The following is a 57,671-nucleotide window of genomic DNA, read 5'->3' as shown; positions in this document are numbered from 1 at the left end:
AGCCGCACAGCGCCCAGCCTTCCGGTGGCCGGCGCCCATGCCGACATGCAGCGCCTGGCCGCGTTCATCCGCACGCAGGGCGCACGGTTTGACGCCATCACCGTCACGCTCGACTCGCACCAGCGCTTCGACATCGCCCATCCCGGGTTCTGGCAGCAGGCAGGCGGCGCAGCCGTCGCGCCCTTCACCCCCATCACGGCGGCCCAGGTGCGCAGCGGCGCGTTCACGCCCCGCAGCGCCGCCGCGTTGCCCCGCACGCTGGCCTACCTGGATGCGCTCGAAGCCCAGGGCCGCTACACGCTCATGGTCTGGCCGGTGCACTGCGAGATCGGCAGCTGGGGCCACGGCGTGCATGCCGACGTGCTGGCCGCCTGCGGCGACTGGCAGCTGCAGCAACAGCGCGCGGTGCACAACGTGTTCAAGGGCACCAACCCCTGGACCGAGCACTACAGCGCCATCCGGGCCGAGGTGGTCGACGCCGCCGACCCGGACACCGCCCTCAACACCCGCCTGCTCGCGGCGCTCGACACCGCCGACCTGCTCCTCATCGCCGGCGAAGCCAGCAGCCACTGCGTGCGCTCCACCACCGAGCACATCGTGCAGCACCTGCCCCGCCTGCAGGCGGCAGGCGCCCGGCCCAGCCACATCGTGCTGCTGACCGACTGCATGAGCCCCGTGGGCGGCTTCGAACCACAGCACCAGACCTTCCTCGACGCCATGCGCGCTCTGCACGAATCATCGCGCCGTGTGCATCTGCGGTCTCGGGCGGCCTGCGGCGTTGCAAATACTCGCAATAGCTACGGCTATGGCTGCGTTTTGCGCCCTGCACTCCTTCCCGATCCGCAGTGCACACTTGGCAACTCGATTCGTGCAGAGTATCTCTAGCGCATGCTGAACCAGCGCAACCAGCTACAAAAACAGGAGCATCACCATGACCCGCATCATCACCAGCCTGCTCGACACCGACCTGTACAAGTTCACCATGTGGCAGGCCCTGCTGCACCGTCACCCGCAGACGCAAAGCGAATACCGCTTCGTGTGCCGCAACCAACCGCTGTACCCGCTGACCGAACTGCTGCCGGAGGTGAACGCAGAGCTCGACCACCTGTGCTCGCTGCGCTTCACCAAGGGCGAGCTGGACTACCTGGGCGGCCTGCGCTTCATCAAGAGCGACTTCATCGACTTCTTGCGCATCTTCCAGTTCCAGCGCAGCTTCATCGAGGCGCGGGCCGAGGGCGACACGCTCACCATCGTCGCGCGCGGCCCCCAGGTGCACGTGATGGGCTTCGAGATCTTCGTGCTGGCCATCGTGAACGAGCTGTACTTTCGCCGCTTCGACGCCGCCGCAGCGCGGGCCAGCGGCCGTGAGCGCCTGGCCGCCAAGGTGCAGCAGTTGCAGGACCTGGCCCGGCAGGCCACGCTGCGCCACCCCTTCGAACTGTTCGACTTCGGCCTGCGCCGCCGCTACAGCGGCGACTGGCAGCGCGAGGTGGTCAAGACATTCGCAGAGCAAACGCCCCAGTGGTTCAAGGGCACGAGCAACGTGCTGCTGGCGCGCGATTTGAACCTGGTGCCCATCGGCACCATGGCGCACGAATACCTGCAAAGCTACCAGGCGCTGGGCGTGCGGCTGCGCGACTTTCAAAAGGCCGCGCTGGAAGACTGGGTGCAGGAGTACCGCGGCGACCTCGGCATCGCGTTGACCGACACCGTGGGCATGGACGCCTTCCTGGCCGACTTCGACCTGTACTTCGCCAAGCTGTTCGACGGCCTGCGCCACGACTCGGGCGACCCGGTGGCCTGGGGCGAAAAGGCGCTGGCGCACTACGCCAAGCTGCGCATCGACGCGAACACCAAGCGGCTGGTGTTCTCCGACGGCCTCACGCTCACCAAGGCGCTGTCGCTGTACCGCCACTTCGGCGACCGCACGCAGCTGGGCTTTGGCATTGGCACCCACCTCACCAACGACATGGGGGACACACCTGAAATGAAGCCGCTGAACATCGTGATGAAGCTCACCCGCGCCAACGGCCAGGCGGTGGCCAAGCTGTCGGACACGCCGGGCAAGACGCTGTGCGACGATGAAACCTATCTGGCCTACCTCCGCCAAGTCTTCAACGTTGCATAAGAAGCCCCCCTGAGTCGCTTCGCGCCTTCCCCCCAGGGGGACGACGCCCTCACTGCGGGGCGGCCCTTGTTCGGCGTCCCTGGCATGGGCAGCGCCAGTGTCGGCGGCCACCGATGAACTCGAACCTAAGGATGAATGACACCATGCTCCGCATCACCATCGCTCAATTGAATATCACCGTCGGCGACATCGAAGGCAATGTCGACCGCATGGTGGCCGCCGCGCGGCAGGCCGCGGCCGAGCAGTCCGATATCGTCGTGTTCAGCGAACTCTCGCTGTGCGGCTACTACCCCGGCGACATGCTGGACGAGCCCGAGTTCATGCAGCGCGTGGAGGCCGGGGTGGCTGCGTTGCAGGCCGCATCGGCCGAGCTGCCTGCCCTGCACTGGGTGGTGGGCACGCCCACGCGCGCCAGCGGGCCGGGCAAGCGGCTGCACAACAGCCTGCTGGTGCTGCAGGGCGGCACCGTGAAGCTGTCGTACGCCAAGCAGCTGCTGCCCACCTACAACATCTTCGACGAGCGCCGCCACTTCGAGCCCGGCCCCGACGTGGCCAAGGTGCTGCGCGTGGGCAATGCCCAGGTGGGCCTGCTGGTCTGCGAAGACGGCTGGAACGACCACGGCGCCGACTACGTCACCAACCCCTTCGTGCGCCTGCGCGATGCCGCACCGGACCTGGTGATCAGCATCAACGCCAGCCCCAGCCACGTGGGCAAGCGCGAGCAGCGCCACCAGATCTTCGGCGGCTCATCGCGCCGCCACGGCCTGCCCATCCTGTACGTCAACCAGGTGGGCGGGCACGACCAGCTGGTGTACGACGGCGCGTCGTTTGCGGCCGAGCCCGATGCCGGCATCGTCTTCGAGGCGCCCCGCTTCGTGGAGGACGTGCGCACCCTGCAGTTCGACAACGGCCACTTCTCCATGGGCGACGGCCAGGCCCCGGCCCCCGTGCCGGCCGAGGGCATTCCCACCATGGAGTTCTACCGCCAGCAAATCATGCTGGGCCTCAAGGACTACGCGCGCCGCTGCGGCTTCCGGCAGGTGGTGGTGGGCAGCTCGGGCGGCATCGACAGCGCGCTCACCCTGGCCCTGGCGGCACAGGCGCTGGGCCCCGAGAACGTGGTGGGTATCACCATGCCCTCGCGCTACTCCAGCAGCGGCTCGGTCGACGACTCGGTGGCCCTGTGCCGCAACCTGGGCGTGCAGCTGTTCACCCACCCCATCGCAGACCTGGTGGCGGGCTACGCGCAGCAGTTCGGGCAATCGTTCGACCAGCCGCTGGCGGGCCTGCCGCTCGAAAACCTGCAGGCGCGCATCCGCGGCACGGTGCTGATGGAATACTCCAACGCCTTCGGCCACCTGCTGCTCACCACCGGCAACAAGTCCGAGATCTCGGTGGGCTACTGCACGCTGTACGGCGACACCAACGGCGGCCTGGGCCTCATCGGCGACCTGTACAAGACCGAAGTGTTCGCGCTCTCGCGCCACGTCAACGCGCAGGCCGGGCGCGAGCTGATCCCCGTGGCCATCATCGACAAGGAACCCTCCGCCGAACTGGCCCCCGGCCAGCGCGACGTGGACAGCCTGCCGCCCTACCCGGTGCTGGACGAAGTGCTCAAGCTCTTGATCGAAGGCGAGCGCCTGTCCACCGCCGAACTCACCGCCGCGCAGACCTTCGTGTCGAACCTGCAAGAAGACGACGCCGGCCGCGCCCTGGTGCAGCGCGTGCGCATGATGGTGGCGCGCAACGAATACAAGCGCCGCCAGGCCCCGCCCATACTGCGCGTTCGGCCCCGGGCGTTCGGCAGCGGGCGGCAGATGCCGATCGCGGCAAAGTACGTGTGACGACATTCGCAGGCGGTACCACGCACCCCGCCCGTTCGGGCTGAGCCTGTCGAAGCCGGGCAACGCGCGTCGACAACGCGTGCCCTGGGCCTGCCGAAGGGCTCAGCATGAATGGACGCAGTTTTTCAGCAGCTTCCGAGCAGCCCCGCACGCCCTTTTACAATCGCTATCAAAACAGTAGCTGGCAGCGCTCTCCCATCAAGCGGTAGAGGCTCAGATCACTTCAACCGCCTGGAGACACATGCACGACACCGCCATCTACATCGGCCGCTTCGAGCCCGTCCACACCGGCCATCTGGCCCTGCTGCAACGCGCACTCGACAGCGCGCGTAATGTGATCGTGGTGGTCGGCTCCGCCTGGCAGGCCCGCTCGCCCAAGAACCCCTTCACCTGGCAAGAACGCGAGGCCATGCTGCACGAAGCCCTGCCCGCGGCCGACCGCGCCCGGGTGCGCGTGCTGCCCGTGCGGGACTACTACAACGAGGCCGTGTGGGTGCAGGCCGTGCGCCGCGGCGTGGCCGAGATCGCCGGTGCCGATGCCAACATCGGCCTGGTGGGCCACTTCAAGGACGCCACCAGCAGCTACCTGAGCGCCTTCCCCGGCTGGCAGCTCATCCACGTGGAGCGCCAGGGCCGCATCGACGCCACCGCCATCCGCGACGCCTACTTCGGCGCCACGCCCGCCACGGTGCAGGCAGCGCTGGCCCCGCTGGCGGCCGAGATTCCGCCCAGCACGCTGACCGCGCTGGAGCGCTTTGCCCACACCCTACACTACCCGGCCCTGCAGGAAGAATGGCGCATGCTGCGCCGCTACCGAGAGGCCTGGTCCGCTGCACCCTACCCTCCGGTGTTCGTCACGGTCGACGCCGTGCTGCGCTGCCAGGACCACGTGCTGCTCATCCGCCGCGCCCACGCCCCCGGCAAGGGCCAGCTGGCCGTGCCGGGCGGCTTCATCGAACAGCGCGAAACGGTCTGGCAGTCCTGCCTGCGCGAGCTGGTGGAAGAAACCCACTGCGACCTGCCCGAAGCCACCATGCGCGCCGCGCTGCAGGCCGTGGCCGTCTTCGACCACCCCGACCGCAGCCAGCGCGGCCGCACGCTCACGCATGCGCACTACTTCGACCTGGGCAACTCGGCGTTCCCCAAGGTCCAGGCGGACGACGATGCGCTGCAGGTGCAGTGGACGCCGCTGTCCGAACTGGCAGGCATGGAAGAGGAGTTCTTCGAGGACCACTTCCACATGCTGGATCACTTTCTGGGTATCACCGACGCGCCGGAACTGGCGGCCTCGGCCTGACCGAATCAGTGTGAGCCGAGCATCGCGGCGACGCCTGTCTGCCAGGCTCAGCCCGGCGGGTGCACACGCATCCAGTCGGTGAACTCCCGCACCGGCATCGGCCGCGCATACAGATAACCCTGGTACTGCGCAATGCCCCGCCCGGCCACCCAGTCGAGCTGTTCCTGGGTCTCCACGCCCTCGGCAACCGCCGTGAGCTTCATCAGTGTCGACAGCGAGACGATCAGCTCGGCCAGCGAGCGGTTGGCGTCGGTGTCCTGGATGAAGGTCTTGTCGATCTTGAGCGTGTGGACCGGGAACCGCTGGAGGTAGGCCAGGTTGGAATAGCCCGTGCCGAAATCATCGAGCGCAATCGTCAGGCCCAGCGCCGACAGCTCGCGCAGCACGTTGAGCACGTGCTGGTCTTCCCCCAGCAGGATGGACTCGGTGATCTCCAGCTCCATGCGCGCGGGGTTCACAGCGGCCTCGCGCAGCACGCTGGTGATGTCGTGCAGCAGGCTGGGCGATGCGAACTGGCGGGGCGACAGGTTGACCGAGACCACCAGGTCCCAGCCCTTCGCAGCCCAGGCCACCTGTTCGCGTGCCGCTTGCGCCAGCACCCACAAGCCCAGCGCGCCGATGAGGCCGGTGGTCTCGCAGGCCGGGATGAAATGCGCGGGCGACACCACGCCCAGGCGCGGGTGGTTCCAGCGCACCAGGGCCTCCACTGCGCGGATGGTGTTGGTGGCCACGTCCACGCGCGGCTGGAAGTACACCTCGAACTCCTCGCGCTCCAGCGCCAGGTGCAGCTCTTTCTCCAGCTCGGTGCGGCTGCGCACCGTCTCGGCCATGTGCCGGTCGAAGTAGGCCAGCGCGTTGCGCCCGCGCTCCTTGGCCGCGTACATGGCCAGGTCGGCGTTGCGCAGCAGGATCTCGATGGACTCGCCGTCCTGCGGGTACAGCGCCACGCCGATGCTGGACGTGACGCGCAGCTGCGCCCCGGCAATGGACAGCGGCGCCGCCATGGCCACGGAGATGCGCTCGTGCAGTGCATCGAGGTCTTCGCGGATGCGCGGCGATGTCAGCAGCACCAGGAACTCGTCGCCACCCCAGCGGGCCAGCACCTCGGTGCCGTGCCGCGTGTGGCGCAAGCGCTGCGACATGGCCACCAGCAGCTCGTCGCCCGCAGCATGGCCCAGGGTGTCGTTCACGTCCTTGAAGTGGTCGAGGTCGATCAGCATCAGCGCAGCTTCGAGCGACTGGGCCTTGGCCTCCTCCACAGCCCGCGCAAAACGCTGCGTGAAGTGGGCCCGGTTGGGCAGGCCGGTGAGCACGTCGTGCAGCGACTGGAAATTGGCGCGCTCTTCGGTGTGCTTGATGGCGCTGATGTCCGCCTCGCTCACCAGCACCGCGTCCTGGCCGGTGACGGCGTCGCTGCAGCGGCGCGCCGACAGCTCGTGCCAGCGGTCGCCCTGCGGCGTGCGCACTGCGAGCGTGAGCGTACCCACGCCGTGCTGCTCCAGGCTGCGCGAGAGCGCGGCAAACACCGCCGCGTTGCCCACGCGCTCCTGCAGGCGCTCGCCGGGGCTGAGCACGGCGGCACGCGCGGCAGGGTTGCGGTACAGCGCCTGGCCGTTGCCGTCGTACAGCGTGATCATCACCGCGGTGTGCAGCAGGGCCTCGACCGAGCGCAGGGACTCCGGCAGGGCCGCGCCCATGGCGTCGGCCTCGCACAGCATGCCCATGCGGCCATCGGGCAGGCGGTGCCCGCCAAAGCGCACATTGAGCGACACCGGCACGCCGCCGGGGTAGATGGTCCACTGCTCGGTGAAGCTCGCGTCGCCCCGCAGCACGAAGTCGCTCTGGTACTGCGCCAGCCGCTGCGCGACCGACTCGGACATATCGTGGCCCATGTCGCGCCCGCACAGCTCGGCCAGCGTGGTGGCCTGCCACACGGCCAGCGCCGCCGCATTGGCCCAGTACACGCACCGGCCGTCGATGTCGAAGAGCCAGACGGGCCGCGACAGCCACTCCAGCGCCGCGCAGCGCAGTCCGCGCTCGGCCAGCTCGGCGTCGGTGGGCAGGCGGTGTTGCGGCAGGCGCGCTGCCGGCAAGGGGGCCGACACGGTCATGCCAGCACGCAGTCCAGCGCCAGGCTGGCGGCCTGCGGGTGCGCAAAGGTCAGCAAGAGACGGGCGGGCATGGTGGTGATGACGGTGGGGTGACAGCAGTGCAGACAGGGTGTGCGCCGGCAGCGCGCTCCGTCCGCGATGCCCTTGGCGCACCCCGGCCGTAGACGCCATGGTTTGCATCTTCGCACAGCCAGAGGGCTTGTCCAGCCAAGTTTTGCCACCCCCGCGACGCCTGCCGGCACCCGCGCAAAACCCTCTCAAGAGACGCGGAACTGCCCCACCGTCTGCGACAGCGCCACCGCCTGCTGGCTCAGGGACTGCGCCGCTGCCAGGGCCTCTTCCACCAGCGCTGCGTTCTGCTGCGTGCCCTGGTCCATCTGCGACACGGCCTGGTTGACCTGCGCGATGCCCGCGCTTTGCTCGGCGCTGGCCGCGCTGATCTCGGCCACCATGGTGGTCACGCTCTTCACGCCGTCGACCACCTCGCGCATCGTGGCACCGGCCTGCTCCACCAGTTGCGTGCCCGCACCCACCTTGGTCACGGAGTCGTCGATCAGGCCCTTGATTTCCTTGGCCGCGGCGGCACTGCGCTGCGCCAGGCTGCGCACTTCGCTGGCTACCACCGCAAAGCCGCGGCCCTGCTCGCCGGCGCGCGCGGCTTCCACCGCGGCGTTCAGCGCCAGGATGTTGGTCTGGAACGCGATGCCGTCGATGACGCTGATGATGTCTACGATCTTGCGCGAGGACTGCTCGATGGAGCCCATGGTGCCCACCACCTGCTGCACCACGTCGCCGCCGCGCACGGCGGTGGCCGAGGCCACACGCGCCAGCTCGTCGGCGCGGCGGGCGTTGGCGGCGTTCTGCTCCACGGTGGAGGTGAGCTCTTCCATCGACGCAGCGGTCTGCTGCAGCGCGCTGGCTTGCGATTCAGTGCGGGACGAGAGGTCGCCGTTGCCTGCCGCGATCTCGGCCGATGCCGTGTTGATCGAGTCGGTGCTGTCGCGCACCTGGGTCACCAGGTGGGCCAGGTTGTCGCGCATGGCGCGGATGGCAAACAGGATGCTGGAGGTGTCACCCGGGCGCGTCTGCACATCCACCGCCAGGTTGCCTTCGGCGATCTGCGTGACCACCTGCGCCGCGTACTGCGGCTCGCCGCCGAGCTGTTGCACCAGGGTGCGGAGCATCTGCCAGGCCATCACCGCCACGATGAGCATCAGCACCGCGCCGATGGACAGCAGGATGGCGGTGTTGCGCCAGAACGCATCCTCGATGTCGTCCACGTAGTCGCCAAAGCCGATGATCCAGTCCCAGGGCTCGAACTTGATGATGGCGTAGAGCTTGTCCACCGGCTCCTTGGCACCGGGGCGCGTGCCCGGCGCGGTCACCGTGCCGATGGTCTTGCCCTGCAGCGCGGCGCGGTAGCGCATGCCGGCTTCCTTGCCGCCCTTTTCGTCGACGATGCCGATGCGCTTGGGGTTGGGGTGCACGTAGTTCACATCGTTGGTGAAGCCGCGCACGAAGAAATACTTGTCCTTGTCGACAAAGCTGCCGATGGTGCGCTCGGCCTCCTTGATCGCGTCCTCGCGGGACAGCGCGCCGCTCTTTTCCTTGTCGTGCGCCTTCTGCGCGGCGGCGTGGGCCAGGATGACCAGGTTGGACAACTGCGCCGTGCGCTCGTTCATCATCGACCGGTACAGCGTGGTCAAGGCCACGGCGGACAGGACCACCAGGCCCAGCAAGGTGGCCGCACACAGCCACAGGATTCGGGTACGCAATTTCATGGGAAACGTCTTCGGGAAAACGGAAAAAGTAACCAGAAGATACAGGGACCGCCCCGTTGATCCCCTCAAGACCGCCAGAAAGTCACGGTCTCTTCATCCCATTGTGGTATGCGCAGATCGGTGTGCAGGCCGCACGGGGGCACGACTTGGCGCCTGCGGGGACCCAGGTGTAACAGCGGGGGACCTGTGGCGCACCCACAACGGGACGGGACGGCCTGCGCTGCCGGCGCAGGCGCTGGTTGGCAGGAAGGCCGCCCCGTGTACCGAGCCCGCGTCCACCCGGCGTTGCGGGCGTCAGGTCCCTGCCCGCTCCAGCATCGCATGCAGCAGCACGTTGCAGCCCGCCGTGATGTGCTCTGGCTTGGCGTCCTCGATCTCGTTGTGGCTGATGCCGTCCTTGCAGGGGATGAAGATCATGCCGCTGGGCGCGAGCTTGGCCATGTACACGGCATCGTGCCCCGCGCCCGACACGGCGGGCATGTGGCTGTAGCCCAGCCTGGCGGTGGCGCGGGCCACGGCCTCCACGCATTCGGCGTGAAAGGCCTGCGCGGGGTAGCTGGACACCATCTCGATGTGCACCTGCACGCCGTGCTCCTGCGCCACCTGCTCGGCGCGGGCCTTCACTTCGGCGGCCATCCGGTCCACGAGTTCGTCGGTGCTGTTGCGCAGGTCGATGCTGAACTTGACCCGGCCGGGAATGACGTTGCGGCTGTTGGGAAACACCTGCACCATGCCCACGGTGCCGCGGCCGTGCGGCGGGTGGCGGTGGGCCGCGGCCACCACGTCCTGCATGATGTGCGTGGCGGCGAGCAAAGCGTCCTTGCGCAGCGCCATGGGCGTGGGGCCCGCGTGGGCTTCCATGCCGGTGACGGTGCAGTCGAACCAGCGGATGCCCAGCACGCCGCTGACTACGCCGATGGTCTTGTCGTTGTCTTCCAGCACCGGGCCCTGCTCGATGTGGGTCTCGAAGTACGCACCGATGGGGTGGTCGCCCGGCTCCTGCTCGCCGACGTAGCCGATGCGTTCCAGCTCGCCCTTCACCGTCTTGCCCTCGGTGTCGGTGGCGGCGTAGGCGTGCTCCAGCGTGAAGGCCTTGGCGAACACGCCCGATCCCATCATCACCGGCACGAAGCGGCTGCCTTCTTCGTTGGTCCAGAAGGCCACCTCGATCGGTGCCTCGGTCTCGATGCCGTGGTCGTTGAGCGTGCGCACCACCTCGATGCCGGCCAGCACGCCATAGTTGCCGTCGAACTTGCCGCCCGTGGGCTGGGTGTCGATGTGGCTGCCGGTCATGATGGGCGGCAAGCTGTTGTTGCGCCCGGGGCGGCGCATGAAGCCGTTGCCGATCTTGTCGATGGTGACGCTCATGCCGGCCTCGCGCGCCCAGCGGGTGACGAGGTCGCGGCCCTGCTTGTCCAGGTCGGTGAGCGTGAGGCGGCACACGCCGCCCTTGGGCGTGGCGCCGATCTGCGCCAGCTCCATGAGCGATGCCCACAGGCGGTCGCCGTTGATGCGCAGGTTCTCGATGTCGGGTTTGACTTTGGTGTCCATGGTGTTCTCCAAGGGATGTCTGAATCGCCGGTTCACTCAGTACCGTTCGGGCTGAGCCTGTCGAAGCCGGGGCTGGTGACGGCCTTTGACAGGCTCAGGCTGAACGGGCTGTGAAAGTGCAAAGCCGGATGGAATGCTTCCATAGCGCCCGCGTCAGCCGCGCGCCACTGCCGTGGGCGCAAGCTCCTGCGCACGCTTTTGAACAGCGTGGAAGTTGGGGCCGAACGCGGGGCGCTTGATGTAGCGGCCCGTACCCGCCTCCGCACGCAAGTCGCCATTGGCAAACACCACACGGCCCTGGCTCACGGTGTGGGTGGGGATGCCGCGCACGGTGCGGCCCTCGAAGATGTTGAAGTCGCCCTTGCTGAACTGCGTCTTGGCCGAGAAGGTCTTCGTCCCCTCCGGGTCCCACAGCACGAGGTCGGCGTCGGCGCCCTCGCCGATGAAGCCTTTGCGCGGATAGATGTTGAACAGCTTGGCCGTGTTGGCCGAGGTGATGGCCACGAACTCGCTGGGTGTGAGGCGGCCGGTGTTGACGCCGCCGTCCCAGATGGCGGCCATGCGCTCTTCGACGCCGCCGGTGCCGTTGGGGATCTTGGCGAAGTTCTCCTGGCCCATGGCCTTTTGCGCGGCGCAGAAGGTGCAGTGGTCGGTGGCGGTGGTGTGCAGCTGGCCGGACTGCAGGCCGCGCCACAGCGCCTCCTGGTGGATCTTGGGGCGAAACGGCGGGCTCATCACATACGCGGCGGCCTTGGCGAAGTCGGGGTCGCGGTAGACGCTGTCGTCCACCAGCAGGTGCCCGGCCAGCACCTCGCCGTACACGCGCTGGCCGCGCGCGCGGGCGCGGGCGATGGCGTCGGCCGACTCCATGCAGCTCACGTGCACCACGTAGATGGGCACGCCCAGCACATCGGCAATCGCGATGGCGCGGTTCGCGGCTTCGGCCTCGACCATGGGCGGGCGCGACAGCGGGTGGCCCTCGGGGCCGGTGATGCCCATCTTGGCGACCTCCTGTTGCAGCAGGTACACCAGTTCGCCGTTTTCGGCATGCACCGTGGGCATGGCGCCCAGCTCCAGCGCGCGCTTGAAGCTGTTCACCAGGGTTTCGTCGTCGCACATGATGGCGTTCTTGTAGGCCATGAAGTGCTTGAAGCTGTTCACGCCTTCGTCGTGCACCAGCGTGCCCATGTCGGCGCGCACCTGCTCGCTCCACCAGGTGATGGCGACGTGAAACGAATAGTCGGCCGCCGACTTTTCGGCCCAGCCGCGCCACTTGCGGTAGGCGTCCAGGATGGGCTCCTGCGGGTCGGGAATCACGAAGTCGATGATGCTCGTGGTGCCGCCCGCCAGCGCTGCCGCCGTGCCGGTGAAGAAGTCGTCCATGGTGACCGTGCCCATGAAGGGCAGCTGCATGTGCGTGTGCGGGTCGATCCCGCCGGGCAGCACGTACTGGCCGCTGGCGTCCAGCGTCTGCGCGCCGGCCGGGGCCTGCGCCGCCGCACCCTCGCCCACGGCCACGATGCGGCCATCGACGCAGAGGACATCGGCCTGTTGTTCACGGTCGGCGTTGACCACGGTTCCACCGCGGATCAGGAGGGCTTGGGTCATGGAGATCTCCTTCAGGGATGCAGATCAAAAAAAGCAGGCCCGGCACCGGCACCACGGCCGGGCGGGGTCCCAGGTCACTTCTTCTTGGCGGTCAGGTAGTAGTAGGTGCCGGCCACGGCCAGGCTGAAGAACCAGCCCGAGTCGAACAGCGTGAGCCAGATGGCAGGCATGCCCGCCTTGTCCACCACGCCGGACACCGCCAGGTAGCCCGGCAGGCAGGGCAGCACGCCCAGGGCGAAGGCGATGAGCGCATGCAGGTTCCAGCCGTTGCTGTACTCGTAGTCGCCGCCGCGCCGGTACAGGTCGTCCACTTTCAGCACGCTCTTGCGCACCAGGTAGTAGTCCACCAGCAGGATGCCGGCAATGGCGCCCAGCAGCGTGCCGTAGCCGCCCAGCCAGGTGAAGAGGTAGCCGCCCGATGTGGCGAGGATCTTCCAGGGCATGAACACGAGCCCGATCAGCGCAGCGATGACGCCGCCCATGCGAAAGCTGATCTTGGACGGTGCGATCTGGCTGAAGTCGTACGACGGCGACACCAGGTTGGCGGCCACGTTGGTCGTCAGGTTGGCCAGCAGGATCACCAGCAGGCCCAGGCCCGCCGCCACGCTGCCCATCTGGGTCAGCAGGCCATCAGGGAACAGCTGCGCCTTGCCATACAGGATGGCCGATGCCGAAAAGCCGATGACGCCCACCATGGAGAACAGCGCCATGGGCAGCGGCAGTCCGATGGCCTGGCCCATGACCTGGTCCTTCTGCGACTTGGCAAAGCGCGTGAAGTCCGGGATGTTGAGCGCCAGCGTGGCCCAGAAGCCGACCAGCCCCGTGAGGGCCGCCCAGGTCTTGGGCCCGCCTTCCACCACCTTGGCGGGCAGGTTGAAGAGCTGGCCCGACGGCACCTTCATAACCAGCACCACCACGAACAGGATAGATGCGCCGATCATCAGCGGCGCGGCGATGACCTCCAGAAGGCGGATGGATTCCGGCCCCTTCCAGATGAAGTAGATGTGCACGGCCCAGAACGCGAGGAAGCACATGAACTGCGAGGTGCTGATGGTCTCGCCCTGGGCGGGCCCCGCGAGGTTCATGCCCACGATGTTCAGGAAGCCGTGGAGCGCCAGCGCACCGAAGTAGCAGTTGATGGAGAACCAGCCGCACGCCACCAGGCCGCGCAGCACGGCCGGCAGGTTGGCCCCCTTCACGCCGAACGACGCACGCGCAAGCACCGGGAACGGCACGCCATACTTGGGCCCCACCCGGCCGATGAGCACCATCGGTATCAGCACGATGCAGTTGGCCAGGAACACGAGCCACACGGCCATCTGCCAGGTGAAGCCCTGGTCGAGCATGGAGCTGGCCATCGTGTACGTGGGCACGCACACCACCATGCCCACCCAGAGCGCGGCGAAGTCTTTCCAGGTCCAGTGCCGCTGCGCCGCGGTGGTGGGGAGCAGATCTTCATTGGCGAGCGAATTGGATGCTCCGCCGGGCAGGTGCCCTGCCACATGGGCAGCGCTGCCGGTACTGTTGGTCATGCCTGTACTCCTGTCAAAGACGTCGTGGGGGTGGAACACAACCCGCTGCCTGGTCCGGCGTTCTCACGCTGGCAGATGGCGGGCCAAGGGATGCCAGCGATGTTGAGGGCTACGCAAAAAATGCACCAGATGCAGTGCAGCATGCGAGCCCCGTCAACACCCTGCCAACGCACAGGGACTGCTCTGCAGGCCCTGTGGCGAATGCACACGGAAAGCGGTCCATCACACTGCCGCCGCCACCCGCTGGGGGTTGTTCGGGTGCGTGGTCCAGTTGGCGTATTCGCCGGTCACCGGCTTGCCGGTGCGCGCATCGACCTCGCCGGGCTCCAGGGCGCGCATGGTGATGCACTCGGGCACGGGGCAGATCGACACGCACAGGTTGCAGCCCACGCACTCGGCCTCGTTGATCTCGAACTTGCGCACGCCGCCGTCCTTGGTGAAGGTGATGGCCTGGTGCGAGGTGTCTTCGCACACCACATGGCAGCGGCCGCACTGGATGCAGGCATCCTGGTTGATCACGGCCTTTTCGATGTGGTTGAGGTTCAGGTTCTTCCAGTCCCGCACCGTGGGCACGGCCTGGCCCTTGAAGTCGTCGAGCGTGGCGTAGCCGTGATCGTCCATGAAGTTGGACAGCCCGTCGCACATGTCCTGCACGATCTTGAAGCCGTACACCATGGCCGCCGTGCACACCTGCACCGTGCCGCAGCCCAGGGCGATGTACTCGGCCGCGTCGCGCCAGGTGGTGATGCCGCCGATGCCACTGATGGGCAGGCCCGCGGTCTGCGCGTCGCGCGCGATCTCGGCCACCATGTTGAGCGCGATGGGCTTGACGGCCGGGCCGCAGTAGCCGCCGTGCGACCCCCAGCCGTCGGTGCTGGGGCTCATGACCATGCGGTCCAGGTCCACGCCCATGACGGAGTTGATGGTGTTGATGAGCGACACCGCATCCGCCCCGCCCGCCTTGGCCGCCCGCGCAGGGTGCCGCACGTCGGTGATGTTCGGCGTGAGCTTCACGATCACGGGCAGGCGGCTGTAATGCTTGCACCAGGCCGTCACCATCTGGATGTATTCGGGCACCTGGCCCACGGCCGCGCCCATGCCGCGTTCGCTCATGCCGTGGGGGCAGCCGAAGTTGAGCTCGATGCCGTCGGCGCCGGTGTCTTCCACCAGGGGCAAAATGCTCTTCCAGCTCTGCTCTTCGCAGGGCACCATGAGCGAGACGATCATGGCCCGGTCGGGCCAGTTGCGCTTGACGCGCTTGATCTCCTCCAGATTGGTGTGCAGCGGCCGGTCGGTGATGAGCTCGATGTTGTTCAGCCCGATCACGCGGCGGTCCTGCGACAGGAGCGTGGAGTAGCGTGGCCCGTTCACGTTGACGACCGCCGGGTCCTCGCCCAGCGTCTTCCAGACCACGCCGCCCCAGCCTGCCTCGAAGGCGCGGGTGACGTTGATCTCCTTGTCGGTCGGTGGGGCGGAGGCCAGCCAGAAGGGGTTGGGGCTCTGGATGCCCAGGAAATTGCTGCGGATGTCTGCCATGGATGTGCTCCCGTCAATTGCAGTCAGGTTGTGCGGTCAGGATGTGCCGACGATGCCGTCAGGCCACGAGCGCCACCGGCACGCTCATCGCTTCATGGATGGAGATGGCGGCCAGCTTGCCGTGCTCCACCGCCTCCACCGTCAGGTCACGCCCGCCGGCGCGGCAGTCGCCCCCGGCCCACACGCGTGCCAGGCTGGTGCGGCCTGCAGCGTCGGTCGCGATGCGCCCGCCCTCCAGCGCCATCGCCTTGCCCGCGGGCTCCGCCACATAGGTCTGGCCGATGGCCTTGAGCACCATGTCCGCCGCGAGCGTGAAGGTCTCGCCGGTGTTCACCAGCTTGCCCGCCGCATCGAGCGCCGTGGCCGCAAAGCGCACGCCCGTCACGGCGCCGCCTTCGCACAGCACCTCCTGCGGCGCCGCCCAGTGGCGGATGGTCACGCCGTTCGTCTGCGCCCACTGCTGCTCTACCTTCGACGCCGACATGGCGTCTGCTCCCCGGCGGTAGACGATGGTCACCTCTTCGGCGCCCAGCTTGCGGGACTGCACGGCGGCGTCCACCGCCGTCATGCCGCCGCCGATCACCACCACGCGGCGGCCCACCGGCAGGGTGGACAGGTCGCTGCTCTGGCGCAGCTCGGCGATGAAGTCGACGGCATTGCGCACGCCAGACGCCGTGGGCTCCGCCACGCCCAGCGCATTCACGCCCTGCAGCCCGAGGCCCAGGAAGACCGCATCGTGGCTGGCCAGCAGGCCGTCGAGCGTGATGTCGCGGCCCAGCTGCTGGCTGGTGCGCACCTCGATGCCACCCACCGACAGCAGCCACTCCACCTCCTTCTGCGCGAAGTTGTCCGTGGTCTTGTAGCTCGCCAGGCCGTATTCATTGAGCCCGCCCAGCTTGGGGCGCGCGTCGAACAGCACCACGTCGTGCCCGCGCAGCGCCAGCCCGTGGGCGCAGGCCAGGCCCGCAGGTCCCGCACCCACGACGGCCACGCGGCGGCCGGTGGGCGCGGCGCGCTGGAACATGGGCGCGCCGGGGTTGGCGAAGAAGGCGTCGGTCGCGTAGCGCTGCAGCGCGCCGATCTCCACCGGCTTGTCCTCGTTGGTGTTGCGCACGCAGGCCTGCTCGCACAGCACCTCGGTGGGGCAGACCCGGGCGCACATGCCGCCGAGCGGATTGGCCTCCAGGATGGCGCGCGCCGCGCCCCGGTTGTTGTCCTGCGCGATGCGGTGGATGAACGACGGGATGTCGATGCCCGTGGGGCAAGCGGTGGCGCAGGGCGCGTCGTGGCAGTAGTAGCAGCGCTCGGCCTCGATGAGGGCCTGCGGCCGGGTCAACGGCGGGTGGGCGTCGCTGAAGTTGACGGCGTAGTCGGCCAGGTTCAGGCGTGCGGCATGAATGCCGCAGGCACGGCTTGCGGGTGTGTCCATCAGATGTCCTCCGAAAGGTGCGGGGTGGTTGTGCAGGCCGGGCCCTTGCTCGCTGGTTCGGCCGGGGTGGGCGCGGGCGCCCGGTGCAGGTGGCGCGCGCCGCTGCCGGGGCGGCGGCGGGCAGCCAATGCGGCGCCAGCGTGGGTGCTTGCGCCCGCAGACTTCGGAGGTTTCATCGTGGTCCTCGCTGTGGGGGTGCAGGTGCCCACGGCTTGGTGTGCCGCGGTGCCCTGCGTTGTGGGCCAATTTACCAACCCGTAAAACTTTACCAATTGGTAAAATCCCTAGAGCAAACGCCATGCCAGCCAAATGCCAGTTTCCAGGCCCCGGCTTGTTCCACAATGGTGCAATGACCGACGCCCGCCAGTCCCCGGCTGCCCCCGCCCCCCGCCCTGCCAAACGCCCCCGCGCACCCGCCGCTGCGGTGGCCACCACCGCCGACGACACCGGCCCCCGCGCCCCCAAGGCCTCGCGCCTGCGCAAGGAGCAGGGCATCCTGGCCGAGGCGGAGAACCACTTCGCGCAGTTCGGCTTCGAAGGCGCGTCGCTCGAGAGCATTGCCGCGGCCATCGGCATCAGCCGCCACAACCTGCTGTATTACTTTCCGAGCAAGGAGGCGCTGTACCAGCGCGTGCTCGACGACGTGCTCACCCAGTGGCTCGAAGGCATGGAGGCCCTGTCGCACAGCGATGACCCCCAGCAGGCCCTGCGCCGCTACATCCGCGCCAAGCTGCAGTACTCGCGCATGCGCCCCCAGGGTGCCAAGGTGTTCACCAAAGAGGTGATTGCCGGTGCACCACGCTATGGCACCGCCATCGCAGAACGCGTGGGCCCGCTGCTCAAGACCGAGGTGCGCACCTTCGAACGCTGGGCGCGCGAGGGCCGCATCGCCAAGGTCAACTTCACGCACCTGATGTTCATCATCTGGTCGGTCACGCAGGCCTATGCGGAACAGGAGGCGCAGTTCGCCCTGCTGCTGGGCAAGCCCGCGCTGACCGAGCGCGACTACAACAATGCCGAGGAGCTGATCGTGCGCATGGTGCTGAGTGCGCTGGGGCCCGGCGCCACCGCCTGATGCACCCCAGGCGCTGCGGCCGGGCATCTACGCAGCCAAACACCGCATTTGCTATTAAATTTATAGCTTGTTGCGCTTTCCAGATGCGCGGTAGCGGCCTTTTTTATCTGAAAATTTGATCTGCTCACGCCTGGCGCTGCTGCCACAGCACATCCAGTACGTGCTGCGTGGCGCGCTCCAACGGGCCTGCGCGGTGGGCGATGCCCAGCGGCCGCCACAGCGCGGGGCGCAGCGGCAGCATGCGGATGCGCGGGTCGAGTGGCGTGGAGGATGTGGCCTCGTGCGGCAGCAGCGTGGCGCCGTAGCCTGCGGCCACCAGGCTCTTGATGGCGTCGTTGTAGTTGAGCTGGATGCGCGCCTTGGGGTGCGCGCCCGCCAGCGCAAACCATTCCGCCGTCAGCCGCGACAGGCTGGTGCCCACATCGTTGAGGATGAGCGGCTGCCCCGCCAGCCACTTCGGCGTGGCGCGCTGCGGCGCTGGCCAGGCGGACGGCACGAACGCCATCACCGGATCGCGCCGCCAGGGCTGCACCTTCACGCCCTGCACGGTGGCCTGCGGCAACGCCACCAGGCCCACATCCAGCGACCCGCCGGCCAGGCGCGCCATGGTGTCCTGCGTGGTGAGCACGGCCACCTGCACGTCGATGCCAGGGTGGTTCTGCCCCAGCACCTCCAGCGCCTGGGGCAGCAGGTGGGCAATGGCACCGGTGGAGGCCCCCAGCCGCACGCGGCCCGCGAGCCCCTGCACCTGGCGCTGCACCACATCGAGCGCCTCGTCCGCATCGGCCAGCAGCCGCCGCGCGCGCTCGATCAGCGCGTCGCCCACGCCCGAGGGAGTGACCTCGCCGCGCTTGCGCACCAGCAGCGGCGCGCCGAACAGCGCCTCCAGGTCGGCGATGTGCAGGCTCACCGTGGGCGCCGCCAGGTGCAGCACCCGCGCGGCTTCGGCAAACGAGCCCAGGTCTGCGATGGTGACCAGCGTGCGCAGCCGGTCGAGGTTGAGTTCGCGCATGACGTTCAGTAAATCTGATGCTGATGTTTGTGAAATTCAACTTTTCAAATTCTAGGGCGCGGCCGAAGATTCGTCATTCCTTCGTTTTTTCTTCAGCCATTCCATTCATCAGGAGCACCGCATGAGCGCACCCTTGGTTTTCATCGACGGCGATCAGGGCACGACCGGCCTGCAGATCCACGAACGCCTGCACGGCCGCAGCGACCTGCGCCTGCTCACGCTGCCCGAGGCCGACCGCAAGAACCCTGCGCGCCGCGCAGAAGCGATCAATGCCTGCGACATCGCCGTGCTGTGCCTGCCCGACGGGCCTGCGCGCGAAGCGGCGGCGTCCGTGGTGAACCCCGCCGTGCGCGTGATCGACGCCAGCTCGGCCCACCGCACCGATGCGGACTGGGTCTACGGCTTGCCTGAAATGAGCGCCGCGCAGTCCGCCCGCATCGCCTCGGCACACCGCGTGACCAACCCCGGCTGCTACCCCACGGGCGCCATCGCGCTGCTGCTGCCGCTGGTGCGGGCAGGCCTGGTGCCTGCGGACCATCCGCTGGCCATCCATGCCGTGTCGGGCTACTCCGGCGGCGGCCGCGCGCGGGTGGACGAGCACGAAGGCGCGGGCGCGTCGCAAGCCCCCGCGTTCCAGGTGTACGGCCTGGGGCTGGCCCACAAGCACACGCCCGAGATCGAGAAACACGCGGGCCTCATGCAGCGGCCTTTCTTCCTGCCGGCCTACGGCTCGTTCCGCCAGGGCATCGTGCTGACCATTCCGTTAATGCTGCGGCAACTGCCTGCAAGCGTGACTGCCGACCGGCTGCACGCCTGCCTGCAGCAGCACTACGACGGCGCGGCGCATGTCGAGGTGGTGTCGCTGCAGGATGCGCAGGCAGCGCAGCACCTGGACCCCCAGGTGCTCAACGGCACCAACCAGTTGCGGCTCTCCGTGTTTGCCAATCCGCAGCACGGCCAGGTGCTGCTGAGCGCGGTGTTCGACAACCTCGGCAAGGGCGCGTCGGGCGCTGCCGTGCAGAACCTGGACCTGATGCTGCAGCACGCCGCCTAGCGGCCATCTGCGCCGGGTGCGCGGGTCGCGCCGGGCGCGCCAGACCACGGGTCGCGCTGCGGCGGTGGAAGCGCGCCCCACACAGCGCCGCGTGCACACAGATCCCGGCCGCTGGCAAGCCGCGCCGCAGAGGCCCCGCACAGATGCAAGGGCTTGGCCCCGCAGTGCGGCGGGCGTTCCTAGAATCGGCCGCTTCTCCAGCTTTGCAACGGACCCGCACCATGATCCAGTGGACCGCCACCACCACCAGCTACGCCCTGCTGGGTCTGGCCATCGTGGCCGAAGTGCTGGGCACCAGCGCGCTGAAGGCGTCCGACGGCTTCACACGGCTGGTTCCCAGCGCGGTCACCGCCGTGTGCTACGCAGTGTCCTTCTACCTGCTGTCGCTCACGCTCAAGACCCTGCCCATCGGCATTGCCTACGCCATCTGGTCGGCGGTGGGCATCGTGTTGATCTCGACCGTGGGCTGGCTCTACTACGGCCAGCGGCTGGACGCGCCCGCCATTGCCGGGCTGGGGCTCATCGTGGCCGGCGTGGTGGTGGTGAACCTGTTGTCCAAGACCACGGGGCATTGACGCTCGCTCGTTGCACCGCCCACGCCACTGCCCAGCCACCACTACAGCCCCGTTCCATGAACACAGCATCCACTCCACTCACCGGCACCAGCGGTACGGTCCTCGTGCAAGAGCAACAGATCACCCGCGCCGACCTGCTGGTGATGCTGGCGGACACCCCGGCGCAGCGCCTGCACTTCGAGCACTGCGACTTCGACGGCGCCGACCTCTCGGGCCTGGCATTGCAGGGCGCGCAGTTCACAGGCTGCAGCCTGGCCGAGACCTCGCTGGCACGCGCCCAACTGGGCGACACGCGGTGGCTCGGCTGCAGGGCCCGGCAGGCAAGCTTTCATCTCGCGCACCTGACCGACGCGCGCTTTCACCACTGTGACCTGAACAACACGCTCTGGACCAAGGCCACGCTGGCGTCGGCCTTGTTCGCCGAGGTCAAGCTGACCGGCGCGCAGTTCCATGAAGCGCAGACGCTGGGCCTGAGCTTTCACGACACGCTGCTGGTGGGCGCGGACCTGCGGGGTATTTCGTTTCGCAAGCAGACCATCGAACAACTGGACATGTCCGACGCCGACGTGTCGGGCTGCGACTTCCGCGATGCGGTGTTCGAAGGTGGCAGCCTGCGCGATGCCCATCTCAAGAACGCCCGCTTCGAAGGCGCCGACCTGCGGTCGGTGGACCTGGGCGGGCTGCGGCTGGCCCAGCTGGCGCAATCCTTCAAGGGCGCGATCCTCTCCACCGACCAGGCGGCCGCGCTGGTCAGCGGGCTGGGCATCCGCGTGATGTAGCAGCCCAGCCGGCGCCGCGGGCCGCCGGCATGCGCACGCCGTGCTCAGCCGCGCGGCTTGTACGCCGTGACGTCGATCTCCACCTTGGCGTCGATCATGAGCCGCGACTCCACCGTGGAGCGCGCGGGCCGGTGCTCGCCAAAACACTCCATGTACACGCGGTTGAAGCTGCCGAAGTCGCGCGCGTCGGCCAGCCACACGCTGACCTTGGCCACGTCGGCCAGCGTGCAGTCGGCCAGCGCCAGCGCCTGCGTGAGGCGCAGGAACACCTGGCGCGTCTGCGCCTCGATGCCCCCCGTGATGACCTGGCCCTGGTCATCGGTGGGCACCTGGCCCGACACAAAAACGAAGTCCCCGGCGCGCGTGGCGGGGGACAGCGGACGGGCCTGCCGGTCGGAGGCAAGCGGGGACTGACCGAGGGTTTCTACTGGCATTGAAAGTGCTCCTTTGAGTAAAGATATTACATACAAAACGCCTATCAAGCACATATCGAGCGGATTTCTGGCATCGAAAGTGCTTATCAATGTAATCCTATTACTTAGAGGTGCACGATGCAAACTTCTGGAACCAATGTGGTGCGACCCTGGCTGACGCTGCGCCACCAGGCCGCGCGGCGCGGGCTGCTGGGTGCGCTGGCAGTGGCCGCGCTGTGGGGAATGGGTACTGGCACCGGCTGGGCCCAGGCGGCCCCTGCACCGGCCAAGGGCGGCGCCGCCAACCTGGCCATGGTGGGCGAGCCCCAGGGCCTGGACCCGATGGTGAGCACCGCCGACCTGGTGGGCACCATCATGCAGCACGTGTACGAGCCGCTCTACACCTTCGACGCCAACTGGAGCATTGCGCCCATGCTGGCCGAGGGCATGCCCACCGTCTCCAAGGACGGCCTCACCTACACCATCGCCCTGCGCAAGGGCGTGAAGTTCCACAACGGCCGCGAGATGACGGCCGAGGACGTGGTGGCCTCGCTGCAGCGCTGGATGGAGCTCTCGCCGCGGGGCAAGGCCGTGGGCAAGGAAGTGGCATCACTGGCCGTCAAGGGCACGCACGGCGTGGAGCTCAAGCTCAAGAACCCCTATGCGCCGCTGCTGGCCCAGCTGGCGCTGCCCAGCGGCATGGCGGCCATCCTGGCCAAGGAAAGCATCGCGCCGCAGCTCAAGGAGTTCATCGGCACCGGGCCCTACAAGTTCAAGGAACGCCGGCCGGACCAGTTCACCGTGCTGGTGCGCTTTGACGACTACGCCGCCCGCAAGGAAGCGCCCAGCGGCTACGCGGGCCGCCGCGAAGCGCTGCTCGATGAGCTGCGCTTCGTGCCCGTGCCCAGCGCCAACACCCGGGTCGAAGGCGCTTTGTCCGGCCAGTTCCACTATGCCGACCTGCTGCCGGTCGAAGCCATCGGCCGTGTGGAAAAAGGTGCGCCCGCCGTGGTGCCCATCGTGACCAAGAACTTCGGCTTTCCGTACATCGTGTTCAACACCAAGGAAGGTGTGCTGGCATCGCAGCCCCTGCGCCGCGCGGTGCAGACCGCGGTGGGCACGGGTGAGCTGATGGCCGCAGGCTTTGGCGATAACCGCTTCTTCATGGTGGAGCCCAACTTCTTCCCCAAGGGCACGCCCTACTACTCGGACGCGGGCGCCAAGCTGTACAACGAGCGCAACCCCCAGGCCGCCAGGGAGCTGGCCGCCAAGGCGGGCTACAACAACAGCCAGCCGGTGCGCATCATGGCCAGCCGGCAGTACGAGTTCCACTACAACATGGCGCTGGTGATGTCCGAGCAGCTCAAGAAGGCGGGCTTCAAGACCGACCTGCAGGTGGTGGACTGGGCCACCCTGGTGCAGCGCCGCAACGACGCCAAGCTGTGGGACGTGTACTTCACGCATTCGGGCCTGTTCCCAGAACCCATGCTGTCGCCACCCCAACTGGGCGACGGCGCACCGGGCTGGTGGGAGTCCGACGCCAAGAAGTCGACCCTGGCCGCGTTCAACCAGGAGACCGATCCGGCCAAGCGCGGTGCGCTGTGGGGCAAGGTGCAGCAGGTGGTGTACGACGAGGTGCCATTCATCGAGGTGGGCAAGTTCAACGGCCTGTCGGCGCGATCGGCCAAGCTGTCGGGCTACACGCCGGCGGTCTGGCCGTTCTTCTGGAACACATGGATGAAGTAACCCCCCGAAGCGCCTGCGGCGCCTCCCCCGAGGGGGCGCCTCCGGTGGCCCGGCAAAGCCGGTTCCACGGTGGCACTGGCTTGGACCGGGGGTGTGGTGCGAGTGGGGACTTTTTAAGAGACAAGCAAGCATGCGATTTCTATTGAAGCGGCTGGGTGGGGCGGCGGTGGTACTGGCGCTGGTGGCGGTGCTGGTGTTCTGCCTCACGCGGCTGGCCTCGGGCGACCCGGTGGCGCTGCTGCTGGGCGACCAGGCTACTGCCGCCGACATTGCGCAGGCGCGCGCCCAGTACGGGCTGGACAAGCCCTTGCCCACGCAGTTCGTGCTGTGGGTGGGTGAGCTGCTGCAGGGCAACCTGGGGCAGTCGCTCTTCCTGCAGCGGCCCGTGGCGCAGGCGCTGCTGGAGCGGGCCGAGCCCACGTTGTTCCTTGCGCTGTTCGCGGTGGGCATCGCGGCGCTGGTGGGCATTCCGTGCGGCATGGCCGCGGCCATCTGGCGCGGCAGCGCGGCCGACCAGGCCGTGAGCGGCGTGGCCATGCTGGGCGCGAGCGTGCCCAGCTTCTGGCTGGGCCTGATCCTCATCCAGCTGTTCGCGGTCAAGCTGGGGTGGTTTCCGGCATCGGGCTATGGCGACCCCAGCGCCACGCTGGGCGAGCGGCTGTCGCACCTGCTGCTGCCCGCGCTGGTGCTGGGCCTGCTCAACTCGGCGCTGATCATCCGCTTCACCCGCGCATCCATGCTCGACATCCTGGGCGAGGACTACGTGCGCACCGCACGCGCCAAGGGGCTGGACGAGGGCACCATCATGGTCAAGCACGTGCTGCGCAATGCGCTCGTGCCCATCGTCACTGTGCTGGGCCTGACCATGGCGCTGATGATCGGCGGCACCGTGGTGACCGAGACCGTGTTCAACCTGCCCGGCGTGGGCAACCTGGTGGTGCGGGCGGTGCTGCGGCGCGACTACCCGGTCATCCAGGGCACGCTGCTGGTCATCGCGGCCATCTACGTGTTCATCAACCTCGCCATCGACTTCATCTACACGCTGGTGGACCCGCGCATCCGGCTGGAGGCACCATGAACGGCCACGTCTCTTCGGCATCTTCGCCCTCCTCCCCTTCTTCCTGGCAGCGCTTTGCGGCCGTGCTGCGCCGGCTGTTCGCGCGCAAGGTGGTGATGGCCTCGGCCATCGCGCTGGCGCTGGTGGTGGGCATCGCCGCTGTGTATCCCGCCCTCTCGGACGCCGACCCCAATGCGCTGTCCATCAGCGAGCGGCTGCGCGCGCCGTCGGCCACGCACTGGGCGGGCACCGACGAGCTGGGGCGCGACGTGATGCTGCGCATCGTGCACGGCGCGCGCTACTCGCTGCTCATCGGCTTCGTGACGGCGGCAGGCGCCGTGCTGCTGGGTACGCTGCTGGGCATGTTCGCGGGGTTCTTCCGGCGGCTGGATGCGCCGCTGATGCGGGTGGTGGACGCCATGATGTCCTTCCCCGACATCCTGCTGGGCATCGCGCTGGTGTCCATCCTGGGGGTGTCGCTGTGGAACGTGATGCTCGCCCTCGTCATCGTCTACACGCCGCGCGTGGCCCGCGTGGTGCGCGCCACCACGCTGGTGCTGCGCGAGCTGCTGTTCGTGGACGCAGCGCGCGCCCTGGGCGTGCGCACCCCGAAGATCCTGCTCAAGCACATCCTGCCCAACCTGATGTCGCCCATCCTGGTGCAGGTGACCTTCATCTTCGCCTACGCCATCCTGGCCGAGGCCGGGCTGTCCTTCCTGGGCGTGGGCGTGCCACCCGACATCCCCACCTGGGGCACCATGATCGCCGGCAGCCTGGACTATGCGGACAAGGCGTTCTGGACCATCTTCGCGCCCGGCATCGCCATCGTTCTCACCGCGCTGTCGCTGCAGATGCTGGGCGACGGCGTGCGCGACCTGCTCGACCCCAAACTGAAGAAGACCGTATGAGTGCCGCACCTTTGACCGACCCCGCCGCGGCCCGCCTGGAAGTGCAGGGCCTCTCGACCTCGTTCGCCACCGACGGAGGCCGCATCCAGAGCGTGGCCGACGTGTCGTTCACCATCCACCCCGGCGAGACGCTGGCACTGGTGGGAGAGTCCGGCTCGGGCAAGTCCGTCACCAGCCTGTCGCTGATGGGCCTGCATGCGCGCACCTCGCAGGCCGAGGTCAGCGGCCAGGCCTGGTTCGTGCAGCGCGACGGCCGCCGCGTGGACCTGCTGGCCCTGAAAGAGGCCGACAAGCGCGCCCTGCGCGGCAACGAGCTGGCCATGATCTTCCAGGAGCCCATGACCAGCCTGAACCCGGTGCTCACGGTGGGCGAGCAGATCGCCGAGTCCGCCCGCCTGCACCTGAAGATGGACCGCCGCACCGCGCATGCCCACGCCCGGCACATGCTGGAGCTGGTGGAGATACCGGCCGCCGCCCAGCGCGTGAACGAGTACCCGCACCAGCTGTCTGGCGGCATGCGCCAGCGCGTGATGATCGCACTGGCCATGGCCTGCAACCCCACGCTGCTGATCGCCGACGAACCCACCACGGCGCTCGATGTGACCATCCAGGCGCAGATCCTCGCGCTGATGGGCCGTCTGCAGAAGGAGACCGGCATGAGCATGCTGTTCGTCACGCACAACCTGGGCGTGGTGGCGCAGTACGCCGACGCCGTGGCGGTGATGTACGCCGGCCGCATCGTCGAATCGGCCCGCGTGCACGACCTGTTCGCGCGGCCCGAGCACCCCTACACGCGCGGCCTGCTGGCCTGCCTGCCCGGTGTGGCACGGCAGCAGGGCGGCGCAGCGGCCGCCCCCGGGCGCCGCAAGCTGGTGGCCATACCGGGCCAGGTGTCGAGCCCGCTGGCACCGCCCCCGGGCTGTGCCTTTGCACCACGCTGCGCCCGCAAGCTGGCCGCCTGCGACGCGCAGATGCCGCCGCTGGAAGCCACCGGCGCGCGCCGCATGGTGCGCTGCATCCACCGCGAGGTGACCGCATGAGCGCCGTGCTGCAACAACCCATGGCATCCCCCACCGGCAGCCTTGCGCAGGCCCCGCTGCTGGAGATCCAGCACCTGCGCAAGTACTTCGGCAGCGGCGCCCACCCGGTGCGCGCGGTGGACGATGTGAGCTTCACCATTCGCCAGGGCGAGACCCTGGGCCTGGTGGGCGAATCGGGCTCGGGCAAGAGCACCATCGGCCGGCTGCTGACGCGCCTGGTGGACCCGACCGGCGGGCAGATGCTGTACCACGGCGCGGGCGCCGCGCAGGACCTGGCGGCGCTCTCGCAGGGGCAATACCGCCCGCTGCGCTCCAAGATCCAGATCATTTTTCAGGACCCGTACGCCAGCCTCAACCCGCGCATGCGCATCCGCGAGGTGCTGGCCGAAGCGCTGGACACGCACGGCCTGGCCAAGGGCCGCGCACGCCTGCCCCGCATCCACGAGCTGCTGCAGCAGGTGGGCCTGCGGCCCGAGCATGCGGACCGCTTTCCGCACGAGTTTTCCGGCGGCCAGCGCCAGCGCATCGGCATCGCGCGCGCCCTGGCCGTGGAGCCAAAGTTCATCGTGGCGGACGAGCCTCTGTCGGCGCTGGACGTGTCCATCCAGGCCCAGGTGGTGAACCTGCTGGGCGAGCTCAAGGAGCAGTTGGGCCTGACCCTGCTGTTCATCTCGCACGACCTCGACGTGGTGGAATACCTGTGCGACCGCGTGGTGGTGCTGTACCTGGGCCGCGTGATGGAGATCGCCCCCACCGAGGCGCTGTATGCCCACCCCCAGCACCCCTACACGCGCGCGCTGCTGGCGGCCGCGCCCATCCCCGACCCGGCGCAGCGGCGTAGCATCCCGCTGCTGCAGGGCGACCTGCCCAGCCCCGCCCACCCACCCTCGGGCTGCGTGTTCCGCACCCGCTGCCCCCTGGCCGAAGAGCGCTGCGCCACCACCGATATGCTGCTGCGCGAGGTGCAGCCGGGCCATCTGCATGCCTGCTGGAAAACAGCGCACCACCCCACTTCCCCATGACCGACGACTTCATCCTCGACCACCGCAGCAAGAGCTTTCCGCAAACCGCTGCGCCCTGCCGCGCGTCCGACCTGGCCGCCAGAGGCTGGAACCTGCTGGCGGACGACCTGGCCTACCCGCTGGCCGTCATACGGCGCTCTGCGCTGGCCCACAACCTGGCCTGGATGCAGGACTTCGCGGCGCGCAAGGGCGTGGCGCTGGCGCCGCATGGCAAGACCACCATGTCGCCCGAGCTGTTTCGCCAGCAGCTCGCGGCCGGCGCCTGGGGCCTGACGTTCGCCACCATCTACCAGCTGTCGGTGGGTGTGGAGGCCGGCGCACGCCGGGCCATCATTGCCAACCAGGTGGTGTGCGATGCCGACCTGGACGGACTGCAGGCGCTGCTGCAGCGGCATGCGGGCCTGCGCGTGTGGTTCCTCGTGGACTCGCTGGCGCAATTGCAGCTGATCGAGGACTGGGCCGCGCGCCGCCAGGCCGCGGGGCAGGTGGCCCGCCGCTTCGACACGCTGCTGGAGATCGGCATCCCTGGCCAGCGCACCGGCTGCCGGACGCTGGATGAAGCCCTGGCGCTGGCCCAGGCCATCGCCCGCTCACCCGCCGCGCAACTGGGCGGCATCGAGTGCTACGAGGGCGGCGTGGCCCGGTGCGACAGCGAGCACGATGCGCGCGAAGTCACTGCCCTGGTACGCCGCGTGACCGAGGTGGCGCGCCAATGCGATGCCCACGGCCTGTTCGCCGACCCCACCGTGCTGCTGACGGCCGGCGGCTCCGCCGTGTTCGACCTGGTGGTGCCGCTGCTGCGCACACAGGGCCTCTCGCGCCCGGTGGAGGGCGTGCTGCGCTCGGGCTGCTACATCACGCACGACCACGGCAACTACATGCGCTTCTTGCGCCACGTAGAGCAGCGCGAGGGCCTGGACGCATCGCTGCGCCCCGCGCTGGAGGTGTGGGCCATAGTGCAGTCCGTGCCCGAGCCGGGCCTGGCGCTGCTGACCTGCGGGCGGCGCGATGTGTCCTACGACCTGGAGATGCCGGTGCCCGTGCGCTGGGCGCCGCGGGGCCAGCGCACTGCGGGCGATGTGCCACAGGGCTGGACCGTGAGCGCGCTGAACGACCAGCACGCCTACCTGCGCTTCGACCCCGCGGGCAGCCCGCCCGCCGTGGGCGACCGCGTGGCGCTGGGCATCTCCCACCCCTGCACCACTTTTGACAAATGGCGCTGGCTGCCCCTCGTCGAGGACGACTGGGCAGTGACCGGCGCCATCAGCACCCGTTTCTGAGCATGGCCATCACACACACATCCCAAAGCTTGCTGCAGCAGTTGCGCGAGCGCCAGCCCGACCTGCCCGAGGCGCAGCGCAGCGTGGTGCGCGTGGTGCTGGAAGATCCCCGCGCCGCCGTAGTCGCCACGGTGGAGCAACTGGCCCAGCAGGCGGGCGTTTCCATGCCCACCATCGTGCGCACCTGCCGCAGCTTCGGGCACGACTCCGTGCGCGAGTTCATGGTGGCGCTGGCGCAGGACCTGGCCGTGTCCGGCTCGCACCTGCACCGCAGCGTGCTGGCCGACGACAGCGCGCACGACGTGGCCAGCAAGATCGTGCACGCGGCCGTGTCCTCGCTGACCGAGCTGGGCCGCAACCTCGATGCCCAGGTGCTCGACCAGGTGGCCGAGCGGCTCGCTGCGGCGCGCCGCATCGACTGCTATTCGGTGGGCGCTGCGTCGACCTTCATGGCCAGCGAGCTGCAAAGCCGGCTGTTCCGCCTGGGCTGCACGGCCAACGCGATCTTCGATGCGCACCAGCAGTTGGTCTCGGCCAGCACGCTCGGGCCTGACGGCGTGGCCTTCGTGATCTCGCACGTGGGCCGTATGCCCTACACGCTGGAGGCCGCGCGCTTCGCCCGCTCGCAGGGCGCCACCGTGGTGGCCCTGACCCAGCCGGGCACCCCGCTGGCCGAGGCGGCCGACCTGGTGCTGGCCGTGTCCGTGCCGCAGGACGCGGTGATGCGCGTGGGCACCGAGGCGTACCTGGCGCACCTGGTGGTCATCGAGATCCTGATGGTGCGCCTGGCCCAGAAGCTCGGCCCCGTGGCCGCACGGGGGCTGCAGCAGTTCAAGCAACTGCTGCACAAGCACGGCTTCGACAGCGCGGAGTACGCGGGGGCGCTCGAAGGCGGCGCGCACAAGCTGCCGGCGCGGGAGGAGTGACATGGCGCCCGCAACGCTGCTCAAGAATGGCCTGATCGTGGACGGCACCGGCGCGGCCGGCTGGCAGGGCGACCTGCTGATGCACGGCGACCGCATCCTGGCCATCGCGGCGCCGGGCCAGATCGCACCGGCCGACCTGGCCGCCGCCGGCACGCCCGAAGAAATCGACTGCACCGGGCTGGTGATAGCCCCCGGCTTCATCGACGTGCACACCCATGATGACGCGGCCGTGCTGGACGGCCCGGCCATGCTGCCCAAGCTGTCGCAGGGCATCACGACGGTGATCGTGGGCAACTGCGGCATCTCGCTCGCGCCCGTGGTGACCGAGGCGCCGTCCGCGCCCCTGTCGTTGCTGGGCCGCCTGCAGTTCCGGCATGCGAGCATGGCCAGCTACGCCGATGCCGTGAACGCGGCCCAGCCCGCGGTGAACGTGGCAGCGCTGATGGGCCACACGGCATTGCGCATGCGGCATCTGGCGGACTTGCGCCAGGCGGCCTCGCCGGACGAGCGCGCGGCCATGGCCGCCGACATGCAGGAGGCCATGGACGCCGGTGCGCTGGGGCTGTCGTCCGGCATCTTCTACAGCGAGGCCTACGCGGCCGACCAGGACGAACTCGTGGCGGTGGCCAGCGTGGCCGCACGCAATGGCGGTGTCTACGCCACCCATGTGCGCGACGAACTGGCAGGCATCCTGCCGGCGCTGCAGGAGGCCGCGCTGACGGCCCGGCAGTCCGGCCTGCCCCTTGTGATATCGCACCACAAATGCGCGGGCCCGGCCAACTGGGGCCGCACCCGCGAGACACTGCCGCTGCTGGAAAAGCTCGCCGAGAACCAGGAGATCGGCATGGACGTGTACCCCTACACCGCCGGCTCCACCGTGCTGCGCGAGGACCTGGTGGACGGCATCATCGACATCCTCATCACCGGCAGCCAGCCGCACCCGGAGATGGGCGGGCGCTACCTGGCCGACATCGCGCGCGAGTGGGGCGTGTCGCAGCAGGAGGCGGCTGTGCGGCTCAAGCCCGGCGGGGCGTGCTACTTCCAGATGCGCGAGGACGATGTGGAGCGCGTCATCGCGCACCCGCTGTCCATGATCGGCTCCGACGGCCTGCCGCACGACGAGCGGCCGCACCCCCGGCTGTGGGGCGCGTTTCCACGCGTGCTGGCCTGCTACTGGCGCGAGAAGGGCTTGCTGCAGCTGGAAGAAGCCGTGCACAAGATGACGGGGCTGTCGGCCCGGCGGTTCCGGCTGGGCGCGCGCGGCGTGCTGCAGGCGGGCCACACGGCCGACGTGGTGGTGTTCGACCCGGCACGCGTGAAGGACATCGCCACGTTCGAGCATCCCCAGCAGTTCAGCGAAGGCATCGAGAGCGTGTGGGTCAATGGCGTGTTGAGCTACACCGCGCGGCAGCGCGCCACGGGTGCGCGGGCAGGGCGGTTCGTGCGGCGGGGCAGCGCTGCAGAGCCAGCGCTGACTGACTGACTGCAAGGGGCGCGAAGACGCCCCCAAACACAGCCCAAAACACACCCCAAGAGAAGGCCCCACAGGCCAACTGACCGCAAGGCGAGTGGTCCTAGTCCTACCGGAGCGCACTGCACGGCTTGACTAGGATGAAATTGCCGGTGATCAGGCACCGGTAGATGAAGCGTCTTTGGGCCCGCTCACGCGGGCCCTTTTTTGCGCGCCGCAACCCAAGCGGACCCGATGCGCCTTCAGCCGCGCCTGAGGCATACCCTGCCGAACAATGTGCGCGCCCCTGTCCGCCAGACGACAGCACGGGCCGTTTGCCACACCGAAGCACTCTTGTCCTACAGGTCGTTCCAGGCGCCGATGCTACTTTCGGAGGCTTCATCTTAGGAGCCTCCATGAGCGACGACAAGAACAAGACGGCGCTGGACCGCCAATTCATCAACCTCAGCGAGCCGTATGAAGTCCGCAGCTGGACCCACAGCCTGGGAGTGACGGAGGTGCAATTGCGCGATGCGGTGGCCGCCGTGGGGCGCTCGGCCGACAAGGTCCGCGAGTACCTCGCATCGCACTGAACACTGGGCACGGCGCCTGGCCCCTCTGCCCTCGGATGGAACCAGCAGACGGCGGGCCATGACCATTCCACCCATTCCTGACCGGATGCCCCGGGCGAGCCCGCCTGCCGGCGTCCGGTCGCCTGCCGCTCGCATCATCCCGGTGAGCGCCCGGCGCTCTCCACGCCACCTCCCAGCACCCGGTACAGCGTCGCGAGCGCATTCATCTGCGCCAGCCGGTTGTCCTGCACCGCGAGGTCTGCCGCGCGGCGCCGCTCCTGCGCGTCCAGCCAGGTGCGCAGGCCGGTGGAACCCGCCCGGTAACGCACCTCGTACAGGCGCTCGGCCTCGCGCGCGGCGGCCAGTTGCAGGGCCAGCTGTTCGCCCTGGCGCAACAGCTGGGTGCGGGCCGAGAGGGCGTTTTCCACGTCCGCCAACGCCGTGTACAGGGTCTGGCGGAAGTTGGTAACCGACTCTTCGTACTGCGCCGCTGCCAGTTGGCCCGAGAGCCTCATCTCCTGCGCGCGCAGGAAGGGCAGGCTCAGCCCTGCACCCAGGGTGGCCACGGGGTTGGAGAGCAGGCGCAGCAGAGAGGTGCTCGACGTGCCCAGATCGCCCGTGAGGCTGAGGCCCGGGTAGTAGCTGGCGCGCGTGGCGTCGCCGCTGGCGAGCACATTGCGCAAGCGGGCCTCGGCGGCGCGCAGGTCGGGGCGGCGGGCCAGCAGCTCGGCGGGGGCCCCGGCAGCCACGGCCGGCAAGGCGGTATCGGGCAGACGCTGGGGCTCGACCGGCAGGACCTCGGACAGGGTGGCGGCACCGGGCGGCGCATTCATCAGCACGGCGATGGCGTTGCGGGTTTCCACACGCTGCTGCTCCAGCTGGGCCAGGGCAGCGCGCTGGCCGGCCACCGTCTGCTCGGCCTCGCGCAGCTCCACCGCCGAGACCGAACCCGCGTCGTACTGCGCGCGCACGAGTTCCTGCGTGCGCAGGGCATAGGCGAGGCTGTCGCCGCCGCTGGCCACGCGCTGGTTCAGTTGGGCCAGTTGCCAGTACAGCCCCGCAGCCGTGCCAGCCAAGGCCTGGGCGGCGGCCTCGCGGTCTTGGGCAGTGGCGCGGGCGGTCCACTCGGCCGCGTCCCGCGTGCTGGCCACGCGGCCCCACAGGTCCACCTCATAGCTGACCGAGAGCGATGCCCCGCTGCTGCGGGACGCGGCGTTGTCGCCCCCGTCCAGCCGGCGCGACGCGCCGCTGGACAGGCGCCCCGCCACGGTGGGGCCCAGCCCCGCGGCGGTGATGCCCGCCTGCAGCTGCGCCTGGCGCACGCGCAGCGCGGCGGCAGCCAGGTCGTTGTTGCGCGCCAGTGCGGATTCGACCACCTGGCTCAGCGCCGGGTCGTCGAACTGGCGCCACCACCGGTCGGGCAGTTGCGTCGTGGCGAAGGGGGTGGCCTGCTGCTGCTCCCAAGCGGCAGGCACGTCGACACCAGGCGCCTGGTAGACCGTGCGCGTGCCGGCGCAGCCGGCCAGCAACAAAGCCAGCGCCAGGGGAACCAGAGCGAAGGAGGATTTTTCGATGGTCGTCACGTGTAGCCGATCCTTCATGTTCATCATTTATTCAGTTACTCAATGCGCCACACGCTACCCACGACGCCCGAAACTGGCGCGCCCAAAGCCAGCGCCCCCGTGCCAGCGCCCCCGTGCAAGGGCCGCCAAGCCGCGCATGCGGCGCTTCGCTGGCGTGCACCGGGGGCGTCCCCCTCCCGACTCGCGCAGCGAGTCGAGACAGGGGGAAGGCGCGAAGCGCCTCAGGGGGTGCTTCACCTAATCCCGCGCCAGCGCATCAATGGGGTTGAGCCGCGCCGCGCTGCGCGCCGGCAGGAAGCCGAAGACCACGCCGATCAGCGTGGAGCAGGCAAACGCCCACACCATCGAGCTCACGGAAAACGCCAGCGGCACCACCGGCGCCACGCTGGTGATCAGCGCGCCCAGGCCCAGCGCGATGGCGATGCCCAGGGCACCGCCCAGCAGACAGACCAGCACGGCCTCGATGAGGAACTGCTGCTGGATATCGCCCTGGCGCGCGCCCACGGCCATGCGCACGCCGATCTCGCGGGTGCGCTCGGTCACCGACACGAGCATGATGTTCATCACCCCGATGCCGCCCACCATGAGCGAGATGACGGCGATGGATGCGACCAGCAGGGTCAGCGTCTGCGTGGTGGTCTCGATGGTCTGGCGGATGCTGTCGGTGTTGAGCACGTAGAAGTCCTCGCGGCCGTGGCGTGTCTTGAGCAGCTGGTTGATGCCCTGCTCCGCCGCGGCCATGGGCGCGGTGTCGGCCACGCGCACGGTGATGCTGCGCAGGTAGTTCTGCCCCACGATGCGGCCCATGGCCGTGGTGTAGGGCACCCAGACGTTGAGCGCCTCGCTGTTGCCGAAGGCGTTGTCGCTCTTGGCGGCCACGCCGATCACGCGCACCGGCACGCTGCCCAGCAGCACCACCTCGCCCACCGGGCTTGCCAGGTTGGGGAACAGCTTGGCGCGGGTGTTGTCGTCGATCACCGCGACCTGCTGGCGCCCTTGCACCGCACTCGCATCGAACACCGTGCCCTGCGCCAGCTTCACGGCCTTGACGCGGAAGTACTGCTCGCCCACGCCGTTGATGGTGCCGGTCAGCTCCACGTTGCGCCAGCGAAACCGCGCCGATGCATTGAGGTTGGGCGTGACGCTGTCCACATAGGGCTGGGCGGCCAGGGCGTCGGCATCGGCAGGTACCAGCGTGCGCACCGCGGCCGAGCGCACGTCTCCGAAGCCCGAGCCCGAGAACACCTCGATGGTGTTGGTGCCGATGGCACTGATGTCGGCCAGCACCTTCTTTTGCGTGCCCGCGCCCAGCGCCACCACCGACACTACCGATGCGATGCCGATGACGATGCCCAGCATGGTCAGGAAGGTGCGCAGCCGGTGCGCGTTCATGGCCAGGAGCGCCATGTGGAAGGCCTCGCGAAAGCGGTCGCCAAAGGCGGACAGGCGCGCGAAGAAGCCCGTGGGGGCGCGGCTGGCAGGTCGGCTGGCGCCCGTGCCGGGCGCAGCAGCCCCCTCGCGCCGCGTGTCGCCCACGATGGCGCCGTCGCGGATCTCGATCACGCGCTGCGCGTGGGCGGCCACGCCCATGTCGTGCGTGACGATGATGATGGTGTGGCCTTCGGCATGCAGCTCTGCGAGGATCTTCATCACCTCGGCGCCGGAATGCGTGTCCAGCGCACCGGTGGGCTCGTCGGCCAGGATCACGCGCCCGCCGTTCATCAGCGCGCGGGCAATCGATACGCGCTGCTGCTGTCCGCCCGAGAGCTTGCCCGGCGTGTGGTGCATGCGGTCGGCCAGGCCCAGGCGCGCCAGCAGCGCGGCCGAGCGCTCGTGCCGCTGCGCGCGCGTGCGCCCGGCGTACACCGCGGGCACCTCCACGTTGCCCTGGGCCGTGAGGTCCGACAGCAGGTGGTAGCGCTGGAAGATGAAGCCGAAGTGCTCGCGCCGCAGCTCGGCCAGTTCGTCGGGCGACAGCTGCCCGGTCTCGCGCCCCTCCACGCAGTAGCTGCCGCGCGTGGGCGTGTCCAGGCAGCCCAGGATGTTCATCAGCGTGGACTTGCCCGAGCCCGACTGCCCGACGATGGCCACCATCTCGCCCGCGTGGATCGTCAGGTGCACGTCCTTGAGCACGGCCAGCACCTGGTCGCCGGCCGGGAACTCGCGCGTCACGCCGCGGATGTCGAGCAGGGGCTGCACTGCCGTGCCTGTCGCCCCGCCCGGGTCGCTGGTATGGCCGTGCAGGGCCTGCGCCGCCCCGCTCACTGCCGTGGCGGGCCGCCGCGCATGCGGCCCGGGTTGGTGGCCGATGGCGCGGTGGCGCCGTCGCCCAGCACCACCTTCTCGCCGGCGGCCAGGCCCTCGGTGACCTGCGCGCTGACGTTGTTGTTCAACCCGATCTTCACCTGGCGGGGCGCGGCGTTGCCCTCGGCGTCGACCACGCGCACGGTGGTGGTGCCGTCGGCATGGCGCTCCCCCAGCGCGGCGGACGGGATGGTGACCACGCCCTTGGCCTCGGCTCGCACGATGTAGACCTGCGCCGTCATGGAGATGCGCAGCTTGCCATCGGGGTTGGGGGCATCGAACAGGCCGTTGTAGTAGATGGCGGTGGCCGCGGCATTGCTGCCGGTGGCCGCGCTGGACTGCGATGACTCGGTGGCGATGGAGTCCGGCGCGGGCTCCACCGCACGCAGCGTGGCCTGGTAGCGCTGGTCGGGCTCGCCCAGGATGGTGAAGTACACCTTCTGCCCGGGCTTGACGCGGGTCACGTCGGCCTCGGAGATCTGGGCCTTCACCGTCATGGTGTCCACCTTGGCCAGCTTGATGATGGTGGGCGCGGCCTGGTTGGCGTTGACGGTCTGCCCCTCCTGCGTGACCACGGCGACCACCTGGCCGTCGATGGGCGCGACGATGCGCGTGTAGCCCAGGTTGACCTTGGCCGTGTCGGCCGCGATGGCGGCCTGCTGCATCTGCGCCTTGAGCGCGTCGATGTCGGCCAGCGTGGTGCGGTAGGTGGCCTCGGCCGCCTCCAGGTCGGCCTGCGGGCCGGCGTCGGCCGCACGCAGCTGCTGCTGACGCTTGTAGGCCAGCTCCACCTGCGACAGCGAGGCCTGGCGCGCGCGCAGGTTGGCCTGCGCCGTGGCCAGCGCTGCCTCGGAGTTGCGCACCGTGTTCTGCTGCGTCAGGGAGTCGATCTCTGCGACCAGTTGCCCTGCCTTCACGTTGTCGCCCAGCGCCACCTTCAGCGACTTGATCTGCCCCGACACCTGCGCACCCACGCTCACCTGCTTGAAGGCCTGCAGCGTGCCGCTGGCCAGCACCGTGTCTTCCAGGTCACCCGTGGCGGCGGTGGCGGTGATGAAGTTGTTGGGCACTTTGGCCGGGAAGAACTGCCACTTGACGAAGGCGGCCACGGCCGCGATCAGCACCAGGGCAATGATGCCGATGCGCAGGGGTTTTGGGGGTGAAATGGCCATGGATAGTGGGTGGATGGAGAGCTGCGGTGCGCAGTGCGGTCAGAAGTGGTGGACAGGCAGAGGTGGGCGAAGCGCGGGCTGCGCGGACGTTCAGGGGTGGTGGAGCGTTGAGCGTGGAGCGTGGAGCGTTGAGCGTTGAGCGTTGAGCGTTGAGCGTTGGGCGTTGGGCGTTGAGAGGATCTACTTGGCAGCGCGTCGTGCTCGTGCGGCAGGCTCTGGGCGGGGTACAGGGCCAGGTGCAGGGCCGCCGAACGGCTGGTGCACCACGGGGTCGCAAAACGGCAGGTTGCTCACGGCGCGGATGGCGCGGGACATCTGTGCCACCACCTCTGCGGTGGTGAAGGCCCGCGCATCGCGCACGGCGGCACGGCTGATGGCCTCGTCCACCGTCCGCACCGCGCCCATCACGGCGGCGGCGCACAGGCGCACTTCGAAATCATGGTGCGAGCGGCCCAGCCGGTCGCCGATCAGTGCCGCCACTTCCTCCTCGCCGTCGTGGTACGAGTGCAGCCAGACGGAGCGCAGGTCGGGCTCCTGCGGCAGCGCGGCGATCAGCCGCACCACCAGCACCATGTCGGCGATCTCTTGGGGCGAATGCCTGTCCAGCGCGAACTGGTCGGCCAGATGCACCTCGATCGGCTGGCTGTGGGGCCAGGAGCGCAGCTCGCGCGCAAAGCGCTGCCAGGTCTGCGCGAACAGCGGCGAGACGCAGCTCTCCTTGTTGCGAAAGTACCGCCACAAGGTGCGCTCTGAAATGCCGGCGGCCGCCGCAATCTCGCTGCCGCTGGTGGCGCCGAATCCTTGGTCGGCAAACAGGCGGGCAGCGACGCGGGCTACGCCAAGGCGGGAAATTTCTGTGCGGTGGGCCAAAACAGGAGATGTCAGTTTGCGCCATCTTAATGGCATTAACTGACAGACCCCTCACCCCAAAAGGTCATGCCGACCAACAAAAAGGGCTCCCACACGGGAGCCCAGTTTGCTGTCGCGTCGCGGCGGGTTTAAAACACTCCCCATGGCAGCACCACCAGCGACATGCTGCCAATGCCACCACCATGGGAAGGCCCGCAACTGCGTCAATTACATCGCGCTGATTTCGCCCGAAGGGATCGTGCCGGTGCGCACGGCTTCAGCAGCCTGGGCACGCACGGCAGCGCGGTCGGCCGTGGACTTGTAGGTCACGACGCGCGAACCAGCGGGCTCGATGCTGCGGGTCTGGGCGACGGTGGAAGCTTCGGCAGCCACTTCAGCGCCGGTGCGGTTCGTTTCGAATTGGGTAGCGAATTGCGAAGCATCGGCTTCGTCAGCGTGGGCACCGAAAGCAGCGAAAGCGGACACAGCGGCGATGGAGAGAAAGCGTGCGGTCTTGTTCATGATGAAAGTCCTTGAGGTTAAAAAGCGTCTCAATAAAGCCGGTACAAAACCATTCTTGAACCGGGTTCGGTGAGTCGCCTTGCGGGTTCGGCTCATCGATGGGTTGAACTGTACGCCGGTGGTGTTCAGAGAAAAACCGCCCAGTCGCGAACTGACTGTTCCAGTATTGAGAACAATCAACCCCAGCGGTGTGCCTGTCTGTCGAAGGACTGCTGGCCCACGCCAAGCCCGGGTGCACAACCGCACCGCCGCGTCCGACAGGGCTTGGCCCCTCCGGCCTGCGCGGTCCTAACTGGGCAGGCTTGCGGCTGCACGTTTGAGCGCTGCGGCAAACGCGAGTGCGGCCGGCTTGGGCTGCGTGCCGCGCTTGGACACCAGGTACAGGTCCAGGTAGGTCACCGGCTCGCGCAGCATGGCCACCGCGAGGCCCTGGCGCAGGCACTCTTCCAGAGCGAAGGACGGTATGACGGCGTGGCCCCGACCGGCACGCACCATGCCAATGATGGTGCCCATCAGGTTCATGCGCGGGCGCTCATCGTGCACGCGCCCCAGCTGCGAGAGCTGTTTTTCGATCACCACCTGGATAGGGTTGTCCGACGGCAGGCTCACCAAAGGCATGCTTTTGAGACTGCTCCACGGCTGGCTGACCGCCAGGCCTCCTTGGCCCGCCACTGGCGGGCTGATGCGCATGAGCCGGAACTTGCACAGCGGCTGGCGCGACAGGCCCACCGCCGGCTTGACGAAGAAACCCAAGCCGATGTCTGCCTCGCCCTCCAGCACATGCTGGCGCACCGTGCCCACCTCGACGTCGGCCAGATGCACCTGCACCTGGGGATGGGTCTGGGCGAAGCCGCGCACTACGTCGGGCAGCAGGCTGGCCGAGATCATGGGCGTTGCCGCCACCCGCAGGCGCGAGCGCACGGCGGACTCGCTGCCGTCGAGCACGGCACCCAGCGTGCGCAGCTCGCCAACGATGCTTTCGGCCACCGGCTGCAGCCGCCTGCCCGCGTCGGTCAGCGTGAGCGAACGCGTGGTGCGGTTGAACAGGCGCGCGCCGACCTGGTCCTCCAGCTCCTTGATCAGCATGCTCATGCCCGAGGGAGACAGGTGCACCTGCTCGGCCGCCTGGGCAAAGCTCTGCAGGCGCGTGACCTCCAGAAAGGCGTGGAGCTGCCGGCTGCTGACATTCATCAGCTTTGTTGACGAATTCATCAGAATTTTCCGTTTGATTCACATCAAGACTGTCGCTGTAATTGTGGTCCAACTACCCAAGAGACAAACACCATGACCATGGCAATCCCCTTGCAGCCGCCGTCCCTTCAACGCAGACGCCTTGTGCTCGGTGCCCTGGCCACGGCGGCAGCGCCACTGGTCCATGCGCAGGCTGGCAGCGACGCGTCGGTGCGCCTGGTCGTGCCTTTCACGCCCGGCACGGGGATCGACCTGATCGCGCGCCAGATCGCAGGCCCGCTGTCCGAGCGGCTCAAGCGGCCTTTCTTTGTCGACAACAAGGCCGGGGCGTCGGGGATCATCGGTACGCAGGAGGTGGTGCGCGCGCCAGCCGACGGCACGACCCTGCTCGTGAGTGTCAACACGCTGGTGATGAACATGGCGCTGTACCCCAAGCAGGGCTTCAACCCGCTGACCGACCTGCAGCCCGTGAGCCAGACGAGCTGGGGCCAGCTGCTGCTGGTGGCCAGCGAAGGCGCAAGAATCCAGTCGCTCAAGGAACTGGTCGATCGCGCCAAGGCAAAGCCGGGTGCGCTCAACTATGGCTCGCCCGGCGCCGGCACGCCGCACCACCTGGCGATGGAACTGCTCAAGAACCGCGCGAAGATCTCGCTCACGCACATCAGCTACCGGGGCACGGCCCCCGCCGTGACCGACCTGCTGGGCGGGCAGATCGACGCGATGTTCCTGCCCATCCATGTGGCCCTGCAGCATGTGAAGGCGGGCAAGCTCAAGGCGCTGGCCATCAGCTCCAGCACGCCCCACCCCCTGCTGCCGGAAGTCCCCTCGCTGAACAGCCTGAAGCTGGGCGACCTCAACGTGGACATGTGGTACGGCGTGTTCGCACCCGCGGGTACGCCGCGCGCCTTCGTTGACCGGCTGAACACCGAGCTGCGCGACGTGCTGGCGCAGCCTGCGGTCGCCAGGTCGTTCGAGACACAGGGCATGACACCCGCCCACAGCACCCCGGATGCCTTCGCGAAGCTCGTGGCCGCAGACGCCAAGCGATGGTCGGACCTGATCAAGGCCCAGGGCATCACCGCCGAATGATGAAAGCAGCAGACCCCATGAACGACATGAACAAGGATCAGGCCCTGCCGGCCCCCCAGGACGCCGAGGTCGTCATCGTCGGCGGTGGCCCGGTGGGCATGGGCCTGGCCATCGAGCTCGGCCAGCGCGGTGTACGCACCATCGTGGTGGAGCGCTATCCGCAGCCCCAGCCCATCCCCAAGGGTCAGAACCTGACCCAGCGGACGATGGAGCACTTCCACTTCTGGGGCGCTGAAAAGGAGTTGCGCGCCGCGCGCACCATCCCGGTGGAATACGGCATTGGCGGCCTGACCGCACACGGCACGCTGCTGGGCCCCCACACCTACGATTGGCTGCAGCGCGACCTGGTCAAGCCCTACTACTTCACCGGCAACGAACGGCTGCCGCAGTACGCGACCGAGGCCGTGTTGCGCGAGCGCGTGGCGCAGTTGCCATCGGTACGCACCATCTATGGCTGGGAAGCCAAGGCCGTGGCGCAGGATGCCGATGGCGTGTCGATCACCATCACCGAGCGTGGCGGCACGGGCGAGCGCACCGAGCGCGTGCTGCGCGCCGCCTACGTGGTCGGATCGGACGGCGCGCGTTCGGTCGTGCGCGAGCAGGCGGGCATCACCCAGACCCGCACGGACCACGACCGCATGATGGTGCTGCTGGTCTTCCGGTCGCCGGGGCTGCACCAGCTGCTTGAACGCTATCCCGGCAAGTCCTACTACAACGTGCTGCAGCCCGAGCTGCAGGGCTACTGGAAGTTCTTCGGCCGCGTGGACCTGGGCAACACCTGGTTCTTCCACGCGCCCGTTCCGCCGGGCACGACGAGGGACAACTTCGATTTTGCGGGCTACCTGCACGAGGCGGTGGGCGCGCCGTTCGGTGTGGAGTTCGAGCACATCGGCTTTTGGGACCTGCGTTTCATGCTGGCCGACAGCTATCGCCAAGGCCGGGTCTTCGTCGCCGGCGACGCAGCGCACAGCCACCCGCCCTACGGCGGCTATGGTGTGAATTCGGGGCTGGAGGATGCGCGCAACCTGGGCTGGAAACTGGCGGCCCGGTTGCAGGGCTGGGGCGGCGAGCGCCTGCTCGACTCGTACGACGAGGAGAGGCGCCCTGTGTTTGCCTCGACCATGCGTGATTTCATCGCCCGGTCCATCGACACAGACCGCGAGTTCCTGAACACGCACGACCCGCAGCGCGACCGCGCCGCGTTCGAGGCTGCATGGCAGGCACGGGCGCAGGGCGCCGTGGGCGAGGTGCATGCGTTCGAACCCCACTACGAGGGCTCGGGCGTGGTCTGGGGCAGCGCGGGCCGCGTCAGCAGCGCCAAGGGATCGCACCGCTTTGACGCGAGAGCCGGCCACCACCTGGCGCCTGCGGTGCTGCCGTCCGGCAGCAACGTGTTCGAGGCGCTGGGCACCGGCTTTTCGCTGCTGGCCTTCGGGGCCCACGCCGACGCGGTGCAGGCCTTTCGCGCCGCCGCGGCGGACACGGCGCTGGCCCTGACCGTCGTGGAGGCCCACGGCGCAGGCGAGCATGAGCGCTACGGCGCGCAACTGGTGCTGGTGCGTCCGGACCAGTTTGTCGCCTGGAGCGGCAGCGACGCCAGCGTCTCGACGGACAGGGCCCGCCAGATTCTGCAGACGGCCTCTGGCGGACTCGCGCGGGTGGTCGCGGCCTGACGCCAAGTTGCGCTTCGGATGGGGGCGGGCTGGTGCCCCGCGGGCGCCGCAGGCCGCGCCCCCTGCCTGCCTTGCCGTGCCCTGGTCAGCAGGACGACGCGGCTCCGCGAAAGGAACCTAACCTTACTGTCCCCAGAACGCGTCCTCCTGGGCCTGGTCGCTGGAGAAGAGACGAACCTCCACGATCTTTCCACCGTCGATACGGATCAGGTCCACACCCGGCTGCCGGAGCGTGATGCCGTTGGCTTCACCCGCGAATTCGATGGTGATGGCCACCCAGTCGCCGTTGGCCATGTAGTGGTCGGCGCGCGTGATGGCGAAGGTTCCCTGGGAGACTTCCATCATCTTGCCCAGCATCGGGCCGACGCTGGCCATGCCCCGGTGCGTGCCAGAGAACTGGTTGCGGCCGGGCTGGTGCCAGACCACTTCGGGTGAGATGAGGCTGCCGAGCGCGGCCTGGTCACCGGTCTGCACGGCACGGATGTAGGTTTTGGCGATGTCGATGGAGTTCATGGAGCGATCCTGTGAATGGTTTCAGGGGTTCAGTGGCGGTGGTGTCTGGACATGGGCGATGTGTGGGGCACACACCTCCTGCGCGCCGACGGCATCCCCCTGAATCCAGCGCTCGTTCGTTGCACTCCAGCGCGAGGACGATGTGCCCGCCATCTGGCGGACGCCGCCCTCGTGCCTAGCGTTTTCAAAGAACTTGCTGAAGGTGATTGTTGGACATCGGTCGTCTTTCATCACGGCATTTCAGCGACAATGAATGGTAGTTTTTAGACATTGGACCATTCCAATACCGCCATGGCGCGCCCGCACGACATCGAACGCCTGGAATACCAGCCGCAAGGCGCGTATGCGCTGGATGTGGAGGTCTTCACGATGGCCGAGCTCCGGCAACGGGGCAGCAGGGAGAAGGTGCGTACCACGCACCGCTACGGGTTCCACATGCTGGCGTGCGTCACGCAAGGGGTTTGCAGACAGGTGATCGATTTCAGACCGGTCGTCTGTGCACCAGGCTCCCTGCTGGTGGTACGCCAGGGACAGGCCCACAACTTCGGGCCCCACGAGAACTGGGATGGCTGGATCGTGCTGTTTCGCCCGGAGTTCGTGCTGCCCCCGCCCGTGCCGCTGCGCCAGCCTGCATTCGCGGCCGATCTGGCGCGTCTGCCCGAACACATGCCGCTGGACAACGATGCGCTGCACACCGTCACCCGTGCGCTGGCCCAAATGCGCGAGGATTCGCAACTCCAGGGGCCCCTCGCAGAGGTCAAGACGCTGCTGCTTCACCAGCTCCATGCGCTGCTCACACGGCTAGGACTTCTGCACGGCCCTCGCTCCCCGCAGGAGGCGCTGCGCTCACCAGCATTGCAGCGCTTTCAGCGCTTCCAGCAACTGGTGGAGGAGCGGTTCACGCGGTGGCACCAGGTCGCCCGCTACGCACGACACCTTGGCTGCACCGAAAAGAGCCTGGCACGCGCCAGCGCGACCGGCAGCGGCATCACGGCCAAGGCGTTCATCGCAGCGCGGATCACCCTGGAAGCCAAGCGCTTGCTGGTGCACACGAACCTGACGGTGGCGTCCATCGCCGACAGGCTGGGCTTCGATGAGCCCACCAATTTCGGAAAATTCTTCAGGCGCGAGGCCGGCTGCACCCCCGCGGAGTTCCGCAGGCAGCAGCTGGACGCGACCGTGCTGCCGGGCTGACGCTCCCTGGGGGACCCTCTGCGAAGTTGTTACGTTACAAATCACGCAAAAGCACGGGCCGTCTTGAAACCGCCACAATTGCCCGTATCATTAGCACTCACCCCAGACGAGTGCTAACACCGCTGTCTGCCGGGAATTTTGTAGCGTCCGCTCCGCGGGCGTTTTGAGTCCCTCAGCCTTTTTTCACTGACAACAGGAGCATTGCAATGAACCTTCGCCCTCTGCACGATCGCGTGATCGTCAAGCGTATCGAAAGCGAAACCACGACCGCCTCCGGCATCGTGATCCCTGACAACGCCGCTGAAAAGCCCGATCAAGGTGAAGTGCTGGCCGTCGGCCCCGGCAAGAAGAACGACAAGGGCGAAGTGCTCGCCCTGAACGTGAAGGTCGGTGACCGCGTTCTGTTCGGCAAGTACTCGGGCCAGACCGTCAAGGTCAACGGCGACGAGCTGCTGGTCATGAAGGAAGACGATTTGTTTGCAGTGGTCGAGAAGTAATTCTCCCCGCTGATTCACTCATTTTTTCATAGCTGCTCGCGCTTTCCAGACAAGCGCCAGCAGCCAGTTTGAACCCAATCTAGGAGCTCCAAATGGCAGCAAAAGACGTAGTTTTCGGCGGCGAAGCCCGCGCACGCATGGTTGAAGGCGTGAACATCCTGGCCAACGCGGTCAAGGTGACCCTGGGCCCCAAGGGCCGCAATGTGGTGCTGGAGCGCTCGTTCGGCGCCCCTACCGTGACCAAGGACGGTGTGTCCGTGGCCAAGGAAATCGAACTCAAGGACAAGCTGCAGAACATGGGCGCCCAGCTCGTGAAGGAAGTGGCCTCCAAGACCAGCGACAACGCTGGTGACGGCACCACCACCGCCACCGTGCTGGCTCAAGCCATCGTGCGCGAAGGCTTCAAGTACGTGGCCGCCGGCATCAACCCGATGGACCTCAAGCGCGGTATCGACAAGGCCGTGACGGCCCTGGTCGCCGAGCTGAAGAAGGCTTCCAAGCCCACGACCACCTCCAAGGAAATCGCCCAGGTCGGTTCGATCTCCGCCAACTCCGACGAAACCATCGGCAAGCTGATCGCTGACGCCATGGACAAGGTCGGCAAGGAAGGCGTGATCACCGTGGAAGACGGCAAGTCCCTCGAGTCCGAACTGGACGTCGTGGAAGGCATGCAGTTCGACCGCGGCTACCTGTCGCCCTACTTCATCAACAACCCAGAAAAGCAATCCGCGATTCTGGACAACCCCTTCGTGCTGCTGTTCGACAAGAAGATCAGCAACATCCGCGACCTGCTGCCCACGCTGGAGCAAGTCGCCAAGGCCGGCCGTCCCCTGCTGATCATTGCCGAAGAAGTCGACGGCGAAGCCCTGGCGACGCTGGTGGTCAACACGATCCGCGGCATCCTGAAGGTCGTGGCTGTGAAGGCTCCAGGCTTCGGCGACCGCCGCAAGGCCATGCTGGAAGACATCGCCATCCTGACGGGCGGCAAGGTCATCGCTGAAGAAGTGGGCCTGACCCTCGAGAAGGTGACCCTGGCCGACCTGGGCCAGGCCAAGCGCATCGAAGTGGGCAAGGAAAACACCATCATCATCGACGGCGCCGGCGCTGCTGCTGACATCGAAGCCCGCGTCAAGCAAGTGCGCGTGCAGATCGAAGAAGCCACGTCCGACTACGACCGCGAAAAGCTGCAAGAGCGCGTGGCCAAGCTGGCTGGCGGTGTGGCCGTGATCAAGGTCGGCGCTGCCACCGAAGTCGAAATGAAGGAAAAGAAGGCCCGCGTGGAAGACGCACTGCACGCCACGCGCGCAGCTGTGGAAGAAGGCGTTGTGGCTGGTGGCGGCGTGGCCCTGCTGCGTGCCAAGCAAGCTGTCGGTGACTCGGTCAAGGGCGACAACGCCGACCAGGAAGCCGGTATCAAGCTGGTCCTGAAGGCCATCGAAGCGCCTCTGCGCGAAATCGTGAACAACGCCGGCGGCGAAGCCTCGGTGGTGGTGAACGCTGTGTTGGCCGGCAAGGGCAACTACGGTTTCAACGCCTCGAACGACACCTACGGCGACATGCTCGAGCTGGGCATCCTGGACCCCACGAAGGTCACCCGTACGGCCCTGCAGAACGCTGCCTCCGTGGCATCGCTGCTGCTGACGACCGAAGCCATGGTTGCTGAAGCACCCAAGGACGAGGCCGGCGCTGGCGGCGGCATGCCCGACATGGGCGGCATGGGTGGCATGGGCGGCATGGGCATGTAATTGCCCACCGGACCTGCGCGGGGTGGGCCACGATCCTGCCGCGCGCAAGCTTCCAACAAAAACCCCCGCAGGCTGCGAAGCCTGCGGGGTTTTTTAATGGGCAGCACCTTCGCGATTGCGCTGCAGGCCGTGCTCGAAGTTCACGCCGTTCGGGCGGAGGCCGACCGGTTCTGTCGAAACTCTGCGCGGCGCTTCGACAGGCTCAGCGTGAACGGTTCAGTGGAGTGCCCAAAGACGACGCGCCGACACCCTGATGCGTTGATGCTTTGATGCATTGATGCGTCGGTCAGTTGATACCCTGGTACCCCAATGCGCAATGCGCAATGCGCAATGCCAGCGATCAGAACCGGTACGTCGCGCTCAGCACCATATTGCGCCGGGTGGCCCACCAGCAGTCGCCGCGTGCCAGGCAGGTGCTCATGTACTTCTTGTCGGCCAGGTTGCTGATGTTGAGCGCGTAGCGCCAGTCCTGCGTGTCGTAGGCCAGCAGCGCATCCACCACGCCGGCGGACGGCACCTCGGGCCCGGTGCGGTCGCGGAACGACGAGAGCCAACGGTACCCTGCCCCGACCGAGAAACCGCGCACATTGCCCACGGCAAATCGGTACACGCCCCACACGGCGGCCTGGTGGCGTGGCAGGCCTTCGAGCACAGGGTCGGCATCGGTGTAGTTGTAGTGGGCGGTCAGGTCGAACGCGGTGGCCACGCGGGCCTTGTATTCCAGCTCCAGGCCCTTGTTGCGCGTCTGGCCCGCCTGCAGCACGTTCTTGGGGTTGGTGGGGTCGGCCACCTGCTGGTTCTTTTCCTTGAGGTCGTACACCGCGGCGGTGAACTGGGTGGCGCTGCCCTCGGGCACGTACTTCACGCCCACCTCGATCTGCTCGCCTTCCAGCGGCTTGAAGCGCTGGCCGTAGGCGTTGGTGCCGCTCACCGGGCTGAAGGACTCGGCGTAGCTGATGTAGGGCGTCCAGCCCCCGGCCAGTTGGTACATCACGCCCAGGCGCTTGGTGGTGTCGCTGGTGCGGTCATCGGCCGAGCCGGCCAGGCTGTTCACGGCGCGGTCGTGGCGCAGGCCGGCGATGAAGATCCAGTTGCCCCACTTCATCTGGTCCTGCAGGTACAGGCCGCCCTGGCGCTGCACGTTCTCGGGCTTGGCGGCCATCGCAGGGTTGATGCGGTTGCCGTACACCGGTGCGAACGCGTCGATGGGCGTGTTGTACGAGTCATCGGCTTCGGTCTTGTTCTCGGTCTGCCGGTTCCAGTCCACGCCCAGCAGCAGCTGGTGACGCACCGCGCCGGTGGTGAGGTTGCCTTGCAGGTGCGTATCCACCGCGGCCATGCGGGTGCGCGTGACATTCTTGCCGTACAGGCGGCCCACCAGGCGCTGGTTGACGGGGTCTGCGCCGAAGCCGCCAGGCTCGGTGAAAAAGTCGGCGTAGTGATATCCGCCCCGGTTCTCATTGCGCGCCAGGCGCAGGTTCTGGCGCACGGTCCAGGCGTCGTTGAAGCGGTGCTCGAAGAGGTAGCCGATGGATTCGCGGTCGGTGTCGTAGTAGTCGCCCGGCTCGCCGATGAAGCGGTTGATGGGCAGCTTGCCGTTGGGGTTGGGCAGCAGCGTGCCGGACCACGGCAGGAACTGCGCCGTGCTGCCGGTACGGTCTTGCTGCCAGTGGGCCTGCAGAACGAGCGACGTAGCGCCATTGGGGCGCCAGGCGAGCGATGGTGCGATCAGGCGCCGGTCGTTTTTCACGTAGTCGGTTTGGGTGTCCGCATCGCGCGCCACGGCCACCAGCCGGTACGACCATTCGCCGTCTTTGGTGAGCGGGCCCGTCAGGTCGGCCTGCAACTGCTTGCGGTTCCAGCTGCCGAACTGCACGCCGACTTCGCGCTGCGCCTCTTGCAGGGGGCGCTTGCTGACCATGTTGACCACGCCGGCCACGGTGCCCGCACCGAACAGCATGCCGGACGGGCCGCGCAGCACTTCCAGGCGCTCCAGCGCGTAGGGGTCGGACGCGATGGTGCTGGTGTAGTAGTTGTAACCCTGGCGCAGGCCGTCCAGGTAGGTGTCCGGCGAGCTGCCGCGCACCCGCACGCTGTCGGCGCGGCTGTCCAGCCCGTAGGCATCGCTGCGCACCCCGGCGGCGTAGAGCAGTGCCTCCTGAAAGGTCGTGGCGCCCTGGTCCACCAACTGGTCGCGGGTGACCACGGTGACGGACTGCGGGGTTTCCGACAGCGGCGTGTCGGTCTTGGTGGCGGTGGCTGCATTGCGTGCGCGGTAGCCCACCACGGGCGCGGTGGCGGACTCTTTCTCGGCGTTGGCGTCCACACGCACTTCGGACAGGGTCGCCGGGGCGCTTTGCGCCATCACCGCTGCAGGCACCCCACCGAAGGCCAGGGCGATGCCGATGCAGACCGCAGTCTGCCGATGTTGGAATGTCATGATTTTCAGGAATAGAAATAGGAATGATTTCCATTCTAAAAATCTACGCGACCAACCGGCAGCTTCTGTGGCGCGATGTCGTACAACGACAACACACGGCCTGGCCGTGATCATCCCATTTTGCTTCTCTTTTGATAGCTGCTAGCGCTGACCAGACAAGCGAAAGAGCTCCTTTTTACCCGTGCTTCGGGTCTGCAGTATCTTGCACGCACTGCACGCCCACGGGAGCCCCGACCCCGGCCGCCCACCAAAAAGCCCGCTGACCATGAGGACAGCGGGCTGCGCGAGCGAGCCCTCAAGCCCGGCGTCTGATGAGATCAGCCTTCGCTAGGCTGCGCCCACCAGACCAGCAGCAGCAAGAAGCCGATACCGGTCAGCAACAGCAGTTGCCACCAGCCGCTGCGGCCGATGTCGTGCAGGCGGCGCGTACCCACGGCGAGTGCGGGCAGCAGCAGCGCGATGGACACGATGCGCCCGCACCCCGCTGGATTCAGCTTGCCTGTCGCAGGCTTTGCGTCTCACGCGCCAACTGCGTGATGCGCGCCCAGTCCCCGGCACGCACGGCATCGGTCGGCGTGAGCCACGAGCCGCCCACGCAGCGCACGTTGGGCAGCGCCAGATAGTGGGGCGCGGTAGCGTTGGTGATGCCGCCGGTGGGGCAAAAGCTCACCGCACCGAACGGGCTGACCCAGGACTTGAGCAGCGGAATACCGCCCACCGCCTCGGCCGGGAACAGCTTCAAAAACGAGAACCCATCGGCCAGCGCCGCCATGATCTCGCCCGATGTAGCCACGCCCGGCAGCAGCGGCAGGTTCAAGCCCTTGCAGGCACTGCCCACGGCCGAGGTGTAGCCAGGGCTCACGGCAAAGCGCGCGCCCGCCTCGCTCGCGCGGCGCGCGTCATCGGCGTTGAGCACCGTGCCCACGCCCACCACGGCTTCGGGCAGGTTGCGGGCGATGGTCTCGATGGCCGGCAGGCCGGCGGCGGTGCGCAGCGTCACCTCCAGTACCTTCACGCCGCCGGCGAGCAGCGCTTCGGCCAGCGGCAGCGCGTCTTCCACGCGGTCGATCACGATGACGGGGATGACGGGGCCATGGCTGGCGATATCAAGCGGATTCATGAGTGTTTGCTCCTTGGTGTCTTAGGTGTCGGATGCCGCAGGCGGCCTACAAAACTGGTGCGGTGCCATGTCAAGGTTTCTGTAGAACTGGTTTTGCCAGGGCCCGGGTGCGCCACCCCTGCGGGTGGACGAGCAACGGCATGGCAGGCGATACAGAGGGGCCTTCAATGACCTGCTACCGTTCTGGCTGAGCTTTTGTCGAAGCCTCGCGCAGCGCTTCGACAAGCTCAGCGTGATCGGTTGTGTATTTTGGAATGCCAATGGGGAAACCTACAGCCATGTGCAGGCGCCCTGCTCCGCACCGCCCGCATGGCGGCGGAAGTTGGTGAAGAGTTCGCGGCCGAAGCCGACCTGCGAGGCCGCGTTGTACGGTGCCGGCACGCGTGCCGCCCAGGTGGCCTCGTCGACCAGCACGTCGAGCGTGCCGGCCACAGCGTCCACCCGCACGATGTCGCCGTCCAGCACCTTGGCCAGCGGACCGCCGGCCAGCGCCTCGGGCGTCACGTGGATGGCGGCGGGCACCTTGCCCGATGCGCCGCTCATGCGGCCGTCCGTCACCAGCGCCACCTTGAAGCCCTGGTTCTGCAGCACGGCCAGCGGAGGCGTGAGCTTGTGCAGCTCGGGCATGCCGTTGGCCTGCGGGCCCTGAAAGCGGACCACGGCCACCATGTCCTGCTGTACCTCGCCCGCGCTGAAGGCGGCGAGCAATGCTTCCTGCGAGTCGAACACGCGCGCGGGCGCTTCGATGATGTGGCGGTCTTCCGGCACGGCCGAGACCTTGATCACCGCACGGCCCAGGCGCCCCTGCAGCAGGCGCAGGCCGCCCGTGGGCGAGAACGGCTCGCTCACCGGCCGCAGCACCGACACATCGCCGGACACCGCCGGTGCGGCCTGCCCGCCTTCGGCGATGCCGCCTGCGTTCACGCTGAGCACGTCGCCGTGCATGAGGCCGTTGTCCAGCAACTCGCGCAGGATCCAGGGCGGGCCGCCCGCGGCCTCGAACTGGTTCACATCGGCATCGCCATTGGGGTACACGCGGGCCAGCAGCGGCACCACGGACGACAGCTCGTCAAAGTCCGTCCAGTCGATCAGGATGCCGGCGCTGCGCGCAATGGCCACCCAGTGGATCAGGTGGTTGGTGGAGCCCCCGGTGGCCAGCAGCGCGGCCATGGCATTGACGATGCAGCGCTCGTCCACCAGGCGCCCGATGGGCGTGAAGCGCTGGCCGCGCTTGCCGATGTCGAGCACCGTGCGCACCGCCTGGCGGGTGAAGGCCTCGCGCTCGCCCGTGCCGGGTGGCGCAAAGGCTGCGCCGGGCACATGCAGACCCATGGCTTCGAGCAGCATCTGGTTGCTGTTGGCCGTGCCGTAGAAGGTGCAGGTGCCGGGGCTGTGGTACGCGGCCGACTCGGCCTTGAGCAGCTCGTCACGCCCCACCAGACCCTGCGCGTACTGCTCGCGCACCTTGGCCTTCTCCTTGTTCGGCAGGCCCGAGCCCATGGGGCCGGCGGGCACGAACACGCAGGGCAGGTGCCCGTAGTGCAGCGCACCGATCAGCAGGCCCGGCACGATCTTGTCGCACACGCCCAGCAGCAGCGCGGCATCGAACACGTCGTGGGACAGCGCTACCGCCGTGGCCATGGCAATCGCGTCGCGGGAGAACAGCGACAGCTCCATGCCGGGCGTGCCCTGCGTCACGCCGTCGCACATCGCCGGCACGCCGCCCGCCACCTGGGCCGTGGCGCCGTGGCGGGCGGCCTCGTCGCGCAGCAGCGCGGGGTAACTTTGGTACGGCTGGTGGGCCGACAGCATGTCGTTGTAAGCCGTCACGATGCCGATGTTGGGCGCCTTTTCGACGGTGACCTTGAACTTCTCGGCGCCGGGCAGCGCTGCGTACGCGTGGGCCAGATTGGCGCAGCCCATGCGGTCTTGCGGGGGCTTGCGCTGGATCATGGCGTCGACACCGGCCAGATAGGCGGCCCGCGTGTCCACGCTGCGCTGGATGATGCGAGCCGTCACGCGCGCTACGACTGAATGCATGGGATGCTCCATCGGTGGGGAAAGGAGGGAAAAGGCCTGTGCACAGGCCCTGTTCTGGGCCCTAGAATGTAACTCGATAACCACCGCACTTCAACCCATGACCCTTGAGCGCCTGCCCCTTCCGCCGTCCGAACTGGGCGAATCCCCTTTCTGGCACCCCGAGGAAAAATCCCTTTACTGGTGTGACATTCAGGGACACACGGTGAATGCCTGGAACCCCGTGAGCGGAGAGCACCGCCAGTGGAAGACCCCGAGCGAGCCCGCATGCTGCGCGCCCTCGGCAGGCGGAAACATCGTAATCGGGTTACGGGACGGCTTCTACCAACTCGACACCGCCAGCGGCGACCTCACCCTGCTGGCGCTGCTGCCGCCGGACCAGCACGACACCCGGCGCCTGCGCCTGAACGACGGCCGCTGCGATGCGGCAGGCCGCTTCTGGGCGGGCTCGATGATCACCCCGCGCACCGCGCCCGACGCGGCCCTGTGGTGCCTGTCGGCGGCTGCAGATGGCACCGGCTACACCGTGCGGCACATGGCCGGCGACAACTTCACCGCCAACGGCCTGGCCTTCAGCCCCGACAACCGTGTGATGTACTGGTCCAACACGCCCGAGCACCGCATCGACCGCTTTGACTTCGACCTGGCCACCGGTGCGATCACCCACCGCCGACCCTGGGTGCATTTCGACCGCAAGGTGGACGGCCAGCCCTACGGAGGCCGGCCGGACGGCGCGGCGGTGGATGTGGAGGGCAACTACTGGGTGGCGATGTACGAAGGCGCCTGCGTGCTGCAGCTGTCTCCGACAGGCGATGTGCTGCAGCGCGTCGCCGTGCCGGTTCAGTGCCCGACCATGGTGTGTTTTGGCGGGGAGGATTTGCGCACGCTGTACATCACGTCGGCGCGGGCCGGGCGGCCTGTGGAAGAGCAGGAGGCTGAGGTGCCCGCGGGGTCGCTGTTCAGCGTGGCAGTTGATACGACTGGACTCGCTGTTCAGAAATTTACTGCTTCGACTTTTTGACTGTTGCCCTGGCGGTCAGTTGATCCAACTCTTTGCTGTGAAATAGATCAATGCATTTCATGGTCTTGAACTCAGAGGGCACTGACCCGCCATATTGGAGCGCAACATACTTGGCAACCAGTGCCCTGATCTGCTCATACACCACCAAATCTTGGTGGCCAAACTCCAGGTAGGCGCCAGCCGTTGACGCGGCGTCCTGCGCAGTGCGTTCATCTTGCGCCACCTGCGCCAGACAAATGCTGAGGGCCCAGTTCTTCAGCAGTGTTTTCTGGGAGTATTGACTCGTCTGCGCCAAAGGCCGTGCAAATGCCGGTGGCGTTATCCATGCTATCAGCGCAAGCGCAATAAAAAGTGCTTTCATGACAAGATCCAGAGCAATCCAATATCAGGCACAAACGGACCACTGTCAGGGTCTGCCATCAAATGGCAACTATCAGAACATTTGACCCCATCCCACAGCGTGATATGCCCCACCGCATTGGCCCAGCCCTGCCCTTTGACGACGATGATGCCCTTCAGCCCATGAAAGTCGGTTGTCTTTGGCGCCCGCACAGACTTGTCAGGTCTGCCAAAAGTCTGTTCCAAATAGGCCATCATCTCTGACACACGGTACAGATACTGCTGACCATCTGCACCGCTGACTGACTTGTATGACTGCCCCTTGGGGATGGGAAAGCCAGTCATATTCAGAACATAGCTCATTCTGATGGCACAAGCATTTTGAAAGCCACCGAGCTTTGGATCAAGCTCAGTGTTTTTGTAAACCATACCGCCAATCTTGCGCCCGACCTCTTTGACGGGAACACGAACCGTCATGAAAGCGCGCCATGCATGGTTAAAAACCGGTCTTCTAGGGCGTGTCATTGAACTTAATCTTTAAGAAATGCGCACTCTAGCAAACCACTGGCACAGGAGAAGAGAAAAAAATCTTCAGATTTTCAAACTCAGCACTTTCGTCCAACTTCGGCCACAGAATTAATCGATACCTTCATAATCAGGAGTGTTGAAAAATTAACTTTCACACTCCGGCACGGTTAACCGATCGCCAACAAAACGTCATAAACCGCCCCCATGTTGTGATAGTCCACCTTGCCCGCGTTGCTCTTTTCACGCGTGTGGTTGCGGTTGGCGCCGTCGAGGATGCGGAACCACGCGCCGTGCTCGTGGTCCACGAAGTGCTCCCAACAGTAGCTCCAGATGCGGTAGTACCAGTCCCAGTACTGCGGCTCGCCGGTGCGCACGGCCAGCACGGCGGCGGCGGCCATGCTTTCGGCCTGGACCCAGTGGTACTTGCCGTCGTCGCAGATGCTGCCATCCGGCGCCATGCCGTAGACGATGCCGCCATGCACGGCATCCCAGCCCTTGGCCAAGGCGTCGTCGAACAGGAATCGTGCGCAGGGCAGGTGCCAGTCGGCGGGCGCCAGGGCGTCCAGTTGCAGCAGCAGCTTGGCCCATTCGGTCTGGTGGCCGACCTGGTAGCCCCAGGGGCGGAAGATATTGGTGCGGTCGTGGCGGTTGTATTCCCAGTCCACCGACCAGTCCGCCTGGTAGTGCTCCCACACCCAGCCTTCGGCGGCGGGGGCCGATGCGCGGTCCGACAGGGCCGCTTGCCGCTGGCAGATGCCTTGGGCAAGCTGCTCGGCGCGCTCGATATAGCGTTGCTCGCCCGTGGCGCGAAAGGCCGAGATCATCGCCTCGCAGGCGTGCATGTTGGCGTTCTGGCCGCGGTAACCGGTCAGCGCCCAGTCGGGCGAAGACTCGTCGGCATAGAGGCCTTGCGAGGGCTGCCAGAAGTGGCGCTCGGCCGTGTCGAAGGCCTCGGCCAGCCAGGCGCGCGCCTCGGGCACACCCGCCTCGAACGCGCGCGCGTACGCCAGCATCACGAAGGCCATGCCGTAGCAGTGCCGCGTGGCATCGAGCACGGTGGCGCGGCCATCGTGCCAGTCGATCAGCCATGCGTAGCCGCCCGTGGCAGGGTCCAGAAAAGCGTCGCGCACGAACTGCAGCGCGTGCCGCATGCCGGCCTGGTAGCGCGCCTCGCCCGTGGTGCGGTACAGCATGGCGTGCGTGACCACGAAGCGTGTGGCGCTGACGAGGTGGCGGGTGCGCGTGTCGTACACCGTGCCGTCGTCCAGGAAGAAGTGGTACAGGCCGCCACTCGGGTCGGTCGCCACCGGGTCGTAGAACGCCATGGTGTCGCGCAGATGCTGGCGCAGAAAGGTGGGCGATCGGAAGTCCGGCAGGGGGGCAGTCATGGTGAAAATCTCCTGGACCGTTCGGGCTGAGCTCGTCGAAGCCTTGGCCCATCGCTTCGACACAGCGCGGCGTGAACGGATGTTTGTTTTGAGGGGTCGGGTTGCGTGCTGGATGAAGCGCTGCGCGGGGCTTCGACAGGCTCAGCCTGAACGGGATGGGAATGGTCGGCAAATGGGCGGCCGTGGGCGGCAATGGGCGGCGATGGAACGAAGGCAGGGCGCGTGCGCCCTGCCCTGCACTTCAGATCACATGCCGCTGCGCAGGCGGCCCAGCAACCCGGCGGTCGAGCCATCCAGCCCCGTGGTGTCGCCACTGGCCAGGCGCGCCTCCAGGTCCTTAGCCAGCACCTTGCCCAGCTCAACACCCCACTGGTCGAAGCTGTTGATGCCCCACAGGCTGCCGCTCACGAACACGCGGTGCTCCTGCAGCGCAATGAGCGCGCCCAGCGATGCGGGGGTGAGCGCATCCAGCAGCAAGAAGGTGCTGGGGCGGTTGCCCGGAAAGTGCCGGTGGCCGTCCTCGCCCTCTTTGCCCACCATCAGCGCCTGGGCCTGCGCCAGGGCGTTGGCCAGCAGCTTTTCGTGGTGGCCCTTCAGGGGGTGCGTGGCCTGGCGCACGGCGATCAACTCCAGGGGCAACACGTCCGTGCCCTGGTGCAGCATCTGAAAGAACGCATGCTGGCCGTTGGTGCCCGGCTCGCCCCACAGCACGGGCGATGTGGCATAGGGCAGCGGCGTGCCATCGAGCGCCACGCGCTTGCCGTTGCTCTCCATCTCCAGTTGCTGCAGATAGGCGGGCACGCGGCGCAGCGCCGCATGGTAGGGCGCGATGCAGCGGCTGGTGAAGCCGTGGAAGTTGCGGTACCAGACGTCGAGCAGCCCCAGGCGCACCGGCAGGTTCTGCGCCAGCGGTGCGGTGCGAAAGTGTTCGTCCATGGCGTGCGCACCCGCCAGCAGGTCGCGAAAGCCTGCGGAGCCGATGGCAATGGCGATCGGCAAGCCGATGGCCGACCACAGCGAGTAGCGCCCGCCCACCCAGTCCCAGAAGCCGAACGTGGTGGTGATGCCCAGCGCCCGGGCGGCATCGACATTGGTGGTGAGCGCCGCGAAATGGCGCCCCACATCCTGCCCCCCTTGCGCCGCGAACCACGCCAGGGCCGAGCGGGCGTTGGTCATGGTCTCGGCGGTGGTGAAGGTCTTGGAGGCGATGAGGAACAGCGTGTTCTGCGGCCGCAGCGACTGCAGCACGGTGTGCAGCTCGTGGCCGTCCACATTGGAGACGAAGTGCAGCCGCTTGCCCTGGGCGCGGAACTCTTCGAGCGCCAGCACCGCCATGTGCGGCCCCAGGTCCGAGCCGCCGATGCCGATGTTCACGATGTCGGTGATGGTGCTGTCGGCCCGCACCGTATCGGCATACGCCAGCATGGCATCGAGCGTGGCATGCACGTCCGCCAGATGGCCGGCGATGCTGCTGTCGTCCCCGGGCAGTGCCAGGCCCGCAGGGCGGCGCAGCAGCGTGTGCAGCACGGCGCGGCCTTCGGTGCTGTTGATGGGCTGGCCGCTGAACATCGCGTCGCGGTGCTGCGTGAGGCCGGTGGCCCGGGCCATGTCCAGCAACAGGGCTTCGGTGGCGCTGTCCCACAGGTTCTTGGACAGGTCGGCGAACACATGCGGGGCCTGCTGGCTGAAGCGGCCGAACCGCTGCGCATCGTCGGCGAAAGCCTGCCGAAGGTCCAGCTGGTGCCCGTGGGTGGAATAGGCAGCCTGCAACTGAGGCCACTGCGGTGTCTGATCGCAACGGAGGGACATGGTGGAATTCACGAGAGGTAAAAGAACACGCGGCGAGATAGTAACTTGATTACCTAATTTGTTCGATACCTTTTGGCAGCCGAACTGTCATAAATCGTTCTACGGCCTTTGCACCTACACATTCTGATGTAACGAGATTACAATTTCGAGCCTGCACATGGCCCTCAGCAGGACTGCGTGCACACCACCCACACCACTGATACGGAGACCCCATGAGTTTTGACCTCGTCCTGTTTGGAGGCACCGGCGATCTGGCCTGGCGCAAGCTCATGCCCGCGCTCTTTCAGGCCTTTCGCCACGGGACCTTGCCCGAGGGGGGCCGCATCATTGCGGTGGCGCGCGACGAGCTGAGCGACGAACAATACCGCAGCCTGATCCAGTCCCGCTTCGACAGCGTGGACCTGGCCAAGCGCCCCACCCCGGACGAGTTCGAGCGCTTCGGCGCGCTGCTGCACTACCTGCGCATGGACCTGTCGCAAACGCAGGACTACGCCCGCCTGGCCGGCGTGCTGCAGGAACGCGGCGCCGACACGGTGGTGATGTACGTGGCCACGGCCCCCAGCCTGTTCACCAACGTGTGCGAGCAGATCGCCGCCGTCGGCCTGAACGGCCCCAGCACCCGCGTGGTGCTGGAAAAGCCGCTGGGCCACGACCTGAAGTCGAACCAGGCCATCAACGACACGCTGCGCCGCGTGCTCAAGGAAGAGCAGGTCTTTCGCATCGACCACTACCTGGGCAAGCCGTCGGTGCAGAACCTGTTTGCGATGCGCTTCGGCAACGCGCTGTTCGAGCCCCTGTGGCGGCGCGAGCACATCGCCAACATCCAGATCACCATCGCCGAAGAGCTGGGCGTGGAAACGCGCGGCGCCTTCTACGACCAGACCGGCGCATTGCGCGACATGGTGCAGAACCACGCGCTGCAGCTGCTGTG

At 67.6% G+C, this 57,671-nt stretch carries 47 protein-coding genes and 1 pseudogene (2 of these 48 running past the window's edge); 24 read left to right on the top strand and 24 right to left on the bottom strand.

Annotation, left to right across the window (positions count from 1 at the left end):
• The 4 genes from ASG27_RS09555 to ASG27_RS09540 all read left to right on the top strand — a co-directional run.
• Positions 1-885, top strand: the 3' portion of a protein-coding gene (locus ASG27_RS09555) for a cysteine hydrolase (protein ID WP_235508466.1). It extends 90 nt beyond the left edge of the window; the window shows 885 of its 975 coding nt (coding positions 91-975); its start codon lies off the left edge, out of view; it ends in the stop codon at positions 883-885.
• Between the two features lie 46 nt (positions 886-931).
• The gene (gene pncB / locus ASG27_RS09550) at positions 932-2,128 is read left to right on the top strand and encodes a nicotinate phosphoribosyltransferase (protein WP_056415271.1); all 1,197 of its coding nucleotides are present in this window, start codon (positions 932-934) and stop codon (positions 2,126-2,128) included.
• Positions 2,129-2,271: 143 nt separating this feature from the next.
• The gene (locus ASG27_RS09545) at positions 2,272-3,972 is read left to right on the top strand and encodes an NAD+ synthase (protein ID WP_056416305.1); all 1,701 of its coding nucleotides are present in this window, start codon (positions 2,272-2,274) and stop codon (positions 3,970-3,972) included.
• A gap of 241 nt (positions 3,973-4,213) precedes the next feature.
• Positions 4,214-5,269, top strand: a complete 1,056-nt coding sequence (locus ASG27_RS09540) for a bifunctional nicotinamide-nucleotide adenylyltransferase/Nudix hydroxylase (RefSeq protein WP_056415268.1) — start codon at positions 4,214-4,216, stop codon at positions 5,267-5,269.
• A 47-nt stretch (positions 5,270-5,316) separates the two neighbouring features.
• Here ASG27_RS09540 and ASG27_RS09535 read toward each other — a convergent pair whose 3' ends face one another.
• The 7 genes from ASG27_RS09535 to ASG27_RS09505 form a co-directional block, all read right to left on the bottom strand.
• Positions 5,317-7,380 carry a putative bifunctional diguanylate cyclase/phosphodiesterase gene (locus ASG27_RS09535; RefSeq protein ID WP_056415266.1) on the bottom strand — a complete coding sequence of 688 codons (2,064 nt, stop codon included), beginning with the start codon at positions 7,378-7,380 and terminating at the stop codon, positions 5,317-5,319.
• A 257-nt stretch (positions 7,381-7,637) separates the two neighbouring features.
• Positions 7,638-9,161, bottom strand: a complete 1,524-nt coding sequence (locus ASG27_RS09530) for a methyl-accepting chemotaxis protein (protein ID WP_056415263.1) — start codon at positions 9,159-9,161, stop codon at positions 7,638-7,640.
• A 294-nt stretch (positions 9,162-9,455) separates the two neighbouring features.
• Positions 9,456-10,712 carry a Zn-dependent hydrolase gene (locus ASG27_RS09525; RefSeq protein ID WP_056416302.1) on the bottom strand — a complete coding sequence of 419 codons (1,257 nt, stop codon included), beginning with the start codon at positions 10,710-10,712 and terminating at the stop codon, positions 9,456-9,458.
• 153 nt (positions 10,713-10,865) lie between these two features.
• Positions 10,866-12,320, bottom strand: a complete 1,455-nt coding sequence (gene hydA, locus ASG27_RS09520) for a dihydropyrimidinase (RefSeq protein ID WP_056415260.1) — start codon at positions 12,318-12,320, stop codon at positions 10,866-10,868.
• A 74-nt stretch (positions 12,321-12,394) separates the two neighbouring features.
• Positions 12,395-13,852 carry an NCS1 family nucleobase:cation symporter-1 gene (locus tag ASG27_RS09515; protein ID WP_056415258.1) on the bottom strand — a complete coding sequence of 486 codons (1,458 nt, stop codon included), beginning with the start codon at positions 13,850-13,852 and terminating at the stop codon, positions 12,395-12,397.
• A 222-nt stretch (positions 13,853-14,074) separates the two neighbouring features.
• Positions 14,075-15,388: an NAD-dependent dihydropyrimidine dehydrogenase subunit PreA gene (gene preA / locus ASG27_RS09510; protein ID WP_056415255.1), complete on the bottom strand. Its 1,314-nt coding sequence runs from the start codon at positions 15,386-15,388 to the stop codon at positions 14,075-14,077.
• Between the two features lie 58 nt (positions 15,389-15,446).
• Complete coding sequence (locus tag ASG27_RS09505; RefSeq protein ID WP_056415253.1) at positions 15,447-16,817, bottom strand: NAD(P)-dependent oxidoreductase; 1,371 nt, start codon at positions 16,815-16,817, stop codon at positions 15,447-15,449.
• Between the two features lie 349 nt (positions 16,818-17,166).
• Between ASG27_RS09505 and ASG27_RS09500 the strand changes: the two genes are divergently transcribed.
• A complete protein-coding gene (locus tag ASG27_RS09500; protein ID WP_235503983.1) occupies positions 17,167-17,892 on the top strand; it encodes a TetR/AcrR family transcriptional regulator in 726 nt (241 codons plus the stop codon).
• Between the two features lie 124 nt (positions 17,893-18,016).
• On the opposite strand, the gene ASG27_RS09495 is transcribed toward ASG27_RS09500, so the two are convergent.
• A complete protein-coding gene (locus ASG27_RS09495; RefSeq protein WP_056415250.1) occupies positions 18,017-18,904 on the bottom strand; it encodes a LysR family transcriptional regulator in 888 nt (295 codons plus the stop codon).
• Between the two features lie 121 nt (positions 18,905-19,025).
• On the opposite strand from ASG27_RS09495, the gene argC reads away from it, so the two are divergent.
• From argC to ASG27_RS09480, 3 genes are all read left to right on the top strand, one after another.
• Entirely contained in the window at positions 19,026-19,958 is a 933-nt protein-coding gene (gene argC / locus ASG27_RS09490) for an N-acetyl-gamma-glutamyl-phosphate reductase (protein ID WP_056415246.1), read from the top strand.
• Between the two features lie 221 nt (positions 19,959-20,179).
• Positions 20,180-20,533: an SMR family transporter gene (locus ASG27_RS09485; RefSeq protein ID WP_056415243.1), complete on the top strand. Its 354-nt coding sequence runs from the start codon at positions 20,180-20,182 to the stop codon at positions 20,531-20,533.
• Between the two features lie 56 nt (positions 20,534-20,589).
• Positions 20,590-21,312 carry a pentapeptide repeat-containing protein gene (locus tag ASG27_RS09480; RefSeq protein ID WP_056415240.1) on the top strand — a complete coding sequence of 241 codons (723 nt, stop codon included), beginning with the start codon at positions 20,590-20,592 and terminating at the stop codon, positions 21,310-21,312.
• 44 nt (positions 21,313-21,356) lie between these two features.
• On the opposite strand, the gene ASG27_RS09475 is transcribed toward ASG27_RS09480, so the two are convergent.
• On the bottom strand, positions 21,357-21,746 hold the full coding sequence (locus tag ASG27_RS09475; RefSeq protein WP_056173325.1) for a RidA family protein: 390 nt from the start codon (positions 21,744-21,746) through the stop codon (positions 21,357-21,359).
• A 117-nt stretch (positions 21,747-21,863) separates the two neighbouring features.
• Between ASG27_RS09475 and ASG27_RS09470 the strand changes: the two genes are divergently transcribed.
• From ASG27_RS09470 to ASG27_RS25880, 9 genes are all read left to right on the top strand, one after another.
• Complete coding sequence (locus ASG27_RS09470) at positions 21,864-23,471, top strand: ABC transporter substrate-binding protein (RefSeq protein WP_082485898.1); 1,608 nt, start codon at positions 21,864-21,866, stop codon at positions 23,469-23,471.
• Between the two features lie 130 nt (positions 23,472-23,601).
• Positions 23,602-24,549 (top strand): ABC transporter permease, encoded by a 948-nt coding sequence (locus tag ASG27_RS09465; protein ID WP_056415237.1) that lies wholly within the window; start codon positions 23,602-23,604, stop codon positions 24,547-24,549.
• On the top strand, positions 24,546-25,436 hold the full coding sequence (locus ASG27_RS09460) for an ABC transporter permease (RefSeq protein ID WP_156370594.1): 891 nt from the start codon (positions 24,546-24,548) through the stop codon (positions 25,434-25,436). The genes ASG27_RS09465 and ASG27_RS09460 overlap by 4 nt, the downstream gene beginning before the upstream one ends.
• The gene (locus tag ASG27_RS09455) at positions 25,433-26,476 is read left to right on the top strand and encodes an ABC transporter ATP-binding protein (protein WP_056415234.1); all 1,044 of its coding nucleotides are present in this window, start codon (positions 25,433-25,435) and stop codon (positions 26,474-26,476) included. Before ASG27_RS09460 ends, ASG27_RS09455 begins: the two co-directional genes overlap by 4 nt.
• Positions 26,473-27,498: an ABC transporter ATP-binding protein gene (locus ASG27_RS09450; protein ID WP_082485897.1), complete on the top strand. Its 1,026-nt coding sequence runs from the start codon at positions 26,473-26,475 to the stop codon at positions 27,496-27,498. Before ASG27_RS09455 ends, ASG27_RS09450 begins: the two co-directional genes overlap by 4 nt.
• Positions 27,495-28,778 carry an amino acid deaminase gene (locus tag ASG27_RS09445; RefSeq protein WP_056415232.1) on the top strand — a complete coding sequence of 428 codons (1,284 nt, stop codon included), beginning with the start codon at positions 27,495-27,497 and terminating at the stop codon, positions 28,776-28,778. Before ASG27_RS09450 ends, ASG27_RS09445 begins: the two co-directional genes overlap by 4 nt.
• Before the next feature lie 2 nt (positions 28,779-28,780).
• A complete protein-coding gene (locus tag ASG27_RS09440) occupies positions 28,781-29,704 on the top strand; it encodes a MurR/RpiR family transcriptional regulator (RefSeq protein ID WP_056173310.1) in 924 nt (307 codons plus the stop codon).
• Between the two features lies 1 nt (position 29,705).
• Positions 29,706-31,187 (top strand): N-acyl-D-amino-acid deacylase family protein, encoded by a 1,482-nt coding sequence (locus ASG27_RS09435; RefSeq protein WP_056415228.1) that lies wholly within the window; start codon positions 29,706-29,708, stop codon positions 31,185-31,187.
• Between the two features lie 383 nt (positions 31,188-31,570).
• Positions 31,571-31,747: a DUF3606 domain-containing protein gene (locus tag ASG27_RS25880; protein WP_082485896.1), complete on the top strand. Its 177-nt coding sequence runs from the start codon at positions 31,571-31,573 to the stop codon at positions 31,745-31,747.
• Positions 31,748-31,881: 134 nt separating this feature from the next.
• Here the strand turns inward: ASG27_RS25880 and ASG27_RS09430 are convergent, their stop codons facing one another.
• The 6 genes from ASG27_RS09430 to ASG27_RS09405 form a co-directional block, all read right to left on the bottom strand.
• Positions 31,882-33,309 (bottom strand): efflux transporter outer membrane subunit, encoded by a 1,428-nt coding sequence (locus ASG27_RS09430; protein WP_235508465.1) that lies wholly within the window; start codon positions 33,307-33,309, stop codon positions 31,882-31,884.
• A gap of 237 nt (positions 33,310-33,546) precedes the next feature.
• Positions 33,547-35,508, bottom strand: a complete 1,962-nt coding sequence (locus ASG27_RS09425) for a MacB family efflux pump subunit (RefSeq protein WP_056416281.1) — start codon at positions 35,506-35,508, stop codon at positions 33,547-33,549.
• Between the two features lie 62 nt (positions 35,509-35,570).
• On the bottom strand, positions 35,571-36,785 hold the full coding sequence (locus ASG27_RS09420; protein ID WP_056415225.1) for an efflux RND transporter periplasmic adaptor subunit: 1,215 nt from the start codon (positions 36,783-36,785) through the stop codon (positions 35,571-35,573).
• Between the two features lie 180 nt (positions 36,786-36,965).
• Complete coding sequence (locus ASG27_RS09415) at positions 36,966-37,655, bottom strand: TetR/AcrR family transcriptional regulator (RefSeq protein WP_056415223.1); 690 nt, start codon at positions 37,653-37,655, stop codon at positions 36,966-36,968.
• Between the two features lie 207 nt (positions 37,656-37,862).
• Positions 37,863-38,156: a hypothetical protein gene (locus ASG27_RS09410; RefSeq protein WP_056415220.1), complete on the bottom strand. Its 294-nt coding sequence runs from the start codon at positions 38,154-38,156 to the stop codon at positions 37,863-37,865.
• 288 nt (positions 38,157-38,444) lie between these two features.
• Entirely contained in the window at positions 38,445-39,368 is a 924-nt protein-coding gene (locus tag ASG27_RS09405; protein ID WP_235503982.1) for a LysR family transcriptional regulator, read from the bottom strand.
• A gap of 72 nt (positions 39,369-39,440) precedes the next feature.
• Between ASG27_RS09405 and ASG27_RS09400 the strand changes: the two genes are divergently transcribed.
• Together ASG27_RS09400 and ASG27_RS09395 are read left to right on the top strand one after the other, a co-directional pair.
• Positions 39,441-40,436, top strand: coding sequence for a Bug family tripartite tricarboxylate transporter substrate binding protein (locus tag ASG27_RS09400; RefSeq protein WP_056415217.1), 996 nt, complete (start codon positions 39,441-39,443; stop codon positions 40,434-40,436).
• Between the two features lie 17 nt (positions 40,437-40,453).
• The gene (locus ASG27_RS09395; RefSeq protein WP_056416273.1) at positions 40,454-42,109 is read left to right on the top strand and encodes an FAD-dependent monooxygenase; all 1,656 of its coding nucleotides are present in this window, start codon (positions 40,454-40,456) and stop codon (positions 42,107-42,109) included.
• Positions 42,110-42,232: 123 nt separating this feature from the next.
• Here the strand turns inward: ASG27_RS09395 and ASG27_RS09390 are convergent, their stop codons facing one another.
• The gene (locus ASG27_RS09390) at positions 42,233-42,622 is read right to left on the bottom strand and encodes a nuclear transport factor 2 family protein (RefSeq protein WP_056415214.1); all 390 of its coding nucleotides are present in this window, start codon (positions 42,620-42,622) and stop codon (positions 42,233-42,235) included.
• 291 nt (positions 42,623-42,913) lie between these two features.
• Here ASG27_RS09390 and ASG27_RS09385 point away from each other — a divergent pair, with 291 nt between their 5' ends.
• The 3 genes from ASG27_RS09385 (at position 42,914) to groL (ending at position 46,058) form a co-directional block, all read left to right on the top strand.
• On the top strand, positions 42,914-43,816 hold the full coding sequence (locus tag ASG27_RS09385) for an AraC family transcriptional regulator (protein ID WP_056415210.1): 903 nt from the start codon (positions 42,914-42,916) through the stop codon (positions 43,814-43,816).
• A 206-nt stretch (positions 43,817-44,022) separates the two neighbouring features.
• On the top strand, positions 44,023-44,313 hold the full coding sequence (locus tag ASG27_RS09380) for a co-chaperone GroES (RefSeq protein WP_056173280.1): 291 nt from the start codon (positions 44,023-44,025) through the stop codon (positions 44,311-44,313).
• 92 nt (positions 44,314-44,405) lie between these two features.
• Positions 44,406-46,058, top strand: coding sequence for a chaperonin GroEL (gene groL, locus ASG27_RS09375; protein WP_056415207.1), 1,653 nt, complete (start codon positions 44,406-44,408; stop codon positions 46,056-46,058).
• Positions 46,059-46,398: 340 nt separating this feature from the next.
• Here groL and ASG27_RS09370 read toward each other — a convergent pair whose 3' ends face one another.
• From ASG27_RS09370 to edd, 4 genes and pseudogenes are all read right to left on the bottom strand, one after another.
• The gene (locus ASG27_RS09370; protein WP_056415204.1) at positions 46,399-48,498 is read right to left on the bottom strand and encodes a TonB-dependent siderophore receptor; all 2,100 of its coding nucleotides are present in this window, start codon (positions 48,496-48,498) and stop codon (positions 46,399-46,401) included.
• A gap of 317 nt (positions 48,499-48,815) precedes the next feature.
• Positions 48,816-48,968, bottom strand: a pseudogene (locus tag ASG27_RS25875) (DUF805 domain-containing protein); the annotation flags it as partial.
• Positions 48,969-48,988: 20 nt separating this feature from the next.
• Positions 48,989-49,618 (bottom strand): bifunctional 4-hydroxy-2-oxoglutarate aldolase/2-dehydro-3-deoxy-phosphogluconate aldolase, encoded by a 630-nt coding sequence (gene eda, locus ASG27_RS09365; RefSeq protein ID WP_056415201.1) that lies wholly within the window; start codon positions 49,616-49,618, stop codon positions 48,989-48,991.
• Positions 49,619-49,888: 270 nt separating this feature from the next.
• Positions 49,889-51,658, bottom strand: coding sequence for a phosphogluconate dehydratase (gene edd, locus ASG27_RS09360; RefSeq protein ID WP_056416270.1), 1,770 nt, complete (start codon positions 51,656-51,658; stop codon positions 49,889-49,891).
• A gap of 97 nt (positions 51,659-51,755) precedes the next feature.
• On the opposite strand from edd, the gene ASG27_RS09355 reads away from it, so the two are divergent.
• Entirely contained in the window at positions 51,756-52,676 is a 921-nt protein-coding gene (locus ASG27_RS09355) for an SMP-30/gluconolactonase/LRE family protein (protein ID WP_056415198.1), read from the top strand.
• On the opposite strand, the gene ASG27_RS09350 is transcribed toward ASG27_RS09355, so the two are convergent.
• The 4 genes from ASG27_RS09350 to pgi all read right to left on the bottom strand — a co-directional run bounded on the left by ASG27_RS09350 (position 52,657) and on the right by pgi (position 56,740).
• Positions 52,657-53,037 (bottom strand): T6SS amidase immunity protein Tai4 family protein, encoded by a 381-nt coding sequence (locus ASG27_RS09350; RefSeq protein WP_082485892.1) that lies wholly within the window; start codon positions 53,035-53,037, stop codon positions 52,657-52,659. The two genes, ASG27_RS09355 and ASG27_RS09350, sit on opposite strands and share 20 nt — an antisense overlap.
• Positions 53,034-53,492 carry a type VI secretion system amidase effector protein Tae4 gene (locus ASG27_RS09345; RefSeq protein ID WP_235503981.1) on the bottom strand — a complete coding sequence of 153 codons (459 nt, stop codon included), beginning with the start codon at positions 53,490-53,492 and terminating at the stop codon, positions 53,034-53,036. Before ASG27_RS09345 ends, ASG27_RS09350 begins: the two co-directional genes overlap by 4 nt.
• 218 nt (positions 53,493-53,710) lie before the next feature.
• On the bottom strand, positions 53,711-54,931 hold the full coding sequence (locus ASG27_RS09340; protein WP_056415191.1) for an AGE family epimerase/isomerase: 1,221 nt from the start codon (positions 54,929-54,931) through the stop codon (positions 53,711-53,713).
• 246 nt (positions 54,932-55,177) lie between these two features.
• Positions 55,178-56,740 carry a glucose-6-phosphate isomerase gene (gene pgi, locus ASG27_RS09335; protein ID WP_056415189.1) on the bottom strand — a complete coding sequence of 521 codons (1,563 nt, stop codon included), beginning with the start codon at positions 56,738-56,740 and terminating at the stop codon, positions 55,178-55,180.
• Positions 56,741-56,952: 212 nt separating this feature from the next.
• On the opposite strand from pgi, the gene zwf reads away from it, so the two are divergent.
• A protein-coding gene (gene zwf, locus ASG27_RS09330; RefSeq protein WP_056173250.1) for a glucose-6-phosphate dehydrogenase crosses the window boundary here: on the top strand, positions 56,953-57,671 show its start. The gene runs 736 nt beyond the window's last position; 719 of the gene's 1,455 nt are visible here — the first part of the coding sequence; it begins with the start codon at positions 56,953-56,955; the stop codon falls past the right edge of the window.

The sequence above is a fragment of the Acidovorax sp. Leaf191 genome (assembly GCF_001424425.1).
Lineage (GTDB): Bacteria > Pseudomonadota > Gammaproteobacteria > Burkholderiales > Burkholderiaceae_C > Acidovorax.
This window is presented reverse-complemented; position numbering and strand designations above follow the sequence as displayed.

Coding starts and splice junctions, on each gene's coding strand:
- ASG27_RS09480 (WP_056415240.1), top strand. CDS start 20,590: ATGAACACAGCATCCACTCCACTCACCGGCACCAGCGGTACGGTCCTC.
- ASG27_RS09470 (WP_082485898.1), top strand. CDS start 21,864: ATGCAAACTTCTGGAACCAATGTGGTGCGACCCTGGCTGACGCTGCGC.
- ASG27_RS09505 (WP_056415253.1), bottom strand. CDS start 16,817: ATGGACACACCCGCAAGCCGTGCCTGCGGCATTCATGCCGCACGCCTG.
- ASG27_RS09465 (WP_056415237.1), top strand. CDS start 23,602: ATGCGATTTCTATTGAAGCGGCTGGGTGGGGCGGCGGTGGTACTGGCG.
- ASG27_RS09450 (WP_082485897.1), top strand. CDS start 26,473: ATGAGCGCCGTGCTGCAACAACCCATGGCATCCCCCACCGGCAGCCTT.
- ASG27_RS09340 (WP_056415191.1), bottom strand. CDS start 54,931: ATGACTGCCCCCCTGCCGGACTTCCGATCGCCCACCTTTCTGCGCCAG.
- ASG27_RS09540 (WP_056415268.1), top strand. CDS start 4,214: ATGCACGACACCGCCATCTACATCGGCCGCTTCGAGCCCGTCCACACC.
- pgi (WP_056415189.1), bottom strand. CDS start 56,740: ATGTCCCTCCGTTGCGATCAGACACCGCAGTGGCCTCAGTTGCAGGCT.
- eda (WP_056415201.1), bottom strand. CDS start 49,618: ATGAATCCGCTTGATATCGCCAGCCATGGCCCCGTCATCCCCGTCATC.
- ASG27_RS09515 (WP_056415258.1), bottom strand. CDS start 13,852: ATGACCAACAGTACCGGCAGCGCTGCCCATGTGGCAGGGCACCTGCCC.
- ASG27_RS09495 (WP_056415250.1), bottom strand. CDS start 18,904: ATGCGCGAACTCAACCTCGACCGGCTGCGCACGCTGGTCACCATCGCA.
- ASG27_RS09460 (WP_156370594.1), top strand. CDS start 24,546: ATGAACGGCCACGTCTCTTCGGCATCTTCGCCCTCCTCCCCTTCTTCC.
- ASG27_RS09390 (WP_056415214.1), bottom strand. CDS start 42,622: ATGAACTCCATCGACATCGCCAAAACCTACATCCGTGCCGTGCAGACC.
- ASG27_RS09545 (WP_056416305.1), top strand. CDS start 2,272: ATGCTCCGCATCACCATCGCTCAATTGAATATCACCGTCGGCGACATC.
- ASG27_RS09445 (WP_056415232.1), top strand. CDS start 27,495: ATGACCGACGACTTCATCCTCGACCACCGCAGCAAGAGCTTTCCGCAA.
- pncB (WP_056415271.1), top strand. CDS start 932: ATGACCCGCATCATCACCAGCCTGCTCGACACCGACCTGTACAAGTTC.
- ASG27_RS09500 (WP_235503983.1), top strand. CDS start 17,167: ATGACCGACGCCCGCCAGTCCCCGGCTGCCCCCGCCCCCCGCCCTGCC.
- ASG27_RS09530 (WP_056415263.1), bottom strand. CDS start 9,161: ATGAAATTGCGTACCCGAATCCTGTGGCTGTGTGCGGCCACCTTGCTG.
- ASG27_RS09345 (WP_235503981.1), bottom strand. CDS start 53,492: ATGACGGTTCGTGTTCCCGTCAAAGAGGTCGGGCGCAAGATTGGCGGT.
- edd (WP_056416270.1), bottom strand. CDS start 51,658: ATGCATTCAGTCGTAGCGCGCGTGACGGCTCGCATCATCCAGCGCAGC.
- ASG27_RS09440 (WP_056173310.1), top strand. CDS start 28,781: ATGGCCATCACACACACATCCCAAAGCTTGCTGCAGCAGTTGCGCGAG.
- ASG27_RS09395 (WP_056416273.1), top strand. CDS start 40,454: ATGAACGACATGAACAAGGATCAGGCCCTGCCGGCCCCCCAGGACGCC.
- ASG27_RS25880 (WP_082485896.1), top strand. CDS start 31,571: ATGAGCGACGACAAGAACAAGACGGCGCTGGACCGCCAATTCATCAAC.
- ASG27_RS09485 (WP_056415243.1), top strand. CDS start 20,180: ATGATCCAGTGGACCGCCACCACCACCAGCTACGCCCTGCTGGGTCTG.
- ASG27_RS09535 (WP_056415266.1), bottom strand. CDS start 7,380: ATGACCGTGTCGGCCCCCTTGCCGGCAGCGCGCCTGCCGCAACACCGC.
- ASG27_RS09475 (WP_056173325.1), bottom strand. CDS start 21,746: ATGCCAGTAGAAACCCTCGGTCAGTCCCCGCTTGCCTCCGACCGGCAG.
- ASG27_RS09370 (WP_056415204.1), bottom strand. CDS start 48,498: ATGACATTCCAACATCGGCAGACTGCGGTCTGCATCGGCATCGCCCTG.
- groL (WP_056415207.1), top strand. CDS start 44,406: ATGGCAGCAAAAGACGTAGTTTTCGGCGGCGAAGCCCGCGCACGCATG.
- ASG27_RS09410 (WP_056415220.1), bottom strand. CDS start 38,156: ATGAACAAGACCGCACGCTTTCTCTCCATCGCCGCTGTGTCCGCTTTC.
- ASG27_RS09350 (WP_082485892.1), bottom strand. CDS start 53,037: ATGAAAGCACTTTTTATTGCGCTTGCGCTGATAGCATGGATAACGCCA.
- argC (WP_056415246.1), top strand. CDS start 19,026: ATGAGCGCACCCTTGGTTTTCATCGACGGCGATCAGGGCACGACCGGC.
- ASG27_RS09380 (WP_056173280.1), top strand. CDS start 44,023: ATGAACCTTCGCCCTCTGCACGATCGCGTGATCGTCAAGCGTATCGAA.
- ASG27_RS09525 (WP_056416302.1), bottom strand. CDS start 10,712: ATGGACACCAAAGTCAAACCCGACATCGAGAACCTGCGCATCAACGGC.
- ASG27_RS09400 (WP_056415217.1), top strand. CDS start 39,441: ATGACCATGGCAATCCCCTTGCAGCCGCCGTCCCTTCAACGCAGACGC.
- preA (WP_056415255.1), bottom strand. CDS start 15,388: ATGGCAGACATCCGCAGCAATTTCCTGGGCATCCAGAGCCCCAACCCC.
- ASG27_RS09435 (WP_056415228.1), top strand. CDS start 29,706: ATGGCGCCCGCAACGCTGCTCAAGAATGGCCTGATCGTGGACGGCACC.
- ASG27_RS09385 (WP_056415210.1), top strand. CDS start 42,914: ATGGCGCGCCCGCACGACATCGAACGCCTGGAATACCAGCCGCAAGGC.
- ASG27_RS09455 (WP_056415234.1), top strand. CDS start 25,433: ATGAGTGCCGCACCTTTGACCGACCCCGCCGCGGCCCGCCTGGAAGTG.
- hydA (WP_056415260.1), bottom strand. CDS start 12,320: ATGACCCAAGCCCTCCTGATCCGCGGTGGAACCGTGGTCAACGCCGAC.
- ASG27_RS09355 (WP_056415198.1), top strand. CDS start 51,756: ATGACCCTTGAGCGCCTGCCCCTTCCGCCGTCCGAACTGGGCGAATCC.
- ASG27_RS09405 (WP_235503982.1), bottom strand. CDS start 39,368: ATGAATTCGTCAACAAAGCTGATGAATGTCAGCAGCCGGCAGCTCCAC.
- ASG27_RS09420 (WP_056415225.1), bottom strand. CDS start 36,785: ATGGCCATTTCACCCCCAAAACCCCTGCGCATCGGCATCATTGCCCTG.